Here is a 57,671-nt window from a genome sequence, read left to right on the forward strand (position 1 = left end):
ATCGAAACGGGAATATATTCGATCACGGCATTTAACAGACGCGCCTCTTGTGGAAGACGTATTTTAAACGGGAGGAGCCGCGTGAGGTAGGTGACTACCATCATAAAAGCCACAATCCCAATCAGGAAAATCTCTTCAGACATAATCCCACTCCACAGCCCACGGCGGTTGCGATAAACACATTCAGTGATGAGGGTATCCAGGCATTCATTAACAGGGTGGTGATTACGGCGCTGAGTGCAACACACAGTTTTTGCCCTGAGTTACACAGCGATACCAGTACAAAAATCATCATCGCGGTTAATGCGTAGTCGAGCTTAAAATCGACTAAATGCGCCAGGTATTCTGAGGCTATCGCCCCGACCAAACCGCCTGCGATCCAGAACAGATGGCACCAGGTGTTGAAACCCACCAGATAACCATATGAGGTGGTTTTTTCTGATGCAAGGCGCTGGCTGTGTAACGCGAAAGACTCATCCGTCAGACCAAAGGCATACAGTGCCTTTTGGCGCGGTAACAGCTGCATGAAATCGAGTTTTTTTGCCATATAGACCGCCATAAGAATATGGCGGGCGTTAATCAGAAATGTCGACAGAACGATAGTAATAAAGGAGCCACTGCTGCTGAGTAATGCTAATGCGGCAAACTGGGAGGAGCCACCGTAGACAAAAATACACATCGCTACGGGCAACCACAGTGGAAAGCCTGCATTCACGCACATCATGCCGAAAACAAAGGCGACAACAAAGTAGCCTGCAACCACGGGCAGGGCATCGTAAAAGCTTTCTCGCCAGGGCATACGCGGGGCGATTAACTCACTGCTCATAGATCGATCTCGCAGGTGGTTTCCCCCTGGGTCGGCGCAAATCCCTGACGATGCCAGAAATTAAGCGCTAACTGATTTCTGTCATCAATAAACAGAAACACCCGTTTTACGCCGCGCTCGCGGAAGTGCTGCAACAGTGACTGTGTCAGGGTGGTGCCAATTTTCATCTGGCGATAGCGTGGTGAAATTGCCAGATGGTTAACGGTGCCCCGTGTGCCCATAATGCCACCAATTGCCGCACCCACCAGCCTGCCGTGAGGGTCCAGGGCAATATAGCAGCAGCCCTGTTGTGACAGAATCAGCGACTCCAGCTGTTGGCGGTCTTGCCATTCACAAAAAGAGACTTCTTGAAAGAAGCGCAGAAACTGCGCTACTGATTCAGCATCTTCTACCTGAGCCTGACGAATTGTCAGGCCATTCAGTGAAGCCGTTTCCGGTGAGAGGACCGCACTAAATTGCAGGTTACTTGATAATGTCATAGTCAGTTCCCGGTCTGGAAAAAGAGATGGCAATGATCTGGCGATAACCCATTTGATCTTTCGTTGGGTTAAACGCGGTGGTGACGTAATGTAATAGTTCACGGTCGAGGAAAAATGTCGTATCTAAAATATTACGATAGGTCCCGGAGTCGATCAGTTTTTCCTCTTTGGTGAATACCTGACTCATTGCACCTTCGACATTTTCACGTCCCCAGAAATGCACGGCACTAAAAGGATAACCGTCACAGTGGATACCTTCTGGCGTAATTTCAATCTCCGCACCGGGATTAATTTCAATACGGATTTGATGGATTTGGCACTGCCATATTTTACTGTGTAGTGCTTCCGGTAATACTTCTTTATAAACCTCAAAATCCAGTTTCACCAATGCCTGTAATACTGCTGAATTAAAGATCTCGGCACTGACATCATCAAAGTGACGCTCCATACCGCCGACATAACGGTTATGTTCAGGTGACTGTTCATAGGCTCGGTGTTCAAGGCGAGTCAACGTTTCACTGGCCGGGTCGTATTCGAAGTCGCTATAGCTGCGATAGCGAGCACCGCGGTCGGCTTGCCCGTAATAGTTATCTGGCCCCATGGCCTCCCAGCTTTTCGTGAAGCGAACAAATTCACTGAAGCCGCCGGTCAACACAAAATCACTGCCGAGAACGTTAACTGCTTTATTTGCTCGCAGGGTGTGCCCTACGTTTTTATTGAGTTTTAGCATGGGGTTACCGCTTAAATATAAGGTGTAATTGCTGTGGTGAGTAAATTATCAAATGCAAAAAATATGGAAATGAAATTGTTTTTCACATGACTGAATTATAATTTCAGCCACGACAGGTGAATTATTTTTTGGTGAAGGTTATTAATAGTCGCTGTTGATTAAAAAACGCAATTGAAAATAATTATTTGCCCTGATATAAAGAGGGCTATAGCGGATAGAGGTGTAAAAGCCGTGGATATTAAAGTACTGAAAAATATATTGAAAATGGCTCAGGTGGGATCCTTAACCTGCGCGGCAGATGAGGCACATCTGACCGTACAGGCGCTGGCTGCCCAGCTGAAAAAGCTGGAAGAACACTGTGGTTTCCGCCTATTTTTACGCACCAATAAAGGGATTGCACTGACAGCAGACGGGCAGGAATTATTGCCTTTTATCATGAATGTGGTGAAAAGCTCGGACCAACTACAGCAAAAAATTCAACAGTTACGTCAGCGTGAACCGTTACCGCTACGTTTTTCATTGAACAGCACTTTCTCGCTGGACATCAATCAGAACATCATGCGTTTTATGATGAAGAAACTGGGTAATTACCGGCCCGTTTTCAGCACCTCTGAATCGCCAGATAATGTGCAAAAGATGGCGAAAGGGGAGTCTGATATCGCAGTGGTGATTGGTAACATCGTCCCTGACGGGTTTTACTGTATACCGCTGAAAGGCCTGAGTATTAAGGTGGTTGCGGCAATGGACAGTAGCCAGACAGGCCCACTAACCGCACTTATCAAGCCACTGCCAGAATGCCCCTACTTGCAAAGTTTTGAACGCTTTATCAGTGAGAGTGGCGATAAATACCCCGGTCTGATGACGCTTTACTCCGGCAGTGAAATTGTCAGCATTTCAATGCTCAAAAGCTTTGGCAGCATAGGCATCGTTTCAAGAGCCATGGCAGAGCAGAACAACCTGACGGTACTCCCTCACTTTGAAGATGTACTGAACGTTCATCTGGTAATGAATGAGCCACTGCTTGAAGAGGGTGATCTGGAGCCACTTTACAGCAACGTGGTGCATCTACCGGAAATTCAGCTGACCGCCTGACACGTCAAGACCCCCCATTCAGCCACTGAATACCATTGCGCAGTGGCTGAGATCACCCCATTAATTACAACATACCGTTAGTGGTTCGACTCATTGCGCAGCGTCCAGCACGGTGCGCTCGTTGTTGCTTACCACCCTGTACGGTGATTTTTCAAAAATGGAGTCGATATGTTTGTTAATAACAGTAGAAATTCTACAGTTGTGGCGAAGACATATTCAGATGATGCAAATGCAGCCACTGTGCAGTCATCTGCGGTTGAAGATCGCGTTGCTATTCAGCATAGGGTAGAGGGTGTTCGTTATAGTAGTGACATTATTGCCAGTCAAAGTAATCAATTAACTACTCTCTCTATATCTGATTGTTTCTTTAACAGTAAAGTGAGAGAAATCATTAAAACGGCAGTGAACTCATTGCTGACTGCCAGACATCATCTTTTTTCTGGTAAGAAAGTATATCGTCTCGCGGGACCTTTTAGCTCTATGATTCCCGGTATAAATAATGCCAGCAGTGTCATCAAAGAAGCGCTGTGTGATATTAAAAATCAGTGCATTAATTTGGCATTGAATCAGAATGACAATTTTAACTCCTCTATGTTTTCATCTGTTGAGAATAGAAATTTTTTAACACAGATCGTGCATAAAACCGCATTGAGTCAGTTTGATTTTAATCGTTCAGTTTCGGCCAGCGCAGAAGTTCATGATGGAAGTATTACCGTTTCGCTACATGGTTACGTTAAAAATGATGTCAGAGATAAATTTGTCTTTCCCCTTACACACATTGGCAACTCAATAAATACGTTGCTGCTAAATGTAAGCCAGCCTATGTTTCCCGTGAGCCGATTAACAGGCGGCCGCCTCACCGTGTGGGATGATGGAGAGTGGAGTGTTAACGATATTCTGAATGCTTATCGTGTTAAAAATGTCACAGCAAATGAAATTGGCGCAATCAATCTTTCGCTTAAAGACCTTGAGGAAAAGAAGTGGCGATATTTTCGCCAGGCTGATGGTGATCATATTGACTGCCAATGGCATTTGAGCCAGAAAGTGTTTAATCAATACTATCTTGAAAAGAATCTGGCGGAGAGTAGTGGCAACTTAACGGTATTACTTGACTCTATTCTGACACAGCATATTGCGCTCATCATGGCAGATTTAGCCGCGATTAATACAGACAGAACCTGCAGACCCGGTAGAAACATCTATCAAGCGGTTGCTGATGGATTACATCGGTATGGGGGATTGAATACCCAACTTGTAATTGGGTACGAAAAAAAGAACAGCACGCAACAACACCTTGCTCAGACGACTTTTTCCTTACCCGAGTATTTTGTAAAACCGTCTTTTTATCATTGCAACCCAGCCGACTATGCAGGCTTAAGTGGCTATCTTAGCCACATCAAACGACAAACGATGGCCTTCTATCTAAAAGAGAATGAGGTTTGTTTGAATCATGCCGTGCTGGCAAATGATACATCCACCAGAATACTGGATTTTCCCTCACACTACTCGCTTAAGCATGTCTCGATGAAAGTTTCATCGCCAGCATTAGAAAAAAATAGCTATAGTCTGGATGACAAGTACGTTAAATTCTTTAACCTTCGATCAGATAAATACCCGGAACGCTACATAGAGAGAAACTTTCCAGAGTGGAACTATATTATTTCGCAATTTATATCCACTTTTTCCACTCAATCCAGGCGAGCGCATGGACGTCTAAACGATATACCTGTTATCACACAGGCGATTAAAAAAATGAGTGATGAAAACCCCGAAAATGACGTTGCTACAGCAGTAGCAGATTTAGTGAGTGTTTATTATGATCTGCTGGCACAACAGAATGATCGGCAAGTGAGTTATTTACTCATGTCGCATATTTCTCAAGAGGAATTTTGTGCTCGTGAACTTGCTAAACATTTAAGCATTGATTCAGACCGCTGGGCTGTATTTTTGACCCACACGTTACCGATAAAAACTGAACATGATTCAATAGTGAAAAATATCTCATTTTTTGAACTGGTTTTTAATCCAGACCTCCGCTCACGTTTTAATAATCCTTCTAATCCTCTTTATGACAGGAATGAAAATGAATTGCACTGGTCTTCCCTTGGGGCGCTTCTTAGAGACGCCGGAATTGTCGATGCGCTGCCTGGAAGAAATACGACTCAAGGTTTTATTGCTATTTTTTATCCCTCGCCGCATGAAATTTCATCCAGTCGTGCCTTCGATAAAATTTTGGCGAATCCTGATGCGGCATACGCAATCTTCAATCAGCATCAGATCAAAAATCTTGTGGAAAGGTTCAGACTGATTGAAACGGAGTCCAGCATACTACGTAGTTCAAATGCATCTCAGAGCTTAAGTAAATTCATTACCGACAGTGAATTTGTCAGAGATGGCTTCCCAGTCATCAACGCACAGTTTTTGCAATCTGGCAATCATGGAGGAAGAAGCACTATTTTTCTCCGTATTGATGATTTTCTAAATAGTTCACAAAAGCAGGGTATCATCAATAAAACCGATCAGTTTAGACAAATGCTGGTCAACCGATATACGAATAATGAAGACGCGTTTTATCTTACCCAACCTGCAAACCCAGAAGGCAGGTTATGGCGGCACATTAAAGATCAGTTGCTACAGGTCGCCCGTTTCATTCCGTTCCCACCTTTGCAGGCAGCGGTTGTGTTGGATGATATTATTGAAGGTCGTGATGCTGAAACGACCACGATTGATGCTATTTTTGCATTTGTACCCTTATTGAATCAGATCAAATCGATTAAAAACATTGCCACTCTACTTCATGACGTGGCGAGTTTTGATGTGTTTGCGCATAGCATTAAAGACGCGGTTACAGCGATAAAACAGGGGAATTATCCGCAACTGGCCCTGGATACCTTTAATGCTGTGATAAACGCACGTTCTCCGCTTCACTGTGCAGGTCATATTATCGAGCCTCTGCGTGCTGAGAATGTACCAGAGATCACTGCGGCAGCCAGCAAGCATATTGTCAGTGATGCAAGGCATCCTCTGTCGGGTTTGACGCCGATTAAAATATCGGGTGAAAATTTTTATCTCTATCCCACTATTCACTCTCCGACACGCCTTTACCGCTTTGATCCCGATAACCCGTCGGTACCAAAGCCTACAACCTGGTTTGCGGCTAAGGACGCAGGTTCCTGGCGCATTACATCAGGGCTTAAAGGTGGCGGGCCGGTGCATTCTTGTTTACTCCTGCCGACAGAAGGTGATCCCTTCGCTCATTATGGCTGGGAAGACCTTATTAGTGATATTTCCACTCAACGAGTACTCGCGACGCCGCAGTTGATACAAGAGCACATTTTTGAAACGGGGGAGATAAACTGGCATGACGATGAAAAAGGATACGTTTACACCGGGATGACTTTTCGCGGCGACCGACGGGTTCCGGCAGTGGTCTTTGCCGAAGGATTTAAGCTACGCCAACCGGTTCACTCCCTGGCTGAAGTAACCGGTATGCGCGGGGGATTTGAGGGAGGGCGGGATCAACAAGATATTGATGGTAAGGGGATCTCAACCTCAGCATTTTACGATCGCGATCGTGCTGGAGCCTGGTATTACGGAGGGGACAGGGGCGGGCATACCTATGTCATTGATGGTCGCTCTCTGGAAGGCTACCATCTTTATGCCAATCGGCTTGCGGTCACAGCGCCAACGCAACGCCGTGTCTCATACCATCCCTGGGAGATTAATTACGGTGTAGATATCCCGCCCGGTTTAATCGTTGGCGCTTTCAATCGACACCATCAGTTCCGGTTCAATCCGGCCTATCTGGCCGCGCAAACTCTGGCGATTTCATCATAACAGTGTTTTGTGCATAGACTTATATTGTTCCCTGCATAGTTCATACTGCTGATGACTATATTTATTTGATATTTGTCTCGTTTATAAACGCCTGTTTGACCTTTTAAGAATATAAGGAACCAATGATGAATGTTTGGGGCGCAGTGACTTCTATTAATACTCTATCTGGTTATCTTAAAAAAGATTATCTTTCGCAATACAATAATAAAAAAACGATTGATAATGCGAGTGGTGAGATAATCCAAATTCACTCTCGTTTCAGAAGAGAGATTAATGCAATCCATAATTTAACGGGAGGAACAGGCGTGAGAGGTACAACCTCAATAGAAAAATTCTTTAATCATCAAGTGAAAGTGATTATTGAGGCTTGTTATAATTCATTACTTCATGCGCGACATCTGTTGCATGAAAAAAAAGAAACCAATCAATTGGCAGTTAAAGTTACTGACATTTTACCACAAATAAACAACCAGACAGGTAAAATAGCAGATACACTTAATTATCTTAATAAACGATGTGTTTTAATTGGCTCTGGGAATGTCAGGGATAATGTAGCATCATTACTTGAAACACAAGAGAATTATGATTTTTTAGAGAGTTTAATCAAAAGCACCCCATTGAGCAACACAGACTTTAGTAAAAGAATTGTGGTTTCTGCATCATTGAAAAATACGGGTGTCAGTGCGACATTATATGGAGTTGATCATGGTGGTGATTTGTTTAACTTTACATTCCTCTATACGGAAGAAGGCAATTCATTCAATTCCGAGCTGGTAAGAGATAGCTATGCGCTCGCGGATTTCATTTCTCTTAGCGGTGATGTTATTATTACAGATGATAATGAGGTTGGTGTTCAAAGCTTATTGTCTGCATATGGATTATCGATTCCAAAATCCATTGATATTAAATCCATAAACAAGATTTTATCCGATATTGACCTTTTGAAGTGGGATGTGTATCGCAAAGCAGAGGGTGAAAAAGCAGTTTGCCAGTGGCATTTAAGTGGTGAGGTTATTAACAGCAGATTTATAAGCAGAGATATCCCTGGTGAAGTGTTAAATAATTATGAGAACATTTGCGGTGAAATTTTGGATGACCAGCGTGACAACCTCAAAAAGCACCTTAATGGAATGGTTAACAAAAAATCACCGATGAGCTGCAAGCAGCCCTTGCAAAATTTGGCTAATAGCCTCCAGGCGTATGGTGGTATTACAACGGAAATTGTATTAGGTTTTGATGCAGAGTTTTCTCGAAGGAATATGGCGGCGAATGTGACCATCCCTACAGGGATTTATCCTCGCACAGCTAAAGGCTGGGCGATACCTACTGCTGAAAATCCTGGTGGTGGTAATGCAGATTTATCAACAGCCAATAAGCTTAATTATCATGTTGTATCATTGTTTTTTAATTCCAATCCAGGAGGGCACAGGTCTTTTAATGATTATGTTGATGAGGCTTTTAACAAAACTAAAGATTACATCACACGTGAAACATTAAGATGTTTTCCAGACGCAAATAAAATATATCATCAACTTGAATCAAATAGTTCTGTGTTGACAGCCTATAAATTAAAGCATGTCTCAACCAAGGTAAGCTATCCATCTTTGGTTAAAGCTACCTTTACATTGAGTGATGACTATGTGAAGTATTTTGATCTTCGATCGATTAAATATCCTGAGCAGTACATAAAACCTGATTATATAGAGTGGGACTTTGTGGTTGCGAAATTTTTATCTGATGTATCATCACAAGTAAAAAACAATAGATCAGAGGTTGAAAATATCACACCTTTCACTCTGGCTATCGCCAGAATGAAGCTTCACCGCCCGGAAATAACAACATCAGTCGCTATTAATAGCATAGTGACAATGTATTATGAGTTGTTAGCGCAGCAGAATGAAAGAAAAACGGGATTTTTACTCGCGCAGCAACCTTCAAAGCAAGAGTTTTTATGTAAAGCGTTACTGGAGTTTCTTAAAGCAGATGAGAGTCTTTGGGTGAAGCTGGCACGGATTAATATTGAGGTAAAATATAGTCAGTCTCAACAAACTTCAAGCATACCTTTACAAAATGTGTTTTTTGAACGGCAAATCAGAGACAGGGTGAACAATGCTCAAAACCCGATTTACGACGAAAACAACAACCAGCTTAGCTGGAGTCATATTGCTCTTATCCTTCGGCGAGAAAACATCACGCAAGCGCACAATGTGAAGGTGGTTTCGCAAGCGCTGATAAAAATATTTATTGATAACAATAAAAACACCGAGAGAAATGAACCCTTTTTTCAATTATTAAATCAGCCAGAAAGAGAATATTCACGCTGTAATCAGTTAAAAGTCATCTCTCTGACTGAAGATTTCAGAAAACTATCAATCGAATCGGCAATCCTGAGAAGTCGCGATGGTGTATTAAAAATACACAATTTGTCATGCTCAAAACAAGCGTTGGCATCAACGGAACCCGCGATTAACGAAGCGTTCTATGCTGTCCAGAATCTTACTGGTCAGGGAGCGCAGCAAATGCATATCGACTATTTTCTCAGCAAGCAAGAACAGCAGAAAATCGCCTCTGCTACATCACATTTCGAACAACTTCTCACAAACAGGTATCGCCATAAAAAACAGGCAGAGTCTGCAACGGCAAAGGTGAATGCATCCGGAACGTTATTCCATAACCTTAAGGAGCAGTTCATTCAGATTGCCCGATTTGTACCTTTTCCTCCTCTACAGGCGGTTGTGGTCTTAGATGATGTGATTGAGGGGCGCGGTGCAGAAACAACGCTGGTCGATACAATATTTGCGTTCGCTCCGATGCTGAGCCAGTTAAAGTCCATGAAAAACATTGCTGTCCTGCTGCATGATGCTGCACGCTTTGACCTTCTTCATGATGCGATCAAAGACGGTGCAGAAGCTTTAAAACGCGGTGAGTATACCCGCCTTGCGCTGGATACATTGAGTGCAGTCGCGGTTGGGAAAACACCGTTACATTGTGGAGGAGAAGTTATTAATCCGGTAGGTCTCAGCAACATTGCTAATGTAGAGTCAAAGCTACAGGACATTTCGCTGCCGGAGCCTGAACGTTATTTGTCCAGCATGGTGCCTGTCAGTATTTCAGATGAGACATTCTACGTGTATCCTGGCAACAAACCGACACAAAGACTCTATCGCTTTAACCCAGATGCACCGAGTATACCTAAACCGACGGCATGGTTTGCCGCAAAGCAGGGTGAGGAGTGGCAAGTCACCCAAGGGTTGAAAGGAGGGGGCCCTAATTATTCCTGTCTGAGAGCAGGTTGCAATCATGAACTGATGATGGCTCAACTTGAAGAGCTTGATGACCTCCTTGAAGAAATCGGCATCAAGCCGAATATTGCGTCTCCCTCCCTCATTCAGGAAAAAATCTTTGACACCGCACAGATTGAGTGGCGATCTGCCGAAAAGGGATTCGTCTACAAAGGGCTAGTTTTTCGTGGGGATACCAGAGATACAGAACAGGTTTTCGCATCCGGTTTTACCCTGCGGCAGCCCGTTGTGTCTCTGGAGGAAGTAACAGGAATGCGTGGCGGTTTTGAAGGAGGGCATGATCAGCTGGATCCTGATGGAAAAGGGATATCAACTTCTGCCTTCTATAAGCGAGATAACGCCGGTGCCTGGTTTTATGGTGGTAATAAAGCGGGATATACCTACCTTATTGACGGTCGCAGCCTGGAAGGTTATCACCTGTATGCCAACCGCAAATCTATCACTGCTCCAGCCGACCGTCAGGTTGCCTATCTTCCCTGGGAAATCAATTACGGTGAAGATATTCCCAGGCACGCTATCGTCGGGGCGTTTGATGCAAATGAGAAATTTCAACCGAACCCACATTACAATTGCGATAGCTGCATAATTGAGCCTGTTTCAGCTACAGCTGAGCGGTAAGTCCACACGGGCGATTCAGGTCCCTGATGTGCTGTTTATGTCGGCTTTGTGCCCTCTGTTAACGGCCATTAGCCTGTGTACACACAACCATTTCTGTTTTTCAGAAAAGCTTATGTGATTTTTGCATTTGTAGATAATGGCTATCATCATTGAAAATGGGAGTTTGCTCGACGGATCGCCCCGGAGAGCCATAAAAAATGATTATTTAGCCGTAACTGGCACGCTTTTCTCCTAAACAGGAGAGTATTGCAGTCTCAATCAGGAGAAATCTTTCGTGAAATTTGCTCAACGCCTGACTTTACTTGCACTGGCAGCAGTGATGACACCTGCGTTCGCTGCAGAAAATGCTGTTCCAAGTGAGAGTTCAGTGCATGTCGAAGCCGATCAGGCATTACATAAACTGTTGCCTGCGGATATCCTCAAACGCGGCTATATCGTTGCCGGTACTAACCCGAATACTCCGCCAACCACCTTCTTCAAAGAAGATAACAAGACCCTGGCAGGCCGCGAAATTGATGTGATGAATGCGGTCGGTGAGCGTTTAGGGATTGCGGTTCAGTGGCGCGATACCGGAGGCTTTGACAACATCATTCCTGGTCTGAAAACCGGCCGTTACGATGTGGCTTTATCCAATATCAATGCGACCCAGGCCCGTCTGAAGCAGGTTGACTTCGTTGGCTATTACGATGCCAGCCGTTTAGGTGTGATTGCGCAAAAGGCAGCAAATATTCCTGCGTTCAGCTCTTTCGACGCGATTTGCGGTCAGCAAATTGGTGCCGGTGCCGGTACCACTCAGGTCACTCGTCTTGAAGATGCCAGCAAAGCGTGCGAAGCCGCAGGTAAAAAACCGCTGAATATCGCGGTGTTCCCGGATCGTCCTGCGGGCGTTCAGGCGGTGGTGAGTGGCCGGGTGCCAATGTTCTTTGGTCCAATTGAAGGCTTAGCATGGCAGGCGAATCTGGTGAAATCACTGACCGTTGTGGGTGAAATTCACGTGGATGATAAGCCGGTTTCCGTTGCTTTCCCGAAAGACTCTCCGCTGGAACCTGCGGTGCAGGCTGCGCTGAACTCACTGATTAAAGATGGTAGCTATCAGAAGATTCTCGACCACTGGAACATCGGTTTTGGTGCGTTGAAATCTGCCCCACGTAATGAAGAGATGTTTCGATGAAATTTGTTCCTGAGCCTACCGACGATTTGCGCATTGTCGGTAAGCGCTACTATGGTCGTTGGCTGAGTGCCATTGTCGTACTGCTGTGTGTGGCGGCGATGGTGAATTCGATGATCAACAACCCGCGTTTTGAGTGGGGCGTGATCGCCGAAAACTTTACCGGTGCCTCGATATTGCAAGGCGTGTTAATGACCATCCAGCTCACGGTGATCTCTGTGGTGCTGGGCTTTGCCTTTGGTACGGTACTGGCGCTGATGCGTTTGTCCTCGAATCCGGTACTCTCATCGGTGAGCTGGGCCTATACGTGGTTTTTCCGTGGCGTGCCCATGCTGGTACAACTGTTCCTCTGGTACAACATCGCCGCGCTCTATCCTTCCATCTCCCTGTCACTGCCGGGATTGGGTGAAGTATGGAGTGCACAGTCAAATGCTTTGATTAGCCCGTTCAGTGCCGCTGTGATCGCATTGGTTATGCATCAGTCAGCCTATGCGGCGGAGATTGTCCGTGCGGGTATCCAGAGCGTCAGCAACGGTCAAATCGAAGCGGCGCGTGCGCTGGGGTATCGTCCGGCACAGATTTTCCGCTTTACCGTACTGCCTCAGGCCATGCGCGCCATTTTGCCACCTGCTGGTAATGAAGTGATCGGCCAGCTGAAAACCACTGCGGTGGTTTCGGTGATCTCCTTGCAGGACGTGCTGTTTTCGGCACAGATTATTTATCAGCGTACCTATGAAGTGATTCCTCTGCTGTTGGTGGCAACGTTGTGGTATCTGCTGCTGACATCGGTATTGTCAGTGGGACAGTATTGGGTGGAGCGCCATTTCTCTCGTGGTGTCACCCGTAACCCGCAAGTCAACTGGGTCGGCCGTCTGATTGCGGCTCGCCGTCGTCGCCTTGAGCAAGGAGTTGAACATGGCTGAGGCGATCACGCTGCGTAAAGTGACCAAACGTTTCTCCGGTAACACGATTCTGAATGAAGTGAGCCTCGCGATCCCGGCCGGTTCGGTTACGGTGATTCTCGGACCGTCGGGTTCGGGGAAATCAACGTTACTGCGCTGTATCAATCACCTGGAAAAGCTGGATGGCGGTACGATCCGCATCGGTGAAGAGTTGATTGGCTACCGGCAAAAAGGGCAGACGCTGCATGAGTTGAGCAGTGGTGAGATTGCGCGTCAGCGCAGCAAAATGGGCATGGTGTTCCAGCAGTTTAATCTGTTCCCGCACCGTACTGTTTTGCAAAACATCATTGATGCGCCGATGCGCCTGAAAAAGCAAAGCCGCCAACAGGCGACAGAAAAAGCGATGAGCTTATTGCAACAGGTGGGATTAGCCGGACGCGAGAATGAGTGGCCGCAAAACCTCTCTGGTGGTCAGCAACAGCGTGTCGCCATTGCGCGTGCGCTGGCGATGGACCCAGGCGTAATGTTGTTTGATGAACCCACTTCCGCGCTAGACCCTGAGCTGGTAGGTGAAGTGCTCCAGGTGATTAAACAGCTGGCCCATTCCGGGATTACCATGGTGATCGTTACACACGAGATTGGTTTTGCGCGTGAAGTAGCGGATAACCTGGTGTTCATGGAAGCGGGAAAAATCGTTGCTGCTGGCCCGACACAGGCCGTGCTGGACGATCCTGAAAATGCCCGCGTGCGTAATTTCATCGCCACGGTGTTGTAATCTGTTCACAGTGCCAGCCTCGCTGGCACTGTGATTTTCAGCGTAGTAAATCCACCAGCGCTATAAGCGCTTCATCGGTTTCTAGCCGGCATGCCTGCAATAACTGTGTAGCCTTCTCAGCTGTTTCTGACTTCACGGCCTGTTGCAACTTACCTTCGACATCCACCGGCACCGCCACAGATTGCTGACGGGTGCGACGACAAATCAGCTTCTCACCCGACTGCAATGTCACCGCCACCTCATGGAAACGCAGGGAGGGGTTAAGCGCATCAGGTGGGGCGCTCATATCCTCATGGCGATGCACTTTCCCGGCCAATGGCATCACGGCTGGATTAACGTCACCTTCGGCAAAGTCTTGCAGGCGCAGATCGTCATAGATCAACATGGCTGCAATCACATACTCCAGACTGAAACGCGCTTCAATGCCGCTGTTCGGTTTGCGCACTGATGCTGCAAGGTCTCCACCGGGTGGGAAGGTTACATCGATATGGACAATCTGTGCCAACAGGCTTTCCAGCGATTGTCCGCTGGCCAACCACTCACGGCGTAGAATGCGCGCAGCTTCTGCTGCACTGTGTGTACCGCCACAGGTGGCAAACGGCTTAAATTCCAGCCCTGGCGTTACGATGCGCCACGGGGCACCCCAGTGTTCAATAAGTTTTTCTGGCTGTTGCTGACCATTGCCGGTGGCGGCCAGAAACGCCTCAATCACCCCCTGTTTTTGTCCTTCAATACCGGCCATCACCAGTTGAGCTGAAGCTACCGCGCGTTCTGCGGCGAGTCCGGCATGCAGCGGTTTGATAGCGGAACCAAACTGGGCGCGCAAACCGCTGGCCTGAGTGGCGGCAATACCCAACAAAGAAGCAGTTTGGTCTTCTGACAGTTGCAGCAGGCGGGCTAACGCAGCGGCGGCAACAATGGTTCCCTGGCTGGCGGTATTATGATAGCCCAATGCATAGTGCTGCTGGCTGGCAGCCTGACCTAAGCGCCCGGCGACCTCAATACCAATCGCATAAGCATCCAACAGGTGTGAAACTGCTGTGCGCTGCCCATGAGCAACCATGGCAAACAGGGCGGGCAAGATCGCCACGCTAGGATGACCACGGAAATCGGCATGAAAATCATCATAGTCCAGAGCGTGACCGGCATAGCCCCACAGCAATGCGAGTGAACGGGCAGAACCATCGTGATACACGCTGCGCAATGCGGGCAGAGAGCTGTCCGGGACATGTCCACGCAGTACGGGCCAGGTCACCGCGATATAGTCGATCACGCCGCGTTGCGCATGCTGGCGTGCTTCCGCATCCGGCTCACTAAAGAGGATGCGCTTAACGAGTGCGCTAGTCAGGCTCACGGTTGTGCTCCGTCGAGTGATAACAGCGCGGCTTCTGCTAACTGCGCCAGATACTGCGCGGTTGGCCATAATACCGTGTCGTTAATACGAAATGCCGGATGATGCAGTGCGTAAGGTTCGCCAGTGCCAATCATCATAAAGGCACCTGGCAGTTTTTGCTGGTAGAAAGCAAAATCTTCGCCGATCGGGCTGGCTTCCACCACTCTTGCTTCGAATCCGCTGCGATCGGCCTGTTGCAGTGCAAAATCTGCCCAGTGGGCATCGTTGACCACCGAAGGCGGCCCGGCTTGCCAGTCAAACTCTACTTCAGCACCAAAAGCGGCGGCGATGCCCAGCACAATTTCTCGGAAACGCTTTTCAAGCAGTTCACGCGTGGTTTGTGAGAACGAACGCACCGTGCCTTCCAGCCAGGCACTGTCAGGAATAACGTTCCAGGTGCTGCCGCTGTGAATTTGTGTAATGGAAACCACCGCATTGTCCGATGACGGGGCGTTACGACTAATCAGGGTCTGCGCTGCGCTGACAATCTGAGCGGCAATCACGATCGGATCGTTACCATCATGGGGGCGTGCAGCGTGACTGCCGGTGCCTTTCACGGTAATGGTAAAGCGATCAACCGCAGCGGTCAGTGGGCCGGGTTTACTGCCGACCACGCCAGCGGGCAGGGTGGGATCGTTGTGAATGCCAAAGATGGCACGGGCATTGTCCAGCGCGCCAGTGGCGATGATGTCCGGTGCGCCTTGCCCGGTCTCTTCGGCCGCCTGGAACAGGATACGCACCGGGCCTGTCAGGTGCTGCTCGCGCTGCTTCAGCAGAATAGCGGCACCCAGAGCGGCGGAACTGTGAAAATCATGGCCGCAGGCGTGCATCACCCCAGGATTTTGCGAAACAAAGTCAACACCGGACTGCTCTTCAATCGGCAGGGCATCAATATCTGAACGTAATACCACTAATGGCCCTTGTTGCGGTCCCACCTCGGCCACCAGACCGGTCTTCAGCGGGAGATCCAGCACGCGAATGTGATAATTTTCCAGCTGTTGGCGAATGCGTGCAGTGGTTTCAAACTCCTGGTTGGAGAGTTCAGGGTGGCGATGCAGTTCGTGGCGGAAAGCGATCAGTTGTTGTTCCAGACTCATACGTCAAACTCCAGGCTGCTGAGCAGCGAGCTTTTCCCACCAGACGTCATGTTGCGACTGGTTCAGGACTTTTTTCATATACAGGGTGATGTGGCCTTTGCCAAGGTCCGTGGTATGCATGGCTTCATAACCGCGTTTCAGATACATCTCTTTCAACCACGGATGGCTGATAGCGGTGCCCAGTGAAACTGCCGGTGCTCGCAGTTGGGCAATCAGCACCTCTTGTTCCAGTCGATCCAACACCTGGCGGCCAAAGTGGTGCCCGGCATAGTCAGGATGCGCGCCGAACCAGCCAATATGCGGTAAACCAAACGGGCCTGGCAGAGGTCCCCATGGATAGCGAATGGTCACTGAGGCAACCATAACGCCATCGGCGTACAGTGCATAAACGCCGTGTGAGGCGAGATGCTGTGTCGCCTGCTCGAGTGTCGCGGTTGCGGCATCAAACTTAATTCCCAGCGCTTTAACTGGCGCATAAGCGGCGTGCATCAGGTCCAGATACGTGCGGACTTCATCACTGCGTACCTGACGAAAATCGAGTTGCATAACGTTCCCCGGAATAGTGATTTCAGGCTAAGGAAGAAAGAAGAAAAAAACCAAGGGATCAAGATTACAGGAAAGCGATTATGTTCTATATGTGAAAAACAGATAAGCAAATGCAAATATGAGATTTAGAAAGGGCGGCTTTTATCAGCGCTAAGCGGTAAAATGCCGTAATTGATTCTGTTTATGCATTATGCACTTTTTTGAACCAGGAAGATTATGCAAAGTTCATCACAACAACGTCGTTTGCGCTTGGGTCTGTTTGTACAACCGGTTGGTCAGCACGTGAGCGGCTGGCGGTTGACGGAAAATCTCGGATCGCCAACCGATATCGATTGGCTGATCACGCTGGCTAAGAAAGCGGAAGCGGGCACTTTTGATCTCTTCTTCGTTGGCGATGCGCTGGCGACCAGCATGTATCGACTGCCATCCACCATGGCGCGCCTTGAGCCACTGACCCTGTTGTCAGCACTGGCCGTCAACACGCGCCGTATTGGTCTGGCCGCAACGGCTTCCACCACGTTTAGCGATCCCTTTACTATGGCGCGTGCGTTCTCCTCGCTGGACCACATCAGCCGTGGCCGTGCCGCATGGAATGTCGTGACTTCCTTCTCTGCTGACGTCGCACGTAACTTTAGCCGTGAAGATATGCCGAACCACGCAGAGCGCTATGGCCGTGCGCGTGAGTTCCTGGACGTGGCTTTCAAACTGTGGGAAGGCTGGGAAGAGGGGGCGGTGCAGCCAGACGCAGCGAGCGGCCGTTACTTCGTGGATGAAAAAATTCAGCCTATCAACCACCAGGGTGAGCATTTCCAGGTGCAGGGACCGCTCAACATCACCCGTTCTCCACAGGGACGTCCAGTGATTATCGAAGCCGGCTCCTCTGCCGATGGGCAAAAACTGGCCGCAGAGACCGCAGAAGTGATCTTCACCGCGGCGGCGAGTCTGGAAGAGGCGCAAACGTTCTATCGTTCGCAGAAAGAACAGGTGGTTGCGGCAGGTCGTAACCCAGAGCACGTGGTGATTATGCCGGGTGTGATGCCGATTGTTGGACGCACGCGTGAAGAAGCACAGGCACTGTGGAAAGAACTGAACTCACTGGTTGATATCGAAAATGGTTTACGTCAGCTCTCGCTGCGTTTCAGCATGGATATGTCCCAGTTCCCACTGGATGGCCCGGTACCGGAAGTTCCGCTGGGTGAAGGGAATCAGAGCCGTGTGAAACTGATGACCGATATGGCAAAACGCGAAAACCTGACGCTGCGTGAGTTAGCTGCGGTTGCAGCAGGTTCACGTGGTCACCGTGTGATTGTCGGTACGGCTGAAGATATTGCCGATGACTTCCAGCTCTGGCTGGAGCAGGGTGGCGCAGACGGTTTCAACATCATGCCTGCGGTGATGTCAGAACAACTGGATCTGTTTGTTGAGCTGGTTATCCCTGAACTGCGCCGCCGTGGGCTGTTCCATGAAGATTATGAATACGCGACACTGCGTGAAAACTTAGGTTTACCGGTGGCCTGATAAAACTAAGCCAGCCGTTGAGGCTGGCTTTCGCTTAAATCAGGAAGTCTTCCAGAGAGCCACCGTTGTCGATGGCTTTCTTAATCGGTGAAGGTGTGCGACCCTGGCCGGTCCATGTCTTTTCCGCGCCATCTTCATCGGTGTAGCGGTATTTTGCTGGGCGCGCGGCGCGAGTTTTGGTCTCCTGAGCACTTCCCATCAACTCGCTGATATCAATTCCATCATTGAGCAGCATGGCACGATACTGAGCAAGCTTATCGGCTTTTTCCTGACTGGCAGCGTTTTCTGACGCCATTTCTTCGCGCCGTTCTGTAACTACCACTGAGAATTTATCTAACATCTCATCAAGCATGTCCACGTCCATTTCACGGACCAGAGCACGCAACGTGCGAATGTTATTTAAAGACTTTAACGCCTCGCTCATTCATTATCCTTTATAAAACTGCTTTATCTGAGTCGGGGAGTCTACGGCAAAAAGAGAAAGAAAGCGATATGAGTAAAGCGACGAAATTTACGCTGAAGACGTAACATCATTTCATAACAAATAAACGGAACGAAGCGCTCTTCGTTCCGAATAGTGGAATTAATTAACTCGAGTGATAAAAGGGAAAACCGGCTGTTACCAAACTGGCGACCAGTAATACTAGTGATGTTGCACAAGACCAACGCAGGGTGTTGCGCTGCACCTGGGCATAATCCTGTTGCAGCATGCCCACCAGCAAATAGGTCGAAGCCACTAAGGGGCTGAGGATATGTACCGGTTGCCCTACTAATGCGGCTCGTGCCATCTCGATAGGCTCAATCCCATACTGTCCTGCGGCTTCAACCAGCACTGGCAGCATCCCGAAATAGAACACATCGTTAGACACCATCCAGGTCACCGGAATACTGATTATCGCTGTAATCAGGGCGAGGTAAGGGCCGAGCGTATCCGGGATGACATGGACAATCCCTTTTGCCAGGCTGTCCGCCATCCCAGTACCGGAGAAGATGCCCGTAAAGACGGCGGCGGCAAAAATCAGGCTCGCAACGGAGAGAATCGCTCCCGCATGCTTTTGCAGCTGTTCCTGTTGTTCTGACAGTTTCGGATAGTTAATCAGGAACATTAGCGCGGTGGCTAACATAAACAGCCACGGCATCGGGATCACATCCAGTACCAGAACGGTCATCAGTGCAATGGTCAATGCCCAGTTACACCAGAAACGCCAGGCCGGACCACTGTTTTCCGGCAGTGAGAGTGTTGGCACTGTTGAAGAGATCTCTGGCGAGAAACCCAGACGGCGTCTCTCCTGACGGCCGAATATCCAGGCCATGACAAATGTCCACACGACGCAGGCCAATAATGGCAGCAGCATCGGAACAAATAACGATGAAATATCGGCTTTCACTGCGGCTGCGGCACGCGCCGTTGGACCACCCCAGGGAAACATATTACCCAACCCGGTACATTGCAGCAGGATGCAAGCCGCTTTCAGTTTTGATAATCCCACACGTTCGTAAATGGGCAGAAAAGCGGAGAGTACGATCATATATACCGTAGCGCCATCACCGTCCAGGGCCACAATAAAACCCAGTAATGCAGTGCCGAGATATATTTTTACCGGATCGCTATCAACAGAAGAGACGATTCTTCTGATGATGGGATCAAACATCCCGGCGTCGGTAACGCTCATAAAATAGAGCATGGCAAAAATCAGCATCACCCCGGTGGGTGCAACGGTACGCAACCCTTTCACCACCATCTCTCCGGTATCTGCTGTGTGTCCGGCCAGCAGGGCGAAAAGGGTAGGGATCAAGATCAAAGCGGTTATCGCCGACATTTTTTTGCTCAAAAGCAAGCCAATAAAAGTGACGATCATAAGCAGGCTGATGATCAATAGCATAGTTATTTCCTATATCAGAGGTTTATTATTTTTTACAATCATGCATCACAAAAAATACAAATATGAAACAGTTCTGGCGTTGGTGTTTTTCATTTTTCAGTCGTAAATAGTCATGGTTATTAATTAACGCTGACTGGTGTCGATCATTTTATGTTCGGAGTATTCCCCTGTGATTTTAGTGCCGGTTTATTGACAGTGTCGTTTTTGACACTGATATTTACAACCTATTTAGGCTTTACCTTCCGGTCCCTTCTCCAATGCTGTATAACCATCCTGGCATTACCTGAAGATAAATAATATTCTCTCATTTTTATGACTAAATTCCTGGCAGGAATGAATGGAACTGAAAGATCTACATTACCTACTGGCGGTACGCGAGACCGGGCACCTGGGCAAGGCCGCTCAGTCCCTTGGTATCACTCAGCCCGCGCTGACAAAATGCATCCAGCGCCTTGAGAAAATGTACTCAACCCGACTCATTCTGAAAGTTGGCCGTGGCATGCAACTGACGGAAGCGGGCATCCTACTTTGTGAACGTGCTCAAAAAGTTGTCCACCTGATGCAGGTGACACGACAAGACATGCAGGCTCTGGGAGAGGGCAAAGCAGGCGTGATTCGCATTGGCGTTGCCGCAACTGCCGCAGAATTCATGTTGCCACAGCTAACACATGAACTGCTGATGCGTGCCCCTACTGCCGTACTGGAAGTGCAGGTGGGTCTGAACGATCTGCTGCAGAAAAAACTGCGTGAGAACAAGATCGATCTGATTTTGGGCTTCTTACCGGGTCAAAATAATGAATTTGTTACCCGGCCGCTGGTAGAAGATCCGGTGGTGGTGGTTGCCAGCCGTAACCACCCGCTAGCGGGCATTCATCCTACACCAGAACAGCTAGAGCAATATCGCTGGTTACTGACTTCAGATAACGTAGCGACGCGGCAATGGTTAGAGCAGCGCTTGCGCAGCGGGGGCTATGCGGCACCCAGAGTCCAGATGTTAAGTAATACCATGTCACCCATGCGCCAGGTGATTGCGCAGACCCAACTGCTGAGTTTTATTTCTCGCCGTTTGTTACAGGGGCAGGAGTTATTAACTGAAATTCATCTGCCGTTGGTGATTATGCCGCGTACTTTTGGCTGGCAGTTCCGCTCATTGAGTGAACTCTCACCTGCTTCACGTCTGCTAGTCGAACTGGCCGAAAAACACTGGCGCTGGTGAGCAAAGCGAAAATGCACGCACGGATGTCGTGCATCTTCTCCTCGCGTTAAAGGATTTACAGTTCTGCCTTCGCCCCAATAAAGATATATTTTCACTTCGATACTCACGCAGCAAAACTATTATTCCGCGCAGCTCAGATGAAATAATTTCATTGAGGCAAGCGTTATTGTAAATAATCGGTAGCTACTGACAGTAACAACTTGCGCTGATAATAATAATGCGTATAGTTCTCATCAGCATTCTGTAAGTTATGCTGAATGATTCAGCATAGTTTAGGTGAAGCCTATCGTCTCGCCCCGTTCAGAGTGGGCAATGCGTTTGTCTGCACCTCTTCCAACACAACAATAAAAGCCGTCAGAGGATTTCATGATTAATGATGTTTCGCGCGTCAGGGATTCGTTCGTCCCAAAAACACCCCTTCGTCTCTCGCTGCTCACGCTGTTAGTGGCTAGCGCGCTGGCACATGCCGCCAGTACCGATCAGCCAACGTTAACGGTCAATGCGGATGCCAGCGGCAGCGGTGACAGCAGCAGTTCGCAGCAGGATTCCCAGGACTATGCGGTCAAAAGTACCCGAGCAGGCACTAAGCTTAATCTGGTACCCCGTGATGTGCCTCAGTCGATCAGCGTGATCACTGAACAGCGCATGAAAGATCAGAATCTACAAAATATTGGTGATGCGCTGGCGAACACCACTGGCGTGACGCTGTCACAAATTGACTCCGATCGACAGAACTTTTTCGCGCGCGGATTCTATATTAATAACTTCCAGTTTGATGGTATTCCTGCCACACAGAGCAACGTGTGGGACTTCGGCGACGCTTCACTCGATAGCTCGTTCTTTAACAGCATCGAAGTTGTGCGTGGCTCTACCGGCCTGATGAGCGGTTCCGGTAACCCGTCAGCAACTGTGAATATGCTGCGTAAACACGCGGACAGCCGAGAGTTTAAAGGCAATGTTTCAGCCAGCTACGGCACATGGGATAACCAGCGCTATGTGGCTGATTTACAGGCTCCACTGACGGAGTCGGGCAACGTGCGTGGTCGCCTGATTGCGGGTTATCAAGACCAGGACAGCTGGATGGATCGCTACCATAAACGCGAGAAATTCTTCAACGGCATGATTGATGCCGATCTTACCGACAGCACCCAACTTTCGGTGGGGTATATTTATCAGGAAAGCCACACCACTGACCCGTCATGGGGCGGGATGCCAATCTGGTACAGCAATGGCACTCGCGTTAACTACAGCCGCCATTTCAATGCCGCACCAGACTGGACCTTCTCTGACAAAGAGATCAAACAGGTTTATGCTACACTGACGCAAAACTTTGCTAACGGCTGGCAGGCGCGTGTAAATGGCACCTACACCGAGAACGTCTTCAATACCTTGCTGATGTATGGTTATGGCAATCCAGATCAGGAAACCGGCGAAGGCGTCGTGGGCTATGGCGGCTGGAATAAAGGAACGCGCAAAGTGGCGGCCTTTGATGCCTATGCCAGCGGACCGTTCGAGCTGTTTGGTCGCCAGCATGAGTTGATGTTTGGCGCAAACTATAGCCGTCAACACAGCCGCTTCTTCAATTCATCACCGACTGAAACGCTGGAACTGGGCGATTTCAACAACTGGAACGGGAATGTGGCCTACCCGGAGTGGAGCGACTGGTCACTCTATTCCGACGACACCATTCGTCAGAAATCGGTTTATACCGCCGCACGCTTCTCGCTGCTGGATCCGTTACACCTGATTGCGGGTGCGCGCTATACCCAATACAGCACCAACGGCACCACCGCGAACGTGAGCAAAAACGATCTGACGCCGTATGCCGGCCTGGTTTATGACATCAACGACACCTGGTCAGCTTACGCCAGCTATACGTCAATCTTCCAGCCGCAGACAGAACGTAACACTTCCGGGCAATACCTTGATCCGATTCGCGGCAAAACCTATGAAACCGGCCTGAAGTCCGACTGGTTCAATGGCCGTCTCACCACCTCCTTCTCGGTGTTCCGCACCGAGGAGCAGAACCTTGGGCAATCGCTTTCCAACACCTACGTCAATGGGTCAACGGAAGTGGCTTATCGTCAAACAAAAGGCGTGGTGAGCCGCGGTGCAGAGTTTGAGGTCAACGGTGCGTTAACCGATAACTGGCAAATGACCTTTGGCGCAGCACGTTATGTGGCTGAAGAGCGCGATGGCACGGCGGTTGAGCCGGATAAACCACGCACCACGCTGAAACTGTTTACCCGCTATCAGCCTTCTGCCCTGCCTGATTTGACCCTCGGTGGTGGCATCAACTGGCAGAGCAAAATCTGGGCTGACGACGCAGGTGGCCCAAATGGTCTGAATTATGTTGAGCAAGGCAGCTATGCTCTGGTCAACCTGTTTGGTCGCTATCAGGTCACTAAGCAGCTGTCCGCACAGGTTAACCTTAACAACCTGTTCGACAAGACCTACTACAGCTACCTCGACAGCTACTCAGTCTATGGCGCACCGCGTAATGTCTCGGTTAGCCTGAGCTACGATTTCTAATCCCCACCAGCCAGATAAAACACCTCTTCGGAGGTGTTTTTTTATATTACGGCTTCTTCTTTCGATAGATCATTCATTCACTTGTTTATAAGGTTTATATAATTTACACACCTAAATAACCTCATGCGAAATCAGCATAATTGCACCGCTGGCTCCTGCTTTGAATACAATTTATTCTGCTTCTGATTAATTAAAACCTTCACGATAGTTAACGGTTGTATTTAACAGGAGTTAAGCCGTGTCTGCATCTCATGCATTTTCCCGTCGTAAGTTCCTCAACTATTCTGCAGCGGCACTGGCAGCCTCCGCACTCCCTCGTTTTAGCTTTGCTGAAGACGCGATGGCGGGTATGGATATGCAGCCGGATATCTTACAGGGTGGTGCCGGAAAATACCGGCTGGCCAAACCTACGCCCATTCGCTTAGCCGTGAATGTGAATGCGATCTGTATCGCGCCGGTAGTCGTGGCCGACCAGCAGGGCTTTTTCAAACAGCATAATCTCGACGTGGAGTTTGTTAATTTTGGCAACTCAACGGAATTATTACTGGAGGCATTAGCGACCGGTAAAGCGGAAGCGGCCATTGGCATGGCGCTGCGCTGGTTAAAAGCGCTGGAATCCGGTTTTGATGTGAAACTCACGGCGGGAACCCACGGCGGCTGTATGCGATTGCTGGGGCTCACCGACGGGCCACAGACGCTGGAAGCGTTAAAGGGAAAAACCATTGGTGTGACGGACATGGCGGGGGCGGATAAGAACTTCTTCGCCTTGCTGTTGAAACGCCACGGCCTTGATCCCAATACCGATGTTGAGTGGCGCGCCTATCCACAAGACCTGTTGCCCATTGTGTTGAAAAAAGGCGAAATTCAGGCTGCAAGTGGCTCTGACCCGGTCATGTACCGACTGACGCAGGAGGCAGGCTACCGCGAGATTGCCACCAACCTCTCAGACGTTTACGCACACCTGAGCTGCTGTGTGGTTGGTACGCGTGGCAGCCTGATTCGCGATCAACCCGATGTCGCTGCCGCGATTACCCATGCGATCCTGCAAGCCCATGCCTATGCCGCTAAGCACCCTGATACCATCGGCACTGAATTCAACAGTAAGGCGCTGAACACCAACCCGGCGGAGATTGCTGCCGTGCTGCGCACCCATACGCACGGCCACTATTCAGTGGGGAACGCGTTCGTGAAAGAGATAGATGTTTACGCTCGTGATCTGCAGGCTATCAATGTGCTGCGCCCCGAGACCAATGCGCTTCAGTTTGCGCAGGGGATTACGGCTAACGTGCTGGTATAAGGAGAACGTCACGCCTCCTTGAAGTAACAGGAGGCGTGAAGATTAAACGGCTAAAGGCTGGGTAAGTAGCTGAATAGAGGTAACGGTTGCTACCGCTTGTTTCAGGTTTTCTGTTGCGATACGGGCGTCAAACAGTTGCGTTGAAAGATAGTTACCCCCGCCATCGGCCAGTAACACCACAATTCTCTTCCCCAGGTTCTCAGGTCGTGCGGCCAGCTGCTGTGCGGCAAACAACACCGCGCCTGAAGACTCACCCGCAAGAATGCCTTCTGACAGCGCCAGCTCTCGTGCTGCCTGATAAGCCTGCCAGGTTTCAACCGCTATCACTTCATCGTAAACGCTGTGGTCAAGATTAGAGGGGATGCGCTCCGGTGGCTGATTGGTGAACGCATGCACGCCGGTGATCTCCAGCGGTTCCGGGCGTTCGTCGCTAGGCTGCGAATCGGGGCCGGGTTCTACCGCCACCACCCGGATGTCAGGCGACTGTGACTTAAGGTAACGCCCGGTGCCGGAAAGCGTACCGCCGGTACCCACTGAGGCGACGAAAATATCCACTTTACCGGCGGTATCGCGCCAGATCTCCGGGCCAGTGGTGGCTTCATGGGCCTGTGGGTTGGCCGGGTTTTCCAGCTGTTGCAGGAAAAATACGTTGGGTTCGGCTTCCGTGACCTGCGCCACCAGCCAGCGCGAGGCAGCAACGAAATCGCCATCGGTGGCTTCAAAAAACTCCGGGAACCCCGGCACAATACTGAATGGCACGACTTCAGCACCAAAGGCGAGAGGGATTTTGCTGCGTTCAATGCTGACAAAATCGTTGATGTAGACACGAAAGCGATAGCCTTTGGCTGCCGCAATCGCCGCAACCCCAATGCCGGTATTCCCACTGGTGGTCTCGGCAATGATATCACCGGGTTTCAACTTGCCGCGACGTTCTGCATCTTCAATCATCGCCAGCGCGATACGATCTTTAACGCTGTGGTTGGGGTTAAACAATTCCAGCTTGGCGACGATCTCCGCCTGAAGTGACTGCTGCTGGCTAAAACGGTCTAAACGAACCAGAGGGGTATTGCCCACCAGTTGAGTAATCGAAGCGTAAATGGATTCAGCCATGATGGAACCTCATGCAAGGGAGAAGCACGCCAGCCTGTGCTGGCGTGGGAAAGGGGTTACCACTTAACGGTGTTACGCTGCCAGGCCAGCGTGCGATCGCGGACGACAAACAGCAGTGAAATTAACGATGAGAACAGCAGCGCCATCACAATCAGCGCGGCGTACATGTTGGCGTAGGCTGCCCAGCCCTGTGCCCACTGCAGATACCAGCCCAGCCCTGACTTCACGCCCATCATTTCTGCGGCGACCAGGACGGAGAAAGAGGCACCTAACCCCATAAACAGGCCGACAAACAAGCTGGGCAGTGAAGCCGGAACCGCAACGCGCAGCACGAGAAATAGCGCGTTCGCGCCTAGTGTACGGGCGACATCGTAATAGCGATTATCCACGCTCGCGACGCCAGACCAGGTCAGGACCGTCACCGGGAACCAGGTGGCTAACGCAATCAGGAACACGGCCGCAGAGAAGCTCGACGGGAAAAAGTACATCGACAGCGGTAACAGCGCGGTGGAAGGCACCGGGCCAAGGAAACGCAGGATCGGATGTACCCAGTAGCCCAGCCCGCGTGACCAGCCGATCGCCACCCCGGTAATGAACCCCGCGATGCTGCCATAGACATACCCCAATGCCAGCAAACGCAGAGAGTGCAGCACGCTATCCAGCAGGCGAGGCCAGTCAGTTACGTAGGCTTCGATTAAGGCGCGGGGAGGCGCAAAAAAGGGCAGCGGCAACAGTCCCAGTTTTGCTGTGCACAGCTCCCAAATGCCGGTCAGAATGGCTATCGCCGTTAACCAGCGCGCACTGCGCTTCAGCGGACTGAGCACCGCCAGTCGCGGTGCTGCGCTGCTCAGTAAGGTCAGTAGCGAGAGTAAAACCGCAAAGCCGATAAAAATATCATGGGTCTGAGCCACATAGCGCGGTGGGGCAAAACCCTGCACTTTATCAGGCAGGCCGGTCATTAATGCCACCAATGCCCACCAGAACAGCAGTGCTGTCCACACGGCCGGTTCGATGCGCTTAACGCGCGCCTGTTGCTGCTGTAGCGTCAGGGTTTCGCTGGACATGACTCTCTCCTCAGCTCGACATATTCATATGTTGATGGCCGCTGTCTGGCGTCGCCGGCAGCAGATTAGGCACATAGTGGTCGGCGAACTGCTGTGCATTGGTATCCGGACGAATCACGTTGATAGTTTTCAGCTCATTAACGTAAGTCGCAATCTCACCCCGCAGCTGTGCTCCGGTTGAGTGATGGCTATGGGTGTGCTCTTTTAACATCGCCGCGATAGACGCCACCGGAACCGAGCCGGGGACATATGGCTGGAAGATTTTAGCGGTTTCATCCGGGTGATCGGCTGTCCACTGTTGGGCATCAACAATCGCCTGGGTGATTGCCTTCGCAACCTCTGGATTGTCCCGCACCAGTGAACCGCGCAGACCTAGCACACAGCAGGTCATGTTCATGTACTCGCCGTGCATATTGTTCGACACTTCCACCAGGTCATGCTGATGCTTCAACAGCCAGCCTTGTGGGTCATCGGTCGCGAGCGCCTGAACTTCACCTTTGCGCAAGGCCTCACCAAACAGATCTTCCGGATATTGCAGCCAGTTAACCTGCTTATCGGGATCGATACCCTCTTTGGCCAGTTGGATGGCGAAGAAATTCCGAATCGGGCTGGCCTGGTCACTCACCGCGACGTTTTTACCCACCAGATCGCTGACCTTATTGATACCGCTCTCTTTAGGGGCCAGCAGGCGCATACAGCCACCGTGTGTGCCCACGGTAAGGTCAACATCGAAACCTTGCTCCAGCGGTTTCAACCAGCGCAGCGCCATACCAATACCGCCATCAGCCTGGCCGGTCGCGATGGCCTGTAACAGCGCATCAGTAGGCCCACTAAAATTTACCGGTTCAACGTTGAGGCCATATTTTTTAAAAAATCCCTGTTTCAGCGCAACGGAAATAGGGGCCTGACAGACGGCACTTTGCCCCCAGGCTAATTTAATGGTTTTAAGCGTTTTATCGTTATTCTCTGCCAATGCTGTGCCAGTAAATACCGGACTTAATCCAATCCCCACGCCCAGTGTCGCCAGACCGTGTAATAGGGTACGACGACTGAGAGAGATATTCTCGAATGCCATGACCTAATCCCTTATTAAAATGATTTTCACAAGTACTATCGCAAACGGATTTTCCCGCACCAAATAACAATCCCGCATGTATACATGCAATTTTTTATTATGTTTTGTCAGCAAACCCATAGCTGTAATCCGCATAGTGGGGTAGGGGAAAGCGTGCTATTCATGACAAAATTTCAGTGAGGAAATCAGCGTATGGCACTCTCAACATCTGGCGTGAATATCGATATTAATAAAGTCAGCCACCATTTTACTCTTGAAGGCAAGCATCTGCCGGTGCTGGAAAATATTAACTTACAGGTTAAACCCGGTGAATTTGTTGCACTGTTGGGTCCGTCCGGCTGCGGAAAATCGACGTTGCTGCGCTTGCTGGCAGGTCTTGAACCTCCTGCGTCAGGCGTGTTGAAAGAGGACGGCAAAGCGATCACCCATCCACATCCTTCACGCGTGGTCGTGTTTCAGGACCCAACGCTTTATCCATGGCGGACGGTGGCGGGCAACGTGGGTCTGGGTTTGCAGATCCGTGGTGAGGATAAAAAGCAGACGGAGCCGCAGGTGGCAGCGATGCTGAAACGCGTAGGTTTACAGCAATTTGCCCGCGCCTGGCCACATCAGCTTTCGGGCGGGATGGCACAGCGAGCCGCGCTGGCGCGTGCTTTGATTAATCAACCTCGCTTGCTGATCCTTGATGAACCGCTGGGCAAGCTCGATTCATTAACCCGTCTGCGTATGCAGCAAGAGATTGTCGATCTGTGGCAGGAGCAACAATTTACGGCGCTGATGGTGACCCATGACGTGGAAGAAGCCCTGGTGATGGCGAACCGCGTGGTGGTGTTTAGCCCCAGGCCCGCAAAGATACTGGATATTATCGAAGTCAGTCAGTCATTCCCGCGTCGGCGTGACGATCCACAACTGGTGGCACTGAGAAGTAAAATCCTCAGCTTGTTGGGCAGCGAAGAGGCCACGGCAGCCTGAGGAAAAGGGAGGGATCTCCTCCCGTTATCTCACTATTGGTGGAAGCGTAGAGCGACATTGAACGCCTGTCCTGGGGCAACAACGATCACATTATCCTGTTCGTCGAAGGGGATTTTGCTGAGCAGCAAACTGGCTTTCACCTTTTTGATGTCCTGGGTGCGGAAACTCAACGCGGCCATACGGGCACTCCCGTCATAATCATCTGGCAATGTACCAAAACGCTGCTCCACATGCTCTGCGGCGGCAAAGCGCACGGTAGCAGTGGCGGCATCCAGCACAAACGCGCCATCAGGGCAGGCCCGAATACGCCCGGCCCCAAACAGATGGCTGTAGACCTGAGCGGCGTAGGCGGGGTCCTGCGCGACGATAACAAACTCACTGATCGCCTCGACCCCGTTAGGGTGCTCTTGCCATACCGTCTGCCAGACAGCGGCGGGTGTCAGATGCTGGCAGAAAAAGGACCGACCATTAGGAACGAGAGCCGGGCGTAAGCGAACCGTGCGAAAGCGTGCTTCACTGGCACTGCCATTGGGGAGTGTGACGGGGCGAAAGAATTCAGCCGGTTCATCGCCATCCAGATCCTGACGCTCCAGATGGCGAAACTCCTCACTGGCATCCTCCGTCTTCCAGACCAGGCCGGTTAGCCCTATGGGTGCCTGCCAGAGTTCAGCCCGTTGGCTGGCATTCTGGGGTTCATACCCTAACAGCTCCAGATAGTTATCGGCAAAAATAGCCAGATGATTACTGGAGCCAAGGGAGTGATGACCGCGTTCTGTTAACTGAAAACCCAACTGGCGAAAACGTACGCTAGCCTCGTCAAGCTGATCCGCGACGTTGATCACCACGTGATCAAGCTGCGGCTGTGGGGAATATACCGTTTTCATCACACGCCTCCTTTTGCGCATCAGCATGCTGCGGCCTTGAGAGCCAGCGGTGCCAGTGCGGTGAAATAGCTGACGGCAGAGCCGATCAGCGCCTCGTTAGGATCAAACTGCGGGTGGTGCAAGCCGAACAGGCTACTGCTACCGATGCTGACAAACACCCCGGGTACATGATGCAGATAAAATGCAAAATCCTCACCGCCCATCAGTGGGGTGGCGGTTTGGGTGGCATAACCCTGTTTCTGTGCCAGATTAAGCGCGAAGTCCGCCCACTCCGGGGTATTGATTACTGCGGGTGGGCCTTCCTGCCACTCCAGCTCGACACGCGCATCAAACCCTGCCGCGATGCCCTGTGCCAGGCGACGGATCTTCTCGGGGATTTGACCCCGGATCGTCGTGTCATGGGTGCGAACGGTTCCTTCCAGTTCCACGGTTTCCGGTAAAACATTCCAGGTATTCCCGGCGGTGAAGCGCGTTACGCTGATCACCACCGAGTCCAGCGCACTGAACTGGCGCGCAGGAATGGCATGGAGTGCAGTGACGATTTGGCTGGCAATGGGGATCACATCAATCCCTTCCTGAGGACGTGCCGCGTGAGCTCCCTTGCCATGAATGCGCAGGGTAAAGCGATCAACATTGGCATAGTAAGCACCGCCGCGCGTTCGGAAAGTGCCAATCGGTAGTTCGGGCGCATTGTGCATGCCAAAAATGGCCTGCACGCCTTCCAGTGCACCAGCATCAATCAGCTGCTGTGCGCCATTGAACGTCTCCTCTGCGGGCTGGAATAAAATACGTACCCGGCCCGGCAGCGAGGCTTCCTGTAATTTGAGCTGTTGCGCCACACCGAGCATGACGGTGGTGTGCACGTCATGGCCGCAGGCGTGCATAACGCCTGGGTTTTGTGAACGCCACGGCAGTTTAGTGGCTTCTTCGATCGGCAGTGCATCAATGTCTGCCCGAAGCGCGATCAGCGATTCACCCTGGCCGATTTCAGCCACTACGCCGGTTTTCAGCCCCAGAGGCAGCAACCGAATATCACTTTGTTGTAACCAGCGGGTGATGCGCTCTGTGGTGGCGAACTCCTGATTCGACAGTTCAGGATGCTGGTGCAATTCGCGACGTATTTGCACCAGTTGTTCTGTGGTAAACGTGGTCATGGCAGTTCCTGTTATTCAGCCGGTACAAAAGGTTCGCCCAGAGTGAGCATCAGTCGGTTGGCCCAGGCAAAGAACGCGGTCGACTGCACTACATCCAGCAGGGCTAATTCGTCCAGAGCCAAATCTCGTAGCGCGCTTATCTGTTGCTGAGTGGCGCGAGGCGGGGTTACGGATAAAGCTGCAGAGAAATCAATAATCGCCTGCCAGCGGGCAGGTTGGCCCGTTGATAACACTGCACCCGGTGCGGTTTGTAATAAACGTTCAACGTCGCTGTTCTGTTTGGACAGTTGGCTGGCTTTACGCGCATGCACTGAGGCGCAATAGATGCAGCCGTTCACTTTGCTCACCACGGTGGCCGCCAATTCACGTTCCGCGCGTGGTAATCCGCCAGCGGTGTAAAAAATGCCTTTATCGGTCAGGGTACGCTGTTCCAGTAGGGGCAGGTTGCGCCCCAGCAGGCGGAAATAGTCCGAATCACTGTGTCCGTTCCTGGCCAACGTCGCTTGCTCATCAGGCGTAAAGGCGGTCAGGGGTTTTGCCACTAACCACGGCTCCCAGCCCAGTTCCTGTTGCGTGAAAGCGGTAAGGGCAGTCTTGCCACTGGCGGTCAGTGGTGCGTTATGCCAGCGTCCAGCGAGCACTGGTTCATGTGACGTTGTCACTTCTTGATCCTGCAACAGATGGAGTCCAGCCAGCAGTCGGCTCTGGAAACTCACAAAGGCAACCAACTGCGCCAATGTGACAATGCCGCGTTCGCTCCATCCTGCCAGCGTGAGATGTGCAATGTGCTGGGGTGCCGCTTCTACCGGTTCAAAGGTTAAGCGGCGAGCAAACGCTTCCGCCTCCTGAATACGTGGGGTATCGCTCAGCTCACCCGACAACTGCTCGTAATGGTGTTCCAGCGCCTGTTGTCCATGCCAGCCCGCAACCCGGGTCGCGAACCAGTAACGTTCCGCGAGGGGAAAGTCTTTATCATCCTGGCCAAACAGGACGTCATAACTTCCCTGGGCGTGTTCTGTGGCCGCGCTGCGGGTGTGTCGTGCAGCGGCAAGTGGGCTTTGTGGGTCAATATCCGCCAGGTTTGCCAGCAAATCTGCGTGATCGGTCATGTCCTTTTCTCCTGTCAGCGTTGCAGTTGCGGCACGATCTGTGCGGCAATCAGTTCAATAGAGCGCAAAATATCCGCGTGTGGCGGATCGATGGAATGTACCTGGAAGGAAATATCGGTGACGCGATCCAGTACGCTATCCTGGGCCAGCGAGGCGTTAACGGTGGCAACGTCGCCCACATGGGCATCAAACTGACGCAGGTAATCATCCAGCGTATTGCCGTCAACACGGTGGCCCGCTGCACAAAAGTGCTCCGCCTGTTCTGTCAGGCCGGGCAGCGCCAGTTCACGCGCACGTGCCAGGTTATCGGCGACAAACACCGTGCGTGAAGCCAGTATGCGTGGCTCAACACCCGCAGGGAGCGCGGCCAGATAGGCGTCTATCATCGGGTTTTGTATCTCTGGCAGCGGTAAATCTGGCCGTTCGGCCGGGCGTGGTTGGGTGCGTGACAGCATCAACCCGTGACCGGCGGCACCGGCTCGCGCTGCGCCTTCCACCGAAAACGTGGCGATCCACACCCGTTTAGCCAACTGGGGCGCGGGCGGGTAAAGGTGGTTGTCAGGGTGAGCAATATCATCGCCCCGCCAGGCCGCCAGCAAGGTGTGCAGATGTTGAGCAAACGTCTCTGCACGCTGATCAATCGTCAGGCCGAAGGGCAGAAATGAGGTGGCTGTTCCACCGGAGCCAAAACCCAGCTCCACTCTTCCACCCGAAAGCAAGTCCAGCACGGCGGCATCTTCCGCGACGCGCAGCGGTGTCTCCAGCGGTAAAGTGATAATCGCGGTGCCGAGGCGAATGCGCTGAGTCTGCGCCGCCACATGTGCGAGAAAGACTAACGGAGAGGGCAGTCCCCCTTCGTTTTCATGAAAGTGGTGCTGGGCAATCCAGGCGGTATCAAACCCTAGACGTTCAGCATGTAATATTTGCTCGGTAGCCAGGCGATAGCGCTCTCCGGCGCTGACTTTATCCAGCAGACGAGTGAAAAAACCAAAACGTTTCCGCGTCATGCGGGCTCCTCCATTAACGGCTTGAAATGTGGGATAGCGGCAATCAGCTCGCGGGTATAGGCGTGGGCTGGTTGGCTGAAGAGGGTTGCGGTATCCCCCTGTTCAATGACTTCCCCGTGCCGCAACACCGTGACGCTGTCAGCGATATGGCGCACGGTAGCGAGATCGTGCGTGATGAACAGGCAGGTGACGCCGGACTCATCCTGTAACGAGGCGATAAGGCGCAGGATTTGTGCCTGCACGGTGACATCCAGTGCGGAGGTGGCTTCATCCAGTACCAGAATCTCGGGTTGCAGGATCAGTGCCCGCGCAAGCGCTACGCGCTGGCGTTGCCCACCGGAAAGGGCTTGGGGCTTGCGCGCGAGCAATTCGATCGGCAACGCCACGCGCCGGGTAATCGCTTCCACCTGCTCCCGTCGCTCAGCGCGGCTTAAGCGTGAGAAATTGCGCAGGGGTTCTTCAATGATGTGAAACAGGGTCTGACGCGGGTCCAGCGACGCGTAAGGGTTTTGGTACACCAGTTGAATGCGGCGACGCAGTTGGCGTAGATCTTCCCCACGCAGATTGTGCAGTGGCGTGCCTCCCAGCGTAATGGTGCCGGAATCCGCATGCTCGAAGCCGAGCAGAATACGTGCCAGGGTGCTTTTTCCGCTGCCGGATTCTCCCACCAGCGCGTGTAAACTGCCGCGTTTAACCGCGAAAGAAACCTGATTCAGCGCCTGTAAATGCTGTTTACCCCCGAGGGAAAAACGCTTATTTACAGCCTCTACCGTAATCATATTTTGTTCGCTGATGCGGCGAGTGGCCGCACGTTCCACTGCGGGCACGGCATCCTGAAGTAACTGCCGCGTATAGGGATTACGCGGAGCGGTAATGACCTCGCGGGTGTTGCCCGCTTCCTGTAGCTCCCCATGACGAAAGACAAGAATACGGTCGGCCCGTTCGGCGGCCAGCGCCAGATCATGGGTGACAAACAGCACGGCGGTGCCGGTTTCCTGACGAAGTTCATCAATCAGATCCAGAATGTGACGTTGTACGGTCACGTCCAGCGCGCTGGTTGGCTCATCGGCAATGATCAGTTCCGGTTTGCAGGCGAGGGCAATGGCTATTAAGACGCGTTGTTTCATGCCGCCAGAGAGCTGATGCGGGTACTGTGCAACGCGCTGTTCGGGGTAGCTGAGGCCGACACGGCTTAACAGTTCAAGCACCCGTTGCTGGCGCTGCACACGGCTCAGGCGCTGATGCAGTTTCAGCATCTCTTCAACCTGTTCACCCACCGTTTTCACCGGATTGAGTGAGTTGCCCGGATCTTGTGGCACCAGGCTGATACGGCTACCGCGCAGTTGTTGCCATTGACGAGGTGACCAGTGGCTGATGTCGGTGCCGTTCAGGTGAATAGCGCCCCGATCGCGGCGGCCATTTTCCGCCAACAGGCCGATGATGGCCTGGGCGGTGGTGGTTTTACCGGAGCCTGACTCCCCCACCAGCGCCACGATTTCACCGGCTTTGAGCTCAAAGCTCACGTCATGCACCACCTGGTGCCAGTGATGATCGCGACGGTAGCTGAGACTCAGGTTTTCGACTTTTAACAGCGGTGTGGTCTGGCTCATCGCGCCGCTCCTGCCAGTTGGCGGCTGATACGGTTAGTGGCTAACACCACGATCACCACCACCAGGCCGGGAAAGGTAGTCAGCCACCATGCGGTAGAGAGATAGTTGCGCCCCTCGGCAATCAGCAGCCCCCACTCCGGCATCGGGGGTGGCGTGCCATATCCGAGGAAGCCGAGCGTGGCCAGCGCCAGGATGCTCTGACCAAACTGCAAGGCAGCGTAAGCGATCACCGCAGTGAGTGAATTGGGCAGAATGTGCCGCCACAGGATGCTAAAGAAGGTGCCACCGCTGCCCTGTGCCGCTTCAACAAAAGCGCTGTGGCGCAGACGTACCACTTCACCGCGTACCAGACGGGCAAAGCTGGCAATGGAGGCGATCCCCACGGCGAGCGCGGCATGTAACGTGCCGAAGCCAAGCAGAATAAGAAAACTCAGAGACAACAGCAGTGAAGGAATAGAGAGCAGTACATCCACCAGGCGCATGATGAGTGTCTCGATCCGGCCACCCAGACTGCCTGCGATCAGGCCGAGCGCGGTGCCAGGAATCAGCCCCATCAATACCGCCAACAGCGCGGCCGATAGCGTATGTGATGCTCCCCAGAGAATACGGGCGTAGAGATCGCGGCCCAGTTGATCGGTTCCCAGCCAGTGGTCACTTGCCGGGGGCAGACGTTGCGCGCCTGCAATCCCCTCGGTGGGGCTGTAATGGGTGAACCACTGCGGTGCGAATGCCACGATCACCACCAGCACAATCACCGTCCAGGCCAGCCACAGCCCAGGTTGCAGGCGGAGCAGACGCGGCGTGGCCGGTTGCGGTTCATTCGATCGGGCGACAGAGTAATCCACCAGGCTCATCGTGCTTCTCCCGATAGGGTATGTAAACGAGGGTCAAGCAGCGGCATTAGCGCATCGACCAGTAAATTAATCAGGACAAAGCCAAGGGCAGAGATCATCACAACCGCCTGTAACACCGCGACATCCTGGTTGTTCACCGCCTGTTGCGTGAGTTGACCAATGCCGCCAAGGCCAAACACGGTTTCGGTAATCAATGCACCGGCGATCAGCTCACCCAGCAGCAGACCGGCAACCGTCAATGCGGGCAGCAACGCATTGCGCATGACGTGACGCCACAATATGCGGTTTTCACTGGCACCTTTAGCCCGGGCAACGGCCACAAAGGGCAGCGTCTGGACCTCGTCAATGCTGCGCAGGAGGATCTGCGCCAGTGGCGCTGAAATCGGCACCGCCACGGTCAAAACCGGTAAAATTAGCCCCTGTAACGGCGAAGGATTGATCACCGGTACCCAACGCAGCTGAAAGGAGAACAGCTGAATCAACGCGATGCCGAGCCAGAATGTGGGTAGAGAAATAAACAGGGCTGGCACCGAGTGCAGCCAACGGCTCAGTGGGCGCAGCCAGCGTTGGTTTGCCAGCGTTGCCAGCAACAATGCCAGCACCACCGCGAGGGCAAATCCTGCTACGGCCAGGCTCAGGGTGTCTGGCAGGTTGCTGGTCAGCTGTTCACTGACCGGGACGCCGGCCTGAATGGAGAAACCAAAATCCCCGTGCAGCATGGCGAACAGCGTATGGAAATACTGTTGCCACAACGGCGTATCGGCACCGTAGGCGAGACGCATTTCAGCAATCTGCGCCGGGCTCAGCCCCAGGTCAGGGTTCTGAAACTTAATCAGCACCGCATCACCCGGTAATACCTGCAACAGCAGGAAGGAGAGGGTAAAGGCGGCCCATAACACCAACACGCCCTGGCCCACTCTTCGCAGCAGAAAATGCCCCATGACTTACCCTCTCACTCAGTGCTTTTCAAGCCACGCGCCGTAGAACGAAGGGCGGCCAACGGCTTCAAAACTGACGCCTTTAAACCACGGCGCACCGGCGAAGACCTGTGGCTCTTCAAACACCGGGATGACATAAGCCTGATCGATCAGATAGCGCTGTACATCCCCCGTGAGCTGTAGGCGTTTGGCCGGATCGACTTCTGCTGAGATATCCACCAGCAACTGGTTGAGTTTGTCGTCACGGAAACTTTTCACTTTGTCGCTGGAGCCGCCTTTTTGCAGCAGCGCATCGCGGTTAGTGGGGTAGAAGCTGCTCTTCACCACATCGGGATCGGCGCGGCCCACTTCAGTGACGTTAAGCGGTGTTTTCAATGGGTCGAGGCTATCCAGAGTACGGCTACCGGCATCACCGGCTTTCACGCTTAGCGCCACGCCAACCTCACGCCATTGCTGAGCAATCAGTTGCAGGACTTCTTTATTCTGTGGCTGAGGCAGTGATTCATACACGGTCAGCGCAAGGCGTTGGCCGTCTTTCACACGAATGCCATCCGGTCCGGGTTTCCAGCCAGCTTCATCAAGCAGTTTCTTTGATAATTGCGGGTCAAATTTCAGCTTATCAGCAAGATTGACGTAGCCTGCGGCACTGGCGGCCAGCAAAGACGTGGCTTGCGGGTAGTTAGGTGAAAACAGCGTCTGCACCACCTGATGCGTATTGGTGGCATGCAGCAAAGCCTGGCGCACGCGGATATCGCTGACCAACGGGTTATCCGGGCGGAAACTGATGCTATCGTTGACGCCCCGGGTGGGTGCGGCATAAATAGGGAATTTTTGCGCTTCGGCCTGCTTCTCATCGTAGGCCTGGACCTGACGAATAAAATCAGCCTGGCCCGCCAGCAGCGCACCGATGCGCACGCTGTCTTCCGGCGTAACAATCACTTTGATGCCATCAAGATTGGCCGGGCCTTGCTGAGCAATGTTTTTCGGCCCCCAGTGATAGTCTTTGCGTTTCACCAGATCGACTTCACGGCCCAGTTTTTCGTCACTGACTACGAACGGACCCGATCCGATGATATGGCGCGCATCCCCCAACTGGTCAAAACTGCGGTTCAGGGTGCTAAGTGACACCAGACCTGAACCAATGGTGGCTGTACCTTGCAGGAAGCCCGGTGACGGTTTCTTGAAGAAGAACTTCACCGTCAAAGGATCCACCACTTCACTGTGGTCGTAGTTGTTGATCACTTCGGACACCGGCAGATGCTTCTCTTTATTTCCCAGTCCGTAGGTATCAAAGTTTTTAGCCACCGCATTGGCATCCAGCGGTGTGCCGTCAGAGAAGGTAATGCCAGGGCGGATTTTAAAGGTATATTCGGTTTTATCCGCGTTGCTGGTCCAGCTCTCCGCTACCCAGGGCTCGACCTGTAAGGTGTTAGGATTTTGCCAGGTGAGCTTATCGGTGATCTGGTTGAGAATACCGCCGTTAGGATAGAAACCCCCAGCGGGTGGATAGAGGTTAGTATGTGCCTGCTGTTCCAGGTAAATTAAGGTACCACCCTGAACCGGCTTATCTGCCGCCAACGCGCTGAAACTCCCGGCGAGTAATGTAATAGCGATTGCACTTTGTACTGGTGAAAGCGAAAAACGTTTTTTCATCTCGATGCCTTTATTATTAAGTACCTTTAGCGGTCTTAAATCATCATCGAATGTGATACCAAACAGGTGAAGCAACGAATTGAGCTTAGCTTTGCTGCAATAAACAAATAGAACGCCAGCGACGCTTTTCTCCTTTATTTCATGCTAATTTCGGCACATAACTGCCTGATTGCTGATGTCTATTGCCAGATTTGTTATTAAGGTGAGGCCACACCTACGGATGGCTTCTAATCACATAAGATTTTCTTTATAATGATGCTCCATCTGGACAAAAAAGGACACGGACGTGGGCGTCATTCTTCTGTTAGCACTTCTCGCATGTATCCCGGCAACCATCGCTAAGCTCAAAGGACACTCGTTTATCGCGTGGTGGTTCTACGGGGTCTTTCTGCTGGTGGTTGCGTTGATTCACTCACTGTTTTTACGTAAGAAGCCGAAAAATCCAGAGCCGGTTCCCGTGGACATGCGTGGCAAGGTGAACTGAGCCATCACCGATCTGACTTACAGTAGCGATGGCGTACATCATCGCTACCTTTTACCGTTGATTCTGCCAGTTTTTCTTATCTTTTTTTCGTGGCTTAATAAGAATAGCGCAAGCCATAAGCCAGCTTTTTCATATCTTTTCAGCAGGGAAATCATCAGGCCCTGTTAAAACAGCCGGTTATCTTCCTAAATTCATTTTGCTTAATAGATATATCAGAATCCCCTAACCAAATGACTTTATGTTGTTTTACGAAATATCTTTCAGGTTTCAGACTTAGCGGCAACTGCTTATATAAGGAATTGACGCATGTCCTATCGACTGAGTCTGTTAGATAAATCGCCGCTGGCGGCGGGAGAGACTGCCAGCCAGGCACTGCAACGTACACTCCATTTGGCGCAGCAGGCAGAAGCCTGGGGTTATCACCGTTTCTGGGTCGCTGAACACCACAATACCGATCAACTTGCCGGTCCCTCACCCGAAGTTCTGATTGCGTGGATCATTGCGCAGACCCAGCACATTCGTGTTGGCTCCGGCGGGGTAATGTTGCAGCACTACAGCCCCTATAAAGTCGCGGAAAATTTCAATCTTCTGGCTTCATTAGCGCCGGGGCGTATCGATCTCGGCGTAGGCAAAGCGCCTGGCGGTCTGCCACTCTCCACCCGAGCTTTACAGCAAGGGGTCCATGCTGACGAACGCGGCGACTTTGCCACGCAGCTGGAACAGCTCAACCTTTATTTACAGACTGCGGCACCGCGAGACGAGCATGAAGACAGCCTGCGTGCAACGCCACAGCCGCAGCGTCCGGCGAATCGCTTCCTGTTAGGGGCCAGCGAGCAAAGTGCTCGCACCGCAGCCGACCATGGCTGGCATTTGGTGTTTGCGGCGCACCTGAATGGTGATCGCACCCTGTTGGAAAATACCCTGAATACCTACCACCAGTTAAGTGGCAAACGCGCGCTGGTGGCGGTGCAGGTCGTGGTGGCCGAATCTCCGGCAGAAGCGGATTTGCTGGTGGAGGGATTGCGTCACTTCCACGTCAAGGTGGCCGGAGGGCAAGGGGTGAACGTGGGCAGCATTGAGCAGGCAGAGCGTTATGTGCGCCAGGGTGGATTCACCGACTACGTCATCGAGCCGCGTACCCCTTCATTGTTAAAAGGCACCGCGGCTCAGGTGCATGCTCAACTGGAAGCCCTGCACAGCAACTTTGGCATTGATGAATTTGTTATTGATACCCCGATCAGCGATCCGTTAGCGCGTGAGAAATCGTTGCAATTACTGGCGACGCATCACTTAGTCGCAGCCTGAACTTTTCCGCCCGGAGGTAACGATGAGTGACACCCTAGCGACACAGTTAATCAACTGGCGCAGAGAACTGCATACCTGGCCTGAAATTTCTTGCAAGGAAGTCGCCACAACGGAGCGCATTCGTAGCTGGCTACAACAGGCAGATATCCGACTACTGGATTATGCGATAGAGACCGGCGTGGTGGCGGAAATTGGCCACGGCGAACCGCTTATCGCGCTGCGGGCTGATATCGATGCACTGCCGATCAATGAAGCCACTGGCCTTAAATTTCACTCACGGAATCCGGGTGTCATGCATGCTTGCGGGCATGACGTGCACAGCGCAGTGATGCTGGGTGCAGCATTGCAACTGAAAGACATTGAGTCACAGTTGCCGGGCCGGGTGCGGATCCTGTTCCAGCCGGGAGAGGAGAACTGCACCGGGGCTAAGCAGTTCTTACGCGCGGGTGTGTTGGACGGCGTGCAGGCCATTTTCGGCATGCATAATGAACCGGGTTTACCGCAGGGGGTGTTCGCCACGCGCGGCGGGGCGTTTTACGCCAACGCGGACAAATTCATTATTCGCGTCAATGGCAAAGGCGCTCACGCGGCATACCCGGAAGAGGGTGTCGACGCCATTCTGGTGGCCAGCCAGATCATTCAGGCACTGCAGGCACTGACCAGCCGCAGCTTTAACACGCTGGATAGCCTGGTCTTAAGCATTACCCGTATCGACGGGGGTAAAACCTGGAATGTCTTGCCCGGCGGCGTCGAATTTGGCGGCACCGCCCGGACCCACGATCTGGAAGTGCGTGCGCAACTGGAACGTCGCGCACGTCAGGTAGTTGAAAATATCGCGGCTGCGGCAGGGGCCAGCGCTGAGCTGAGCTGGCATCCGGGGCCGCCTGTATTGGTGAATGATCCGGTCTGGGCTGACTTTAGCACCCAGGTGGCGAGAGAACAGGGCTACGAGACACGTACCGCCGACTTACATCTGGGTGGTGAGGACTTTGCCTTCTATTTACAGCAAGTGCCCGGCGCTTTTGTCAGTATCGGCAGCGCCAGTGAGTTTGGTTTACACCACGCGGCGTTTAACCCCGATGAAGCCTCTATCGCACCCGCTGCGCGTTACTTTAGCGCACTTGCACAACAGGCCTTGCAGCATCTGCATGCCCGATGTCCCGCAACTTCCCTGAATTAATGATTTTGCTGCTGTGCCATCAGGTGCAGCAGAACCTCCCTTTTTAATGAGAACATTATGGCAAACCGACAGTTGAGAATTGGCACCATTTTGCATGGTGCATCAGGCAATATGTCCGCATGGCGACATCCAGCGGCCGTCGTGGACGCGAGCATTAACCTGAAGTATGCCACCAGCGTGGCGCGCAAGGCAGAGCAGGGAAAACTGGATTTCCTGTTCGTGGCTGATGGCCTGTTTATTAATGAGAAATCAATTCCGCATTTTCTCAATCGCTTCGAGCCACTGACGCTGCTCTCCACGTTGGCCGCAGTCACTGAACACATTGGTCTGGTGGGAACCGTTTCCACCTCTTACAGCGAACCTTTTACCGTGGCGCGACAGTTTGCCAGCCTCGATCACCTCAGCGGGGGCCGCGCAGGCTGGAATGTGGTGACTTCACCTCTGGAAGGCTCGGCCAAAAACTTCTCACGTGCGCAACACCCGGAACATGCTTTGCGCTATCGCATTGCCGATGAGTATTTGCAGGTAGTAAAAGGCTTGTGGGATTCATGGGAGGAAGATGCCTTTATCCGTAATAAGGAGAGTGGGCAGTTCTTTGACGCCAGCAAATTACACACGCTCGATCACCACGGTGATTTTTTCCAGGTGCAGGGACCGTTGAACATTGGCCGTACACCGCAGGGCCGTCCGATTGTGTTCCAGGCGGGTGCTTCTGTCGATGGACGTAAACTGGCTGCACGCCATGCCGATGCGATCTTCACTCATCAGCCGACGCTGGAAGAGGCGCAGGAGTTCTATCGTGATGTTAAACAGCAGCTGGTGGCAAACGGGCGCAAGCCGGATGATCTGCACATCTTCCAGGGCGTCAGCGTCATCGTCGGAAAAGATGCTGAAGATGTTGAACAGCAGTACCAGACGACAGCCGCGCTGGTGTCGATCAAAGATGCGCTGAACTATCTGGGGCGCTTCTTTGATCACCATGATTTTTCTCAATATCCCCTTGATGCGCCATTCCCGGACATTGGCGACATCGGCCAGAACAGCTTCCGCAGCACCACGGATGAAATCAAAGAGAAAGCCCGGAAATACGGGCATACCTTGCGTCAGGCTGCACTGGAAGCTGCCACGGAGCGACCGAAATTCTTTGGCACGCCGGAGGAAGTTGCTGATGGCCTGCAACGCTGGTTTGAAGCCGAAGCCACAGACGGCTTCATCATCCACGGTGGAACGCCAGATACCTTTGAACGCTTTGTCGATCAGGTGATCCCGGTGCTGCAAGCGCGCGGTCTGTTCCGCAGTGAATATCCCGGCGTCACCCTGCGTGACAGCCTCGGTTTATCTCAACCTGTTAATCAGTTCTCTCAATAATAAGAGTCGAAAAAATGAAAAAAACCCTGCTTGCTCTGCTGTTAGCCCTGACAACCAGCACAGCCTTTGCCGCCGGCACGGAAGTCGCTGTTAACGGTAAGGATATCAGTCTCGAGGCGAATAAGACGCCAATTGATACCAGCAAAAATCCACAGGCTATCGCACAGATCCCTGCCGGACATAAATTCATTGTGCCGGGTGAGTTCACCGTCGCGATCACTGCGCAGAACTCGCCACCGCTGGCGGTGTTTGCGGACGATAACAAAACCCTGTTGGGCAGTGAGGTTGATATTGCGCGTCTTGTCGCGGACAGCCTCGGCCTGAAGCTGAATATCGTCCCGGTTTCCTGGGAAGACTGGCCGCTGGGCGTGGCGTCTGGCAAGTATGATGCGGCGATCACCAATGTGACCGTCACGAAAGAGCGTAAAGAGAAGTTCGACTTCGCCACCTACCGTAAAGACCTGCTGGGCTTCTACGTGAAAGATGGCAGCAGCATTAAGTCCATTAACAAAGCGGCGGACATTGCCGGACTGCGCATTATTGTGGGTTCCGGCACCAACCAGGAAGCCGTCTTACTGGCGTGGGATAAAGAGAACCGTGCGAAAGGCCTGAAACCCTTTACTCCGGTTTACCTGAAAGACAGTGCAGCCGAAAACCTGTCACTGCTCTCGGGGCGCGCAGATGCCTGGTTAGGACCTAACGTGATGGGTGCATGGCGTGCCTCACAGAATCATCAAACCCGTCTGGTGGGGAATATTGACGGTGGCTGGCCTCAGGTGGCGCAAATTGCCGTCACCCTGAAGAAAGGCAATGGCCTGGTTGAGCCGGTGGCGACAGCACTAAACGGTGTGATCCAAAGCGGCGACTACAAGAAAGTGCTGAATCGCTGGGGGGAAAGTGTTGAAGCCCTGGATCGTTCAGAAATCAACCCACCAGGATTAGGTGACTAAGGATATCGCCATGAGCCAGCAATTTTTCCGTGATGTTTCTCCTGAAGATGCCGAGTTGCAACCGATTCTGACCGGTCTGTTTGGTGAATATGCGACGCGTTATGGTGATTTTTTCCGTAATCAACCGGAGGTGGTGGAACTGACGGAATGGTATTTGCCGCCCCAGGGACTGTTCATTGTGCTGGAGCGCGACGGTGAGATTATCGCGATGGGGGCTTACAAACCCTACGATGAAAATACCGCTGAGCTTAAGCGCATCTGGACCCGCAGTGACCTGCGCCGACAGGGGCTGGCGGCGCAGATTCTGCATGAGCTGGAGAGGCGGGCATTGCTGGCGGGATATCAGCGTATTTTCCTTACTACCGGTTTTCGTCAGCCTGAAGCGGTGCGCCTGTATATCAGTTATGGCTACCAACCGCAGTTTGATACTACAGGGGATATGGAACGCTATGGCCAACCCCCGCATGACGGGCGACTGCGATTTTTAAAAACGATCGGGGCTGAGTCGGTCGCACAGGCCAGTTTAAGGAGCAGTAATGAAGTCACATCCTCAACTTAAGGTGGTCCCGGCACGCTACCCGGGACGCACTATCGGGGCGCTGGTCGCCCTGTTTATTCTGGCGGGGGTGATCCAGTCGGTCGCCCTGAACCCACGCTGGGAGTGGCGGGTTTTCGCCCGCTGGTTCTTTGATCCGGCGATCATTCACGGCCTCGGCCAAACGCTGTTACTGACGCTGCTAGGCACGGTGTTTAGCCTGATACTGGGGGGACTGCTGGCGCTGGCGCGTCTTTCCTCTTCCTGGTTGTTAAGCAGCATCGCCTGGGGATATATCTGGTTATTCCGGTCGCTACCGCTGATTGTGGTGCTGATCATTCTGTATAACTTCTCTTACCTCTATGACACCTTGTCGCTGGGGATCCCGTTCACCCCGCTAAGCTGGGGAAATTTCCAGACCATTAATGTGCTGGGACAGTTCTCTTCGGCGGTGATTGGTCTGACGCTGGTTCAAGCTGCGTACAGTGCTGAAATCATTCGCGGAGGTCTACTGGGCGTAGACAACGGCCAGTATGAAGCCGCGGCGGCCCTGGGGCTTTCGGCCTCACGTCGTACGTTGCGGATCATTTTGCCGCAGGCGCTACGAGCGATTATCCCGACGGCTTTTAATGAAGTGATTGGTCTCGCCAAAGGCACTGCCATGGTTTACGTGCTGGCGATGCCTGAGCTGTTTTACACCATTCAGATGATCTACAACCGTAATCAGGAAGTGATCCCACTGCTAATGGTGGGGGCTGTGTGGTATCTGATCATCACCACGGTACTGTCCATTCTGCAATACCGGGTTGAGCGTTTACTGGCTCGCAGTGTGGATCGCCAACGGCCACCTTCACGCTGGCGCTTATGGCGTAGCCCAGTGACCGCGATTGCAACTTCAGAGGAGACTGGTCATGTCCGAGGCCATTGATTATCGCCAGCAAACCGTGACGGAAGCGCGCGGTGCAATCAGTATTACTAACGTCAGCAAATCTTTTGGCCGCCACAAAGCGCTGGATGATGTTTCGCTGGAGTTAGAACCGGGTTCAGTCACCGTGATCCTTGGCCCTTCTGGCTCGGGAAAATCCACGCTGCTGCGTACCCTGAATCATCTTGAACGTGTTGATCAGGGCTTTATTCAGATTGATGGTGACTATATTGGCTATCAACAGCGCGGCGATAAGCTCTACGAGCTGAAAGAGAAAGATATCCTGCGCCAGCGTGTCAACGTGGGCTATGTGTTCCAGAACTTTAATCTGTTCCCGCATCTAACGGTGCTGGAAAATCTGATTGAGGCACCGATTGCCCATCGCAAGCTGTCGAAGCAAGACGCAATAGCCCGTGCGGCGGAATTGCTGGATGTAGTAGGGCTGCGCCATAAAGCCGATGCCTGGCCGCGCCATCTCTCCGGTGGCCAGCAGCAGCGTATCGCTATCGCCCGTGCGTTGATGCTAAAACCGCGCGTACTGCTGTTTGATGAACCCACCTCTGCCCTCGATCCCGAACTGGTGGGCGAAGTGCTGGACGTCATCAAAAAGCTGGCGCGATCGGGCACTACGCTGGTGGTGGTGACACATGAAATCGGCTTTGCCCGTGAAGTCGCGGACAAAGTGGTATTTATGGTCGATGGTAAGATTGTGGAGCAGGGGAGCAGCCAGCAGGTGCTGAGTAATCCCCGCCACGAACGCACCCGGCGCTTCCTCGCCCGCGTGCTGTAAGTCTCCCTCCGGGTGGTCACCGCCACCCGTGCTTCTCCCCTTCTTTAATCGTATTTTCCCCTGTTTGATGGTGTGGAGTTCAGTTCGCCATACAAATTTATGCAATAAAGTCAGGGATATGTGCTGTTGATCTCACTTTGTTCAGTTAAAAAATTCTCATGATTGAATTCTCTCAGTGATATCTGCATTATGCGCGCCATGTGATTATCTATGGTGATGATCACTGTAGGTGATCAATGGAAAAGGAGAGAAGGGATGAGCAGTAGAAATGACATTATTGATGGATATCATGCCCCAACGGCAAGAAGAGGATTGATTTATACCGAGGTGTTAGGCTGGATTGATATGGGCCATGCCCGAGGAGATGATATTCGTACCTTAATGAAGAAATTCCATGTTGGTGAGCAATCGGGTCAGCTTACCTATGATGTGACCTATGCGCAGGGAATGGTCGATAGCGCACACCGTATTAGCACCGGCAAGTTTATTACCTGGAAAATTCGCAAAGGACGGACCTATCAGGAGCAGCAGAGTATTGCTTTAGCCATGATGATGGCATTGGCGCGGCGTTACGAATCCTTTCAGCAACAGTTTCCGTTTTATTTCATCACCGATAGTGGCTTTAGCGGAGAAGACCTGGTGTCTAATTTGTTGGGGTATTATCGCATTATGCGTCTTTGTAATCCCTTCCCGCTGCTACGTCCGGTGAGTAAAGAGGAAGCCCTAAAGCGCTGGGACTACTATGGACCGATTGGCTCATATAAGAACGAAGATTTTCTACCGTTATTGTTTCCCGATCCGGAAAAATTCCGCAATGCACAGCCACGTAAAGGGGTTTTACCTGGTTTTATGACCAGCATTCAGCCCTATAGGGATTTTAATTCAGGCAATGTTTATGTGACTGTCGATGATGGTAATTTCGTAAAACCCTACAAGGATGCTAATATCGGGCCAATGGTTTGTGAGCCGGAATGAGATAACCATGACAAAAGTTAAAAAATTTGCATTAACACTCTTGGCCATTGCCTCTGTTTTTTTCTGTGCATGGCTAGCATTTGTATGGCCAACGCTGAGGGTAACTTTTGACGGTAGTCTATATTATAAAGAGAAGGATTTTCGTGAGTATTATATAATGACGCCTGACCTGTATAAAAACATGCCGCGTATCTCGAAAGAGTATGACTTTTATTTTGATAATATTTCAGGTCCTGCGATATTAATTTGGGGTGTCAGGTTCTACGATACTGATAATGCAAAGCCGATTGAAGATTATCTGACAAGTCAAGGATGGTGCTTACAGTCGTCCTGCGATGTTGAAGCTGATTGCTGGAAAAAAGAAGGTATGAGCGAAGTGCTGTCAGTGATTAAACCTAGACCTGGCTGGGAAAAAAAAGTGGAACTGCAAATGGAGCTTGGCCCCTGGAATAAAATTTTTCAGACACCCACTTGTCCAAAGCCTTCCCAAGGAAGTGTCGAAGAAGCTACGCAGTAGGCGCTATGTTTTAGCAAGGTAATTGTTTGTTTTCTTATTGTAAAACTTCACTTAATTGGGATGTGAATTTATTCATTTCATAATATGAAAATCAAAATAATTTTTTCGTTAACGATGATTTTTGTTTTAGTTACCTGGCTTTTGTTCATCTGGCCGACGCTGAAAGTAGAATTAGAGGGCAGTATGGTTTATCGTCAAAGTGACTTTCGCGAATACTATCTGCTGACACCCGATCTGCTCAAAGAAATGCCACGCATATCGGATGATTACTTTTTCGCTTTTGCAAATGTGTCAGGTCAGGTGATTTTTATTTCAACAGTGACATTTGAAAATACCACGGTTACCAGTGATATTAAAAAGTATCTTCGTTCCAGAGGCTGGGTAGAACAAAAAAACTGTCATCTTGAGGCCAAATGCTGGCAGAAGAATGGTAATAGAGAAGTGTTGTCTGTGGTTACCAATACCAGGGAGAACTATGTGCGGGTACAAATTGCAGATAGTCCAAATCTTGATACATATTACGCAAAAAATCCCGAATGAAAAAAGAGTGTTATAGTGATATATATGAAGGAAATCATATTACCCGGGTAATGGTTAAAACATCAGCTATTATTGTGATTTTTATTTTTTCTTTATGGCTGGCATTTATATGGCCAACTCTGAAGGTGACTTTTGATGGTAGTCTTTACTACAAAGAAAAAGACTTCCGTGAATATTATCTTCTGACGCCGGATCTTTATAAGAACATGCCTCGGATCTCAGAAAACTATGATTTTTATTTTAAGAATGTCTCGGGGCCAGCATTCTTAGTCTGGGGGGTGAGGTTTTACGGAGTAACGAACGCCGGACCCATTGAAGAATACCTGAAAAATCAGGGCTGGAAGTTGCAAAAAAACTGCCATGTAGACGCAGAGTGTTGGTTAAAGGAGGGCGTAAGTGAATAGTTGACTTTAGCTAAATCTGATTGGGAGAAAAGGATTGAATTGCAATTAGAGGCGAATAGGTACATAAGGACATATGAAGAATAGTCGATGTAAAAATCGCTCACTATATCGATACCTGCCAGGCAAGAAAGACCTGTTTTTTTTGGCATATTTTACCTGTCAGGTTCTCTATTACACAGTTGGTGTTGTGAAAAAATAGATCCCCAATATGAAAATAAGAACTAAGGTTATTGTTATTTCAGTTGTTGCATTGCTGGCATGGCTAGTATTCGTATGGCCGACATTAAAAGCAGAGTTAGAGGGTAGTATGGTTTATCGTCAAAGTGACTTTCGCGAATACTATCTTCTAACACACGATCTGCTCAAAGAAATGCCACGCATATCGGATGATTACTTTTTCGCTTTTGCAAATGTGTCAGGTCAGGTGACTTTTATTTCAACAGTGACATTTAAAAATACCACTGTCACCAGTAATATTAAAAAGTATCTTCTTTCCAGAGGCTGGGAAGAACAAAAAACCTGTCATCTTGAGGCTGAATGCTGGCAGAGGAATGGTAATAGGGAGGTATTGTCTGTGGTCACTAGTACCTGGGAAAACTATGTGCGGGTCCAAATTGAAGATAGTCCAAATCTTGATATTTTCTATGCAAATAATCCTAAATGACAAAAGAGTGTTGCAGCGATAAATATAGTGGTAATCAGACCTATCCGGAAAATGGTTAAAACATCAGCCAGATCTTCAATACATTCGGCGATGGTACAGGCCAACAAACACAACCAATAGACACCCCAAACCTTCATATTCATCGCACGCCAGCGTCCTGGCAAAAAAAATGTATCTTTCGCGCCAGTTCTGCCAGGGTGTAAGGGTGACTCACTCAACATAACGTACATTTCCAGGATGAAGATGAAAATACGTTTCCTTTCCGCCAACGAACAGAAGCTCGATGAAGTTCGCACCATTCTTGGCCCTGTGGGGGTAGATGTGGTGCCGGTTGCGCGGCGTATCGAAGAGATCCAGACGGAGAATGAGCTGGATTTGGTGCGGGATAAGCTGACAAAAGCCTTTGCTATTATTGGCCGCCCCGTGTTTGTTGAACACAGTGGTATCTATCTGGACGGATTGAACGGTCTACCCGCTGGGTTGACGCGCATCTTCTGGAGCCGACTGAATCCAGAACGCTTTGCCGCACTGGTCAAAGGGTTGGATAGCCAACAGGCTACGGCGAAAACGGTTATCGGCTACTGCGACGGACGCAAAATGTACCTCTTCTCCGGTGAGGTACGCGGTACTATCGCCACGGAACCTGCGGGCTCGCGGGAATTTCAATGGGACTGCGTATTCATTCCTGAAGGGGAAACGCAAACGTTCGCTGAGATGGGGGAGCGTAAAAACCAGATCTCGATGCGCCGTAAAGCGCTGGATCGTTTCGCTCACTTTCTGAAAAACACCCGGGGTGTGATATGAAACCCGAACTTAAACGCGCTTACGATGCCGGAAAGCTGATTCTTTTTGCCGGAGCAGGGATTTCACGTAATCTCGGCCTGCCAGAGTGGCACGAATTGATCGCCCACCTCGCCAATGAGTTGGGCTACGATCCCAAAATCTTCAATACTTACGGCACGCACTTATCGCTGGCGGAGTATTACAAACAGAAAAAAGGGTCATTAGGCCCGTTGCGTAGCTGGATGGATCGGGAATGGCATCGGCCCGATATTGATGTCCGCACCTCTGAAATTCATACCATGATCACCCAGGCCAATTTCTCCCGCATCTATACCACCAACTATGACCGCTGGCTGGAAGCGGCCCATGATGCGCATGGTGTTCCCTACAGTAAAGTGGCTAATGCCGCAGACCTGGTGGCCCTGACCGAAGACAAGCGCCACATCATCAAATTGCACGGCGACTTCGATGACGATACGTCGATTGTACTGGATGAAAGCAGCTACTTTGAACGGCTATACTTTGACTCTCCATTGGATATCAAACTCACACACGATGTGATCGGCAGTTCGGTGCTGTTTGTCGGCTACAGCATCAGTGACTTTAATATCCGCCTGCTGTTTTATCGCCTGACCAAAATGTGGAACCGCACCGGACTTGCCACTGCGCGTCCACGCTCCTATCTGTTTACTAACCGGCATAATCCGGTCGCTAAAGAAGTGCTTGGTCAGTGGGGCATTGAAATGATTGTTTCGGAAGAGGACAATCCGCGCAAAGCGTTGGCTGATTTCCTCACTGAACTGATTTCATGAGTTCAATCAGCTATTTCTGACAATTACTGTCAATTTTTCCTGGACAGTGTCAATACATGCTGTACACTGTATATAAACACAGTGATGGAGAGATAAAATGGCTGTTGAAACCAAATTTGTTGTGGTCAGAAAGGGTGAAGAGAAAATGACGTTTGCCAGTAAGAAAGAGGCGGATGCCTACGACAAAATGCTGGATATGGCTGAAGCATTTACCGACTGGTTCCTGCAACAGCAACCAGAACTGGAAGAATCACAGGCTGAGACGTTGGGCCTGTTACTGGCGGAGCAGAAAGAGGTGGTGCAGCATATCCTGCGTACCAGCAAACTGCCGGAAGCCGTAGAAGCGGATGTGGAAGTGTCTGAACAAGACGAGAATGAAACCGTACGTGATATAAAAGCGGCCTGACTAACGGCTTCCCCCATGCGCGGCTGTATCAGCTGGCATGGGGGTATTTCATCTTTGAATGCTTAACCATGTGCTTCTTTCAAACTGACGAAATAGAGCGATGCAGTACCAGAGAGAATATGCTGTTCGTCGTGCCCTGGCTTGTGTTTCTCTACATCCGTGATGTGATAGCCCGCCGCCCCTGCGGCCAGTGCTTTCTGTACGAAAGCATCATTCAACTCTTCCATTGAGGTTGCCCAACTCACTTTGGTCACACCGCTCGCCTGCAAAGAGGCGATTTCCTGCTGAGTGAGATCCGCGCGAATTAACACTGGGTTGATAGTCTGTGGTGAAAAAATAGACATGATGTCATGGACAAGTTCTTTCATGATGTGACTCCTCGAAGTCTGCTGCCCAGGCTGTGCACTGAGAGCAAAGGTGGCGATGTAATACCTGTTTTGTTGTTAGTGTCATATTGCGCACGGCAAATAATGACCTCCAGCACCTTTAATAAATACCTTTTCATCACGTGATATTTAGCTATTAGGGCTATTTCGGACGTCACGAAATCAGTCCCCATAACTTAATTAAGAATTCAGCGGGATATTTTCAACTGCTTACATTTTGCGCATTTTGGATACGTGTAAGATCGAATTTCTTACCTGGCGGAAAGGGGAAATAGCGCCAGCACGGTGCTGGCGGTTAATTAGGGCGTGAGTTGCATGCGGATAAAAGCAATATCACTTTTATAGAAGGTTTCACCGACCGGGATGAAGCCAAATCGCTGGTAGAAGGCGCTGGCACTGAGCCGCGCATCCAACGTCACCTGAGTTTCTTTCAGGGTATTGAGCACGGCCCGGAGCAGATGCGTGCCTAAGCCTTGTCCCTGATAGCCGGTGGCAGTAGCGAACTTGCGGATCTGAACACGGTTATCACTACAGGCGAAAACCGACAGGCAGCAAAGGAGCTGATCCCGCTCTCGGATACCAAAATGCTGTGCCTGTTCATCCCCCTCGACCCGGCTAAAGCTGATATCGCGATCGGGCCACAGCACCTGCTGGCGCAGGGGCAAGCACTCATCCACCGAGAGTGAGACGATTTGAGGTTGATCAGGCTGAGGCATCAGTGATGGTTTCAGGCTGAAGCTGATACACCCATGCAGTAACCTGACCTTCTTCAGTGGTCACCCGGGCTTCAACCCGGTCATAGCCATCTTCAAACTCATCCAGCATCGGCCAGTGAGCCTCCAGATTTTCGGAGTAAAACAGTGAACCATGAACTTGTACGCCATTTTCAGCCAGTACGATGCCCGGAAAACCTTCGGCTGCACCCCAGCCGCTGTCATAAAGCTTGCCGGTTACTGATCCCGCCAGGAAATGCCCGCCAATATTTTCCAGAATATGTGCATTGGAACGGCCTGGACATAACGTGCCATAGACAAATAACGGTTTCATATCACCCCTCAATTCGGTATTCGCAATGCTGACTGGCAGCGAAAAGAAAAAGCATCATTCGATAATCTACAAAGCCTGTCAATGCAACTTGTAAGGCAATGTCGAAAAGCTTGTCATCCAGCGGTCATCAACGTTGTATCTTATAGCTGATCGATGATTGAGCAAGGCGAGAAAAAACATGTCAGAAAAGTTAGCGGCACAGTGCCATTGTGGCGCAGTCACGTTTAGCGTTGAACTGCTCAATGGATTTAACGGGCTTCGCAGATGTAACTGCTCTTATTGCCGGATGCGCGGCGCGGTGATGGCTTTCGCGCCACTTTCCGGGATAACGGTATTAAGTGGACAGGATAAGCTCAGCGAATATCGCTTCAATACGCGCCAGGCCGCACACTTCTTTTGCTCGGTGTGCGGTATTTACACCTTCCATCAGCGTCGCTCCGATCCCAACCAGTATGCGGTTAACGTGGCTTGCCTGGCGGGTATCTCTCCGTTTGATTTCCACGATGTGGAAGTGGTTGAAGGCGCGAAGCACGTCAGTGAGGGCGGCGGCGGGTTAGCCGGAAGAATGAAGTTCTTCCCACAGTAAGAGTCTGAACCGTTTGCATTCCCCTTTTGGTTGAGTTAAATCATTATTAACTCGCCTTTAGTTACTGGAATTTTCATCTGAATGAAAAGCAAATCACTGGCGCAGGTCACGGATTTTGACCTGAAGCTACTGCGGATTTTCAAGACGGTCAGCGAATGTGGCAGTTTTTCCGCCGCTGAGAGCCTGCTCGGGATCACACGTTCTGCCATTAGCTTACACATGAGCGATCTGGAAAAGCGGTTGGGTATGCGGTTATGTCAACGTGGGCGGGCGGGATTCGCCTTAACCGATGAAGGACGCGATATCCTGCACCACAGCGATAGCATGATGGCGGCGATTGAAAATTTCCGCCAGCAGGTCAATCAGATGCATAAGCATATGCGCGGTGAATTTAATATTGGCATTATTAATAATCTGGTTACACAGCCCCGGATGCGCATCACAGATGCACTGGATTCGCTGCGCAAAAACGGGCCGGAAATTCGCCTTAATCTGAGCATGAGCACCGCCGCAGATATCGAAAGGGGCTTGATGGATGGGCGTCTGCACGTGGGCGCGCTCCCGCTGACCTCGCCCATGTCAGGATTAAACTATTCGCAGCTCTATGATGAAAAATCGATGCTTTATTGCAGTAATACACATCCGCTTTTCAATATGGACGTTGAACCTGATGATGAGACATTAATTCAGTATGACGCTATTGTTCCCAGCTTCCGCATGACAGCGGAAACCATTGGCATGCATCAGATGTTGAACTGCACCGCTACCGCCACTGACCGTGAGGGCATCGCTTTTCTGATTCTGACCGGACGCTTTATTGGCTTCCTGCCCGACCACTACGCCGCACAGTGGGTTGAAAAAAAGCTAATGCGCGCCATTGCTCCCGAGCGTATGCATTTCAGCAGCAAAATTGCCATCGTCACCCGCAAGGGGCGTCGGCCTAATGCGATCCTCGAACACTTTCTCCATGCTCTCGACCTCTAATTTGCCTGTTTTCCCGCTGTAGCAATGACTGAATTGCATCGTTGATCAACTCACAGCGGGCCTCAAAGGGAAAATCAGGTTAGGCGCATCCCGATCTGGATGCGCCTAACCGTCAGCTTAACGGCTGCAGATCGAACGGTAGGCCCACCAGGTCTCCCGCTTTTTTTAATTCACCCAGCACGCTCGCAGAAACGGGAATGCCGTTTGCTTTGCGCTCTTCTTCGCACTGTGCAGCACGTTGCCCCGGATAGCGTGCATTGTCCCCTGACGCTGCCAGGTAGGTTTCCAGCCAGCTCAACATGTGTTGGTCAAAAGCTTCACGGCCGAGCAATAACGCCGGATTTATCACCAGCACAAAGGCGCTGACATTGCCCGCACTGCTGGTAGAAGAGTGCTGGGCGGCGCTGGCTGCCGTGGCCGATCCTGTCAGGCTGCCCGCCAGCACCTGCACCAGCATGGCCAGCCCAATCCCTTTATGTCCGGCAATGGGTAGCATGGCACCGTTGAATGCCTCTTGCGGGTTCTGGGTCTTTTTACCATCCGGGCCAATCGCCCAGTCATCGGGGATCGATTCACGGCCCTCTTTAATCGCCTGCAACACGTTGCCCCGCGCGACAACGCTCGTGGCCATATCGAACACCAACGGTGCCTGACCGGCAACCGGGGCAGCAAAGGCCACCGGGTTATTGCCAATCGCCGGTTTTTTACTGCCTTCCAGCGCCATCAGCGGCGGCGTTTCCTGACAAATTACCGCGATCATGCCTTGTTCGGCGGCTTCAAGGGCAAACTGCCCGAGGGCGGCGAGGTGACCGCTTTTGCGCAGTAATAACGTCACTACAGGTCGGCTCTGCGCCAGCTCTACGGCCGCCGTAAAGGCCTCCGTCGCAACAGACTGACCAAGACCGCCATCACCGTCGAACCAAATCACGTTGTCGCGCACCTCGCATTGGAAGTCAGGCTGGGGATTGACTTCCCCCTGCTGCATTTTTTCCAGATAGATCAGCACACGGGTCACGCCGTGGGTATCAATACCGCGCAGGCTGGTGCGTACCAGTACTCGCGCTGTGTTTAGTGCATCACACTCTCTGGCACCTGCGGCCTGATAGAGCTGGCTAATCCAGTGCTGTAATGCCTCCGCGGAATAACGGGCGGGACTCGGTTGGGACATGTAACGCTCCTTGCTGTGTCTGGTTAGTTAACCGGTTGTGGATGATGACGCCGGCAGAAGGTGTTTCTGACAACCAGCAGTATGCGGCGAAGCGTGCTTTTGAGGAATGTTTAATGACTTTTCGCCGCCATCCTTTAGTAAGGAAATACTGCCAGAAAGATTGGATAAATTTTTTATTTAAATAATGGCGTTGAATAGGTGATGTCAGCTTTGTGTCATTTCTGACACAAATACGCTGATTGATGTCAGATTGCATCAGGAGGTGATTTTATATCTTCCTGTATATTATTCTCGTGCTGCTTTGTTATTTTTGTATTAAAAATCATGTAGTTAAAATTAATCACGTTAAATGATAATGATTTTCATCATCGATTGCCTGCGAAAATATTTGTGCTAACCTACGGCCCTTAATCACCAGTTAATAATAACATCTCGAATCCTGTTGCTATTTATTGGCAACTCAGGTTCTGAGATCCCTGTATTTAAAACAACAGTAAAAGTGAGCTTAAGTAAAAAATGAACAGCAAAGTTCGTGGTAGCGCATTGTGCGCAGTGGCCGTCATGGTTTCCGCTCTGATTGCACAACAGGCGCTGGCTGATATGCCTCAGCCCGCTAATCAGCCGCATCCGCAGATGCAAGGTCAGGGTAAAGACGGGCAGCATAAGTGGGCACCGCCACCGCAGCCGGTAAAAGTATTGCCTGATAATCGCGTGGTGTTTACGCTGCGTGCACCGCAGGCCAGTCAGGTTGAAGTACAAGGTGCCTGGCCGGGCGGAGCGCAGGGCGATAGCCACGTAGCGCTGAATAAAGATAAGCAAGGGCTCTGGAGTGTTACCGTGGGGCCGCTGGCATCAAACATCTGGAACTATCAGTTCATCGTGGATGGCGTGAAAGCGCAGGCAGAGTTTGGCCGTAAATCTCCGGCTACGGGTCTGCCAAAAGATGAATTCGCGATACCTGGTGATAAAGCTGATGACTTCATCCCACACGGCGCGGCGCGGGGGAGTATTACTTACACCTCGGTTCCATTCATGGATAGCCAGAAACGCTTCACGGTGTATACTCCACCAGGTTATTACAGCAGCGATGAACGCTATCCGGTGCTGTATTTGACAATGGGTGGTGCGCATGATGGGTCACGCGATAATGAAGACAGCTTTGTGTTTAATCTGCTGGACAACATGATTGCGTCACACCGTATCAAGCCGATGATTGTGGTTATTCTTGACCCGGATGCGCCAGGTGGCAGCTCATTGGGTAACTCGAAGTTCCACGGTGGTGGCAATGAAACCGACCCGAGTTACGTTACAGCAGCACAAACCATTGTTGATAATATCGTGCCGTTTATCGATAAATCCTTCCGTACCGAGGCCGATCGCGAACATCGCGCCATTGGCGGCTTTTCTTCGCCGGGTGCGCAAGGGTTCCTGGCTGGTGCACGTAATCCACAAACATTCGCCACCATTGGCACCTTCAGCGGCGGTTTCCCAACCTGGCCGGGCGTGGGAAAACAGATTGAAAGCAAATTGCACTACAGCCACTACACCGGTCCCGATCTGAATCGCGTACCCGATATGGAGAAGCTTGGCGCGTATATCCCGCAGCTGAATGCTGATGCGAAAATGAAGCTGGTATTTATGAGCGTAGGAAGCGATGAGCCATTAATTCAAACCTTTGATCTCATGAAAACCTTCCTTGATAAGCGTGGTGTGAAATATCACGCGATAGTGGAACCTGGTGAAATTCATGATGCCAGCAATATCCGTGTCTCGCTGCGTAATTTCCTGCCGTTGCTGTTTAAATAACTAAAAATAATTAAGCCTGCCCGCGCAGGCTTAAACTTTATTACCCACTCGCAATCAACTGCGTTATTGGGTGGTGCACCCGTAACCTAAAATTTAATTACACCTCGAGAATAGATTATGTTGAGAAAATCTGCACAGGGATCCCCGCGTCTTTCACCTCTGTCCTTCGCTATTATCATGGGATTAACCGCGCTTCCCGCCCACGCCGATGACCAGCTGACAGACCTTAGCAACGATAAAGATCAGGATACCATGACGGTGACGGCGTCAGGTTTCCATGAGGATGTCACCAAAGCGGCGGCTTCGGTCACGGTGATCAGCAATAAAACCCTGCATTCACGCGCTTACTACACGGTGCTGGATGTATTACGCGATGTGCCTGGCGTCTATGTGACAGGCGGCGTGGGGTCGGAAG

General features: G+C 51.2%; 55 protein-coding genes (2 of these 55 cut by a window edge). 31 read left to right on the forward strand and 24 right to left on the reverse strand.

Annotation, left to right across the window (positions count from 1 at the left end; all coding sequences use genetic code 11):
• The 4 genes in view from B880_RS0107020 to B880_RS0107035 are tightly spaced (each overlapping or abutting the next) and all read right to left on the reverse strand, a layout consistent with a single transcriptional unit that may run on beyond the window.
• Nucleotides 1–143, reverse strand: partial view of an AzlD domain-containing protein gene (locus tag B880_RS0107020; RefSeq protein WP_017346680.1) — the 5' end (the start) only. It extends 181 nt beyond the left edge of the window; only the first 143 of its 324 coding nucleotides appear in the window; its start codon is at nt 141–143; its stop codon lies beyond the left edge, outside the window.
• On the reverse strand, nt 122–826 hold the full coding sequence (locus tag B880_RS0107025; RefSeq protein WP_017346681.1) for an AzlC family ABC transporter permease: 705 nt from the start codon (nt 824–826) through the stop codon (nt 122–124). The genes B880_RS0107020 and B880_RS0107025 overlap by 22 nt, the downstream gene beginning before the upstream one ends.
• On the reverse strand, nt 823–1,305 hold the full coding sequence (locus B880_RS0107030; protein ID WP_017346682.1) for a GNAT family N-acetyltransferase: 483 nt from the start codon (nt 1,303–1,305) through the stop codon (nt 823–825). Before B880_RS0107030 ends, B880_RS0107025 begins: the two co-directional genes overlap by 4 nt.
• Entirely contained in the window at nt 1,289–2,035 is a 747-nt protein-coding gene (locus tag B880_RS0107035; RefSeq protein ID WP_017346683.1) for a 2OG-Fe dioxygenase family protein, read from the reverse strand. The genes B880_RS0107030 and B880_RS0107035 overlap by 17 nt, the downstream gene beginning before the upstream one ends.
• Nucleotides 2,036–2,266: 231 nt before the next feature.
• Here B880_RS0107035 and B880_RS0107040 point away from each other — a divergent pair, with 231 nt between their 5' ends.
• From B880_RS0107040 to B880_RS0107065, 6 genes are all read left to right on the forward strand, one after another.
• Nucleotides 2,267–3,127, forward strand: coding sequence for a LysR family transcriptional regulator (locus B880_RS0107040; protein WP_017346684.1), 861 nt, complete (start codon nt 2,267–2,269; stop codon nt 3,125–3,127).
• A 168-nt stretch (nt 3,128–3,295) separates the two neighbouring features.
• Entirely contained in the window at nt 3,296–6,964 is a 3,669-nt protein-coding gene (locus tag B880_RS0107045; RefSeq protein ID WP_157060522.1) for a hypothetical protein, read from the forward strand.
• 122 nt (nt 6,965–7,086) lie between these two features.
• Nucleotides 7,087–10,884, forward strand: coding sequence for a hypothetical protein (locus B880_RS0107050; RefSeq protein WP_157060523.1), 3,798 nt, complete (start codon nt 7,087–7,089; stop codon nt 10,882–10,884).
• A gap of 274 nt (nt 10,885–11,158) precedes the next feature.
• Nucleotides 11,159–12,055 (forward strand): ABC transporter substrate-binding protein, encoded by an 897-nt coding sequence (locus tag B880_RS0107055; RefSeq protein ID WP_017346687.1) that lies wholly within the window; start codon nt 11,159–11,161, stop codon nt 12,053–12,055.
• Nucleotides 12,052–12,975 (forward strand): amino acid ABC transporter permease, encoded by a 924-nt coding sequence (locus tag B880_RS24820; RefSeq protein WP_017346688.1) that lies wholly within the window; start codon nt 12,052–12,054, stop codon nt 12,973–12,975. The genes B880_RS0107055 and B880_RS24820 overlap by 4 nt, the downstream gene beginning before the upstream one ends.
• On the forward strand, nt 12,968–13,729 hold the full coding sequence (locus tag B880_RS0107065; RefSeq protein WP_017346689.1) for an amino acid ABC transporter ATP-binding protein: 762 nt from the start codon (nt 12,968–12,970) through the stop codon (nt 13,727–13,729). Before B880_RS24820 ends, B880_RS0107065 begins: the two co-directional genes overlap by 8 nt.
• 37 nt (nt 13,730–13,766) lie before the next feature.
• Here the strand turns inward: B880_RS0107065 and B880_RS0107070 are convergent, their stop codons facing one another.
• Genes B880_RS0107070 through B880_RS0107080 form a run of 3 tightly spaced genes read right to left on the reverse strand, consistent with a single transcriptional unit; the run spans nt 13,767 to nt 16,765 of the window.
• The gene (locus tag B880_RS0107070; protein WP_017346690.1) at nt 13,767–15,083 is read right to left on the reverse strand and encodes an MmgE/PrpD family protein; all 1,317 of its coding nucleotides are present in this window, start codon (nt 15,081–15,083) and stop codon (nt 13,767–13,769) included.
• Nucleotides 15,080–16,219, reverse strand: coding sequence for an amidohydrolase (locus tag B880_RS0107075; RefSeq protein ID WP_017346691.1), 1,140 nt, complete (start codon nt 16,217–16,219; stop codon nt 15,080–15,082). The genes B880_RS0107070 and B880_RS0107075 overlap by 4 nt, the downstream gene beginning before the upstream one ends.
• Before the next feature lie 3 nt (nt 16,220–16,222).
• Complete coding sequence (locus tag B880_RS0107080; RefSeq protein WP_017346692.1) at nt 16,223–16,765, reverse strand: GNAT family N-acetyltransferase; 543 nt, start codon at nt 16,763–16,765, stop codon at nt 16,223–16,225.
• A 216-nt stretch (nt 16,766–16,981) separates the two neighbouring features.
• Here B880_RS0107080 and B880_RS0107085 point away from each other — a divergent pair, with 216 nt between their 5' ends.
• Nucleotides 16,982–18,283 (forward strand): LLM class flavin-dependent oxidoreductase, encoded by a 1,302-nt coding sequence (locus tag B880_RS0107085; RefSeq protein ID WP_017346693.1) that lies wholly within the window; start codon nt 16,982–16,984, stop codon nt 18,281–18,283.
• A 34-nt stretch (nt 18,284–18,317) separates the two neighbouring features.
• On the opposite strand, the gene B880_RS0107090 is transcribed toward B880_RS0107085, so the two are convergent.
• Both B880_RS0107090 and B880_RS0107095 read right to left on the reverse strand, forming a co-directional pair.
• Entirely contained in the window at nt 18,318–18,707 is a 390-nt protein-coding gene (locus B880_RS0107090; protein WP_017346694.1) for an H-NS family histone-like protein, read from the reverse strand.
• Between the two features lie 163 nt (nt 18,708–18,870).
• Complete coding sequence (locus B880_RS0107095; RefSeq protein WP_017346695.1) at nt 18,871–20,166, reverse strand: CitMHS family transporter; 1,296 nt, start codon at nt 20,164–20,166, stop codon at nt 18,871–18,873.
• A gap of 337 nt (nt 20,167–20,503) precedes the next feature.
• On the opposite strand from B880_RS0107095, the gene B880_RS0107100 reads away from it, so the two are divergent.
• The 3 genes from B880_RS0107100 (at nt 20,504) to B880_RS0107110 (ending at nt 25,211) form a co-directional block, all read left to right on the forward strand.
• On the forward strand, nt 20,504–21,382 hold the full coding sequence (locus B880_RS0107100; protein ID WP_017346696.1) for a LysR family transcriptional regulator: 879 nt from the start codon (nt 20,504–20,506) through the stop codon (nt 21,380–21,382).
• Nucleotides 21,383–21,748: 366 nt separating this feature from the next.
• Nucleotides 21,749–23,914 (forward strand): ferric-rhodotorulic acid/ferric-coprogen receptor FhuE, encoded by a 2,166-nt coding sequence (gene fhuE / locus B880_RS0107105; protein ID WP_017346697.1) that lies wholly within the window; start codon nt 21,749–21,751, stop codon nt 23,912–23,914.
• 238 nt (nt 23,915–24,152) lie between these two features.
• On the forward strand, nt 24,153–25,211 hold the full coding sequence (locus B880_RS0107110) for an ABC transporter substrate-binding protein (protein WP_017346698.1): 1,059 nt from the start codon (nt 24,153–24,155) through the stop codon (nt 25,209–25,211).
• A gap of 42 nt (nt 25,212–25,253) precedes the next feature.
• On the opposite strand, the gene B880_RS0107115 is transcribed toward B880_RS0107110, so the two are convergent.
• From B880_RS0107115 to B880_RS24825, 3 genes are read right to left on the reverse strand one after another with little or no spacing between them, the layout of a single operon-like run.
• Nucleotides 25,254–26,321: a PLP-dependent cysteine synthase family protein gene (locus B880_RS0107115; protein ID WP_017346699.1), complete on the reverse strand. Its 1,068-nt coding sequence runs from the start codon at nt 26,319–26,321 to the stop codon at nt 25,254–25,256.
• A gap of 56 nt (nt 26,322–26,377) precedes the next feature.
• The gene (locus B880_RS0107120) at nt 26,378–27,385 is read right to left on the reverse strand and encodes an ABC transporter permease (RefSeq protein ID WP_017346700.1); all 1,008 of its coding nucleotides are present in this window, start codon (nt 27,383–27,385) and stop codon (nt 26,378–26,380) included.
• Between the two features lie 10 nt (nt 27,386–27,395).
• A complete protein-coding gene (locus B880_RS24825) occupies nt 27,396–28,460 on the reverse strand; it encodes an ABC transporter substrate-binding protein (protein ID WP_017346701.1) in 1,065 nt (354 codons plus the stop codon).
• A gap of 192 nt (nt 28,461–28,652) precedes the next feature.
• Here B880_RS24825 and B880_RS0107130 point away from each other — a divergent pair, with 192 nt between their 5' ends.
• The gene (locus tag B880_RS0107130; RefSeq protein ID WP_017346702.1) at nt 28,653–29,432 is read left to right on the forward strand and encodes an ABC transporter ATP-binding protein; all 780 of its coding nucleotides are present in this window, start codon (nt 28,653–28,655) and stop codon (nt 29,430–29,432) included.
• A 32-nt stretch (nt 29,433–29,464) separates the two neighbouring features.
• Here B880_RS0107130 and B880_RS0107135 read toward each other — a convergent pair whose 3' ends face one another.
• Genes B880_RS0107135 through B880_RS0107170 form a run of 8 tightly spaced genes read right to left on the reverse strand, consistent with a single transcriptional unit; the run spans nt 29,465 to nt 38,641 of the window.
• Entirely contained in the window at nt 29,465–30,316 is an 852-nt protein-coding gene (locus tag B880_RS0107135; protein WP_017346703.1) for a VOC family protein, read from the reverse strand.
• Nucleotides 30,317–30,336: 20 nt separating this feature from the next.
• The gene (locus B880_RS0107140) at nt 30,337–31,470 is read right to left on the reverse strand and encodes an amidohydrolase (protein WP_017346704.1); all 1,134 of its coding nucleotides are present in this window, start codon (nt 31,468–31,470) and stop codon (nt 30,337–30,339) included.
• A gap of 11 nt (nt 31,471–31,481) precedes the next feature.
• Nucleotides 31,482–32,579 (reverse strand): alkylhydroperoxidase domain protein, encoded by a 1,098-nt coding sequence (locus B880_RS0107145; protein ID WP_017346705.1) that lies wholly within the window; start codon nt 32,577–32,579, stop codon nt 31,482–31,484.
• A 14-nt stretch (nt 32,580–32,593) separates the two neighbouring features.
• Nucleotides 32,594–33,586, reverse strand: coding sequence for a putative FMN-dependent luciferase-like monooxygenase (locus tag B880_RS0107150; protein WP_017346706.1), 993 nt, complete (start codon nt 33,584–33,586; stop codon nt 32,594–32,596).
• Nucleotides 33,583–35,196 carry a dipeptide ABC transporter ATP-binding protein gene (locus B880_RS0107155; RefSeq protein ID WP_017346707.1) on the reverse strand — a complete coding sequence of 538 codons (1,614 nt, stop codon included), beginning with the start codon at nt 35,194–35,196 and terminating at the stop codon, nt 33,583–33,585. Before B880_RS0107155 ends, B880_RS0107150 begins: the two co-directional genes overlap by 4 nt.
• A complete protein-coding gene (locus tag B880_RS0107160; protein ID WP_017346708.1) occupies nt 35,193–36,050 on the reverse strand; it encodes an ABC transporter permease in 858 nt (285 codons plus the stop codon). Before B880_RS0107160 ends, B880_RS0107155 begins: the two co-directional genes overlap by 4 nt.
• Nucleotides 36,047–36,991 (reverse strand): ABC transporter permease, encoded by a 945-nt coding sequence (locus B880_RS0107165; RefSeq protein ID WP_017346709.1) that lies wholly within the window; start codon nt 36,989–36,991, stop codon nt 36,047–36,049. Before B880_RS0107165 ends, B880_RS0107160 begins: the two co-directional genes overlap by 4 nt.
• A 15-nt stretch (nt 36,992–37,006) precedes the next feature.
• A complete protein-coding gene (locus B880_RS0107170; RefSeq protein WP_017346710.1) occupies nt 37,007–38,641 on the reverse strand; it encodes a TIGR04028 family ABC transporter substrate-binding protein in 1,635 nt (544 codons plus the stop codon).
• Between the two features lie 286 nt (nt 38,642–38,927).
• Here B880_RS0107170 and B880_RS24830 point away from each other — a divergent pair, with 286 nt between their 5' ends.
• From B880_RS24830 to B880_RS0107250, 16 genes are all read left to right on the forward strand, one after another.
• Nucleotides 38,928–39,125: a hypothetical protein gene (locus tag B880_RS24830; protein WP_017346711.1), complete on the forward strand. Its 198-nt coding sequence runs from the start codon at nt 38,928–38,930 to the stop codon at nt 39,123–39,125.
• Nucleotides 39,126–39,431: 306 nt separating this feature from the next.
• The gene (locus B880_RS0107180) at nt 39,432–40,430 is read left to right on the forward strand and encodes an MsnO8 family LLM class oxidoreductase (protein ID WP_017346712.1); all 999 of its coding nucleotides are present in this window, start codon (nt 39,432–39,434) and stop codon (nt 40,428–40,430) included.
• A gap of 22 nt (nt 40,431–40,452) precedes the next feature.
• Nucleotides 40,453–41,610 (forward strand): amidohydrolase, encoded by a 1,158-nt coding sequence (locus tag B880_RS0107185; RefSeq protein WP_017346713.1) that lies wholly within the window; start codon nt 40,453–40,455, stop codon nt 41,608–41,610.
• A 57-nt stretch (nt 41,611–41,667) separates the two neighbouring features.
• Entirely contained in the window at nt 41,668–42,978 is a 1,311-nt protein-coding gene (locus tag B880_RS0107190; protein WP_017346714.1) for an LLM class flavin-dependent oxidoreductase, read from the forward strand.
• A 14-nt stretch (nt 42,979–42,992) separates the two neighbouring features.
• Entirely contained in the window at nt 42,993–43,928 is a 936-nt protein-coding gene (locus tag B880_RS0107195) for an ABC transporter substrate-binding protein (protein WP_017346715.1), read from the forward strand.
• Between the two features lie 10 nt (nt 43,929–43,938).
• On the forward strand, nt 43,939–44,487 hold the full coding sequence (locus tag B880_RS0107200; protein ID WP_017346716.1) for a GNAT family N-acetyltransferase: 549 nt from the start codon (nt 43,939–43,941) through the stop codon (nt 44,485–44,487).
• Nucleotides 44,465–45,391 (forward strand): amino acid ABC transporter permease, encoded by a 927-nt coding sequence (locus B880_RS0107205; RefSeq protein ID WP_017346717.1) that lies wholly within the window; start codon nt 44,465–44,467, stop codon nt 45,389–45,391. The genes B880_RS0107200 and B880_RS0107205 overlap by 23 nt, the downstream gene beginning before the upstream one ends.
• A complete protein-coding gene (locus tag B880_RS0107210; protein WP_017346718.1) occupies nt 45,375–46,178 on the forward strand; it encodes an amino acid ABC transporter ATP-binding protein in 804 nt (267 codons plus the stop codon). The genes B880_RS0107205 and B880_RS0107210 overlap by 17 nt, the downstream gene beginning before the upstream one ends.
• Nucleotides 46,179–46,433: 255 nt before the next feature.
• Nucleotides 46,434–47,153 carry a DUF4056 domain-containing protein gene (locus B880_RS0107215; RefSeq protein ID WP_026042474.1) on the forward strand — a complete coding sequence of 240 codons (720 nt, stop codon included), beginning with the start codon at nt 46,434–46,436 and terminating at the stop codon, nt 47,151–47,153.
• A 7-nt stretch (nt 47,154–47,160) separates the two neighbouring features.
• Nucleotides 47,161–47,670: a hypothetical protein gene (locus tag B880_RS24835; protein ID WP_017346720.1), complete on the forward strand. Its 510-nt coding sequence runs from the start codon at nt 47,161–47,163 to the stop codon at nt 47,668–47,670.
• A gap of 84 nt (nt 47,671–47,754) precedes the next feature.
• Nucleotides 47,755–48,210 carry a hypothetical protein gene (locus B880_RS24840; RefSeq protein WP_017346721.1) on the forward strand — a complete coding sequence of 152 codons (456 nt, stop codon included), beginning with the start codon at nt 47,755–47,757 and terminating at the stop codon, nt 48,208–48,210.
• Nucleotides 48,207–48,614, forward strand: a complete 408-nt coding sequence (locus B880_RS24845) for a hypothetical protein (RefSeq protein WP_157060525.1) — start codon at nt 48,207–48,209, stop codon at nt 48,612–48,614. Before B880_RS24840 ends, B880_RS24845 begins: the two co-directional genes overlap by 4 nt.
• 208 nt (nt 48,615–48,822) lie before the next feature.
• Complete coding sequence (locus tag B880_RS24850; protein WP_017346723.1) at nt 48,823–49,278, forward strand: hypothetical protein; 456 nt, start codon at nt 48,823–48,825, stop codon at nt 49,276–49,278.
• Between the two features lie 243 nt (nt 49,279–49,521).
• Nucleotides 49,522–50,082, forward strand: a complete 561-nt coding sequence (locus tag B880_RS0107240; protein WP_017346724.1) for a non-canonical purine NTP pyrophosphatase — start codon at nt 49,522–49,524, stop codon at nt 50,080–50,082.
• On the forward strand, nt 50,079–50,873 hold the full coding sequence (locus tag B880_RS0107245; RefSeq protein ID WP_017346725.1) for an SIR2 family protein: 795 nt from the start codon (nt 50,079–50,081) through the stop codon (nt 50,871–50,873). Before B880_RS0107240 ends, B880_RS0107245 begins: the two co-directional genes overlap by 4 nt.
• A gap of 97 nt (nt 50,874–50,970) precedes the next feature.
• Nucleotides 50,971–51,279 (forward strand): YebG family protein, encoded by a 309-nt coding sequence (locus B880_RS0107250; RefSeq protein WP_017346726.1) that lies wholly within the window; start codon nt 50,971–50,973, stop codon nt 51,277–51,279.
• Between the two features lie 62 nt (nt 51,280–51,341).
• On the opposite strand, the gene B880_RS0107255 is transcribed toward B880_RS0107250, so the two are convergent.
• From B880_RS0107255 to B880_RS0107265, 3 genes are all read right to left on the reverse strand, one after another.
• Nucleotides 51,342–51,647, reverse strand: a complete 306-nt coding sequence (locus tag B880_RS0107255; RefSeq protein ID WP_017346727.1) for a DUF1471 domain-containing protein — start codon at nt 51,645–51,647, stop codon at nt 51,342–51,344.
• A gap of 317 nt (nt 51,648–51,964) precedes the next feature.
• Nucleotides 51,965–52,381: a GNAT family N-acetyltransferase gene (locus B880_RS0107260; RefSeq protein WP_017346728.1), complete on the reverse strand. Its 417-nt coding sequence runs from the start codon at nt 52,379–52,381 to the stop codon at nt 51,965–51,967.
• Complete coding sequence (locus B880_RS0107265) at nt 52,368–52,712, reverse strand: gamma-glutamylcyclotransferase family protein (RefSeq protein WP_017346729.1); 345 nt, start codon at nt 52,710–52,712, stop codon at nt 52,368–52,370. The genes B880_RS0107260 and B880_RS0107265 overlap by 14 nt, the downstream gene beginning before the upstream one ends.
• Before the next feature lie 178 nt (nt 52,713–52,890).
• Between B880_RS0107265 and B880_RS0107270 the strand changes: the two genes are divergently transcribed.
• Both B880_RS0107270 and B880_RS0107275 read left to right on the forward strand, forming a co-directional pair.
• Nucleotides 52,891–53,298: a GFA family protein gene (locus B880_RS0107270; RefSeq protein ID WP_026042475.1), complete on the forward strand. Its 408-nt coding sequence runs from the start codon at nt 52,891–52,893 to the stop codon at nt 53,296–53,298.
• Nucleotides 53,299–53,379: 81 nt separating this feature from the next.
• Nucleotides 53,380–54,282: a LysR family transcriptional regulator gene (locus B880_RS0107275; RefSeq protein ID WP_017346731.1), complete on the forward strand. Its 903-nt coding sequence runs from the start codon at nt 53,380–53,382 to the stop codon at nt 54,280–54,282.
• Between the two features lie 112 nt (nt 54,283–54,394).
• On the opposite strand, the gene B880_RS0107280 is transcribed toward B880_RS0107275, so the two are convergent.
• Nucleotides 54,395–55,450 (reverse strand): Ldh family oxidoreductase, encoded by a 1,056-nt coding sequence (locus tag B880_RS0107280; protein WP_017346732.1) that lies wholly within the window; start codon nt 55,448–55,450, stop codon nt 54,395–54,397.
• A 516-nt stretch (nt 55,451–55,966) separates the two neighbouring features.
• On the opposite strand from B880_RS0107280, the gene B880_RS0107285 reads away from it, so the two are divergent.
• Entirely contained in the window at nt 55,967–57,256 is a 1,290-nt protein-coding gene (locus tag B880_RS0107285; RefSeq protein WP_036645555.1) for an esterase, read from the forward strand.
• Between the two features lie 117 nt (nt 57,257–57,373).
• Nucleotides 57,374–57,671, forward strand: the beginning of a protein-coding gene (locus B880_RS0107290; protein WP_017346734.1) for a TonB-dependent receptor domain-containing protein. It continues 1,706 nt past the right edge of the window; only the first 298 of its 2,004 coding nucleotides appear in the window; it begins with the start codon at nt 57,374–57,376; its stop codon lies beyond the right edge, outside the window.

This window comes from Pantoea sp. A4, from assembly GCF_000295955.2.
GTDB classification, from domain to species: Bacteria; Pseudomonadota; Gammaproteobacteria; order Enterobacterales; family Enterobacteriaceae; genus Pantoea; species Pantoea multigeneris.

Coding starts and splice junctions, on each gene's coding strand:
- B880_RS0107025 (WP_017346681.1), bottom strand. CDS start 826: ATGAGCAGTGAGTTAATCGCCCCGCGTATGCCCTGGCGAGAAAGCTTT.
- B880_RS0107030 (WP_017346682.1), bottom strand. CDS start 1,305: ATGACATTATCAAGTAACCTGCAATTTAGTGCGGTCCTCTCACCGGAA.
- B880_RS0107035 (WP_017346683.1), bottom strand. CDS start 2,035: ATGCTAAAACTCAATAAAAACGTAGGGCACACCCTGCGAGCAAATAAA.
- B880_RS0107045 (WP_157060522.1), top strand. CDS start 3,296: ATGTTTGTTAATAACAGTAGAAATTCTACAGTTGTGGCGAAGACATAT.
- B880_RS0107050 (WP_157060523.1), top strand. CDS start 7,087: ATGATGAATGTTTGGGGCGCAGTGACTTCTATTAATACTCTATCTGGT.
- B880_RS24820 (WP_017346688.1), top strand. CDS start 12,052: ATGAAATTTGTTCCTGAGCCTACCGACGATTTGCGCATTGTCGGTAAG.
- B880_RS0107065 (WP_017346689.1), top strand. CDS start 12,968: ATGGCTGAGGCGATCACGCTGCGTAAAGTGACCAAACGTTTCTCCGGT.
- B880_RS0107075 (WP_017346691.1), bottom strand. CDS start 16,219: ATGAGTCTGGAACAACAACTGATCGCTTTCCGCCACGAACTGCATCGC.
- B880_RS0107080 (WP_017346692.1), bottom strand. CDS start 16,765: ATGCAACTCGATTTTCGTCAGGTACGCAGTGATGAAGTCCGCACGTAT.
- B880_RS0107085 (WP_017346693.1), top strand. CDS start 16,982: ATGCAAAGTTCATCACAACAACGTCGTTTGCGCTTGGGTCTGTTTGTA.
- B880_RS0107090 (WP_017346694.1), bottom strand. CDS start 18,707: ATGAGCGAGGCGTTAAAGTCTTTAAATAACATTCGCACGTTGCGTGCT.
- B880_RS0107095 (WP_017346695.1), bottom strand. CDS start 20,166: ATGCTATTGATCATCAGCCTGCTTATGATCGTCACTTTTATTGGCTTG.
- B880_RS0107100 (WP_017346696.1), top strand. CDS start 20,504: ATGGAACTGAAAGATCTACATTACCTACTGGCGGTACGCGAGACCGGG.
- fhuE (WP_017346697.1), top strand. CDS start 21,749: ATGATTAATGATGTTTCGCGCGTCAGGGATTCGTTCGTCCCAAAAACA.
- B880_RS0107115 (WP_017346699.1), bottom strand. CDS start 26,321: ATGGCTGAATCCATTTACGCTTCGATTACTCAACTGGTGGGCAATACC.
- B880_RS0107120 (WP_017346700.1), bottom strand. CDS start 27,385: ATGTCCAGCGAAACCCTGACGCTACAGCAGCAACAGGCGCGCGTTAAG.
- B880_RS24825 (WP_017346701.1), bottom strand. CDS start 28,460: ATGGCATTCGAGAATATCTCTCTCAGTCGTCGTACCCTATTACACGGT.
- B880_RS0107130 (WP_017346702.1), top strand. CDS start 28,653: ATGGCACTCTCAACATCTGGCGTGAATATCGATATTAATAAAGTCAGC.
- B880_RS0107135 (WP_017346703.1), bottom strand. CDS start 30,316: ATGAAAACGGTATATTCCCCACAGCCGCAGCTTGATCACGTGGTGATC.
- B880_RS0107140 (WP_017346704.1), bottom strand. CDS start 31,470: ATGACCACGTTTACCACAGAACAACTGGTGCAAATACGTCGCGAATTG.
- B880_RS0107145 (WP_017346705.1), bottom strand. CDS start 32,579: ATGACCGATCACGCAGATTTGCTGGCAAACCTGGCGGATATTGACCCA.
- B880_RS0107150 (WP_017346706.1), bottom strand. CDS start 33,586: ATGACGCGGAAACGTTTTGGTTTTTTCACTCGTCTGCTGGATAAAGTC.
- B880_RS0107155 (WP_017346707.1), bottom strand. CDS start 35,196: ATGAGCCAGACCACACCGCTGTTAAAAGTCGAAAACCTGAGTCTCAGC.
- B880_RS0107160 (WP_017346708.1), bottom strand. CDS start 36,050: ATGAGCCTGGTGGATTACTCTGTCGCCCGATCGAATGAACCGCAACCG.
- B880_RS0107165 (WP_017346709.1), bottom strand. CDS start 36,991: ATGGGGCATTTTCTGCTGCGAAGAGTGGGCCAGGGCGTGTTGGTGTTA.
- B880_RS0107170 (WP_017346710.1), bottom strand. CDS start 38,641: ATGAAAAAACGTTTTTCGCTTTCACCAGTACAAAGTGCAATCGCTATT.
- B880_RS0107180 (WP_017346712.1), top strand. CDS start 39,432: ATGTCCTATCGACTGAGTCTGTTAGATAAATCGCCGCTGGCGGCGGGA.
- B880_RS0107185 (WP_017346713.1), top strand. CDS start 40,453: ATGAGTGACACCCTAGCGACACAGTTAATCAACTGGCGCAGAGAACTG.
- B880_RS0107190 (WP_017346714.1), top strand. CDS start 41,668: ATGGCAAACCGACAGTTGAGAATTGGCACCATTTTGCATGGTGCATCA.
- B880_RS0107195 (WP_017346715.1), top strand. CDS start 42,993: ATGAAAAAAACCCTGCTTGCTCTGCTGTTAGCCCTGACAACCAGCACA.
- B880_RS0107200 (WP_017346716.1), top strand. CDS start 43,939: ATGAGCCAGCAATTTTTCCGTGATGTTTCTCCTGAAGATGCCGAGTTG.
- B880_RS0107205 (WP_017346717.1), top strand. CDS start 44,465: ATGAAGTCACATCCTCAACTTAAGGTGGTCCCGGCACGCTACCCGGGA.
- B880_RS0107210 (WP_017346718.1), top strand. CDS start 45,375: ATGTCCGAGGCCATTGATTATCGCCAGCAAACCGTGACGGAAGCGCGC.
- B880_RS0107215 (WP_026042474.1), top strand. CDS start 46,434: ATGAGCAGTAGAAATGACATTATTGATGGATATCATGCCCCAACGGCA.
- B880_RS24835 (WP_017346720.1), top strand. CDS start 47,161: ATGACAAAAGTTAAAAAATTTGCATTAACACTCTTGGCCATTGCCTCT.
- B880_RS24840 (WP_017346721.1), top strand. CDS start 47,755: ATGAAAATCAAAATAATTTTTTCGTTAACGATGATTTTTGTTTTAGTT.
- B880_RS24845 (WP_157060525.1), top strand. CDS start 48,207: ATGAAAAAAGAGTGTTATAGTGATATATATGAAGGAAATCATATTACC.
- B880_RS24850 (WP_017346723.1), top strand. CDS start 48,823: ATGAAAATAAGAACTAAGGTTATTGTTATTTCAGTTGTTGCATTGCTG.
- B880_RS0107240 (WP_017346724.1), top strand. CDS start 49,522: ATGAAAATACGTTTCCTTTCCGCCAACGAACAGAAGCTCGATGAAGTT.
- B880_RS0107245 (WP_017346725.1), top strand. CDS start 50,079: ATGAAACCCGAACTTAAACGCGCTTACGATGCCGGAAAGCTGATTCTT.
- B880_RS0107250 (WP_017346726.1), top strand. CDS start 50,971: ATGGCTGTTGAAACCAAATTTGTTGTGGTCAGAAAGGGTGAAGAGAAA.
- B880_RS0107255 (WP_017346727.1), bottom strand. CDS start 51,647: ATGAAAGAACTTGTCCATGACATCATGTCTATTTTTTCACCACAGACT.
- B880_RS0107260 (WP_017346728.1), bottom strand. CDS start 52,381: ATGCCTCAGCCTGATCAACCTCAAATCGTCTCACTCTCGGTGGATGAG.
- B880_RS0107265 (WP_017346729.1), bottom strand. CDS start 52,712: ATGAAACCGTTATTTGTCTATGGCACGTTATGTCCAGGCCGTTCCAAT.
- B880_RS0107270 (WP_026042475.1), top strand. CDS start 52,891: ATGTCAGAAAAGTTAGCGGCACAGTGCCATTGTGGCGCAGTCACGTTT.
- B880_RS0107275 (WP_017346731.1), top strand. CDS start 53,380: ATGAAAAGCAAATCACTGGCGCAGGTCACGGATTTTGACCTGAAGCTA.
- B880_RS0107280 (WP_017346732.1), bottom strand. CDS start 55,450: ATGTCCCAACCGAGTCCCGCCCGTTATTCCGCGGAGGCATTACAGCAC.
- B880_RS0107285 (WP_036645555.1), top strand. CDS start 55,967: ATGAACAGCAAAGTTCGTGGTAGCGCATTGTGCGCAGTGGCCGTCATG.